Here is a 55,551-nt window from a genome sequence, read left to right as displayed (position 1 = left end):
ACGCCCTGCCGGCCCGCGGCGAGACGCCGCTCGGCGTGCCCGGCCTCTACGCCGCCGACCCCCTGACAGCGCTCGCCCTGCGCGGCTTCGATCCGGTCTCCTACCGGCTCGGATCCGCGCCGCTGCCGGGCACCGAGGCGCACGAATTCACCTGGTCGGGCCTGGTCTGGCGCTTCGCGTCCGCGTCGAATCGCGGCGCCTTCGCCCGGACGCCGGAAGCCTATGCCCCGCGCCTCGGCGGCTTCGATCCGGAGGGCATGGCCGCCGGGCGGCTCGTCGAGGCCGATCCTCTGGTCGCGGCCCTGCGCGACGACCGGCTCTACCTGTTCCGGGATGCGGAGCGCCGTGCGCGGACCGGCATGACGCTCATCGACGCCGCGGAGGCGCGCTGGCCGGAGCTCCGGCCCGAGGCCGCGATCGGCGGCTGAACCAGACGGCTCATCCCCGCATCGGGCAAGCCGTCGGCAGCACCGCGCGGCCGGCCTGCGACGGGTCGCCGAAGGCCGCGAACGGGCCGTTGCGGTATTGGCCCGGCCGGCGGCCGTAACCGAGGGGCCGGCCGTCCGGACCGACGAGGCAGCCGCCGGCCCGGGTCAGGATGTGGTCGCCCGCGGCCGTGTCCCACTCCATGGTCGGGCCGCAGCGGACGTAGACGTCGCCCTCGCCGCAGGCGATGAGCCCGAACTTGAGGGCCGACGAAACCCCGCGCCGCGCGCCGATCGGCAGTGCGGCGAGGCAGGCCTCGTCCGCCGCCTCGCCGTGGCTGCGGCTGACCAGGGCGGTCATCCCCTCCGCCGGGACGGGCCGCGAAGCGACCGGCCGGAAGGCGCCCGGCACCCCCTCGACGATCGGCGCCTCGACGGCGTGGTCCCCGGCGGCCCAGACCCGCCCGAGGGCGGGGGCGGCGAGCGCCGCCGCGACCGGCCGCTCGCCGGCGACGAGCGCGATGTTGACCGTGTACTCGCCGGTGCCCTTCAGGAAGTCCTTGGTGCCGTCGAGGGGATCGACGAGGAAGAACAGGGCGGCCGGGGCGGCCTCGGCGGCGGTCTCCTCGGCGATCACCGGGATGCCGGGCCAAATCTGGTTGAGCGCCGCGACGATCTGCGCCTCGGCCGCGAGGTCCGCCTGGCTCGTCGGCGAGCCGTCCGCCTTGAGGTGATGGCGGCAGCCGCCGAGTTCGAAGCGCCGCAGGATCACGCCGGCCGCCGCGGCGATCCCGGCGAGCCCGCCCGCGATGGCGTCGCGCTCGGGCGGCGCGGGCGGGCGGTCGAAGGAGAGGGCTGGCATCGTGAGCGCGGATGTCATGCCTCCGTCATGCCCGGCGCCGGCGGGTTTGTCGATCGATCCGTGCGTGCGACGACGCGCCGTTCGCCTTTTCAAATTGCCGCGCGACGGCTATCCGTGCCGGCAAACCGTGGCGGGAGCCGCCGCGACCTCGACACCATTGGCCGGCCCCGCGGAGCGCACCCCATGACCACCGTCACCCTCGACGCCCTCGACCTCTCGGCGCTGCTCTGCTCGCGGGTCTGCCACGACGTCATCAGCCCCGTCGGCGCCATCGTGAACGGCCTCGAGGTGCTGGAGGACGAGGACAGCGCCGAGATGCGCGACTTCGCCCTCGACCTGATCCGCAAGAGCGCCCGGCAGGCCTCGGCCCGCCTGCAATTCGCCCGCATCGCCTTCGGGGCGGCGGGCTCGGCCGGGGCCAGCATCGACCTCGCCGATGCCGAAAACGTCTCCCGCGGCATGTTCGGCGACGAGAAGACCCAGCTCTCCTGGAGCGCGCCCCGCGCGCTGTTTCCGAAGAACAAGGTCAAGCTGCTCCTGAACCTCGTGGTCATCGCCGTCACGGCGATCCCCCGCGGCGGCGTGATCGACGTCAAGGTCACCGGCGAGGCCGAGGCGCCGCTCTTCGTCCTGACTGCCAAGGGCGCCTATGCCCGCATCCCGCCCCATGTCGAGGCGCTGATCGCCGGCACGCCGGCGGGCGGCACCGTCGACGCGCACGCGATCCAGCCGTTCTATGCCGGCCTGGTCGCCCGGGCCGCCGAGATGGGCGTGCGGTTCTCGATCGAGGGCGACACGGTCACGATCCGGGCCGAGCCCGTGGCCCCGGCCGAGCCCGAGGTCGAGCCCCAGGTCGGCGGCGACGGTAACGGCATCTAACCCCGCGGTGGAACCCGGGGTGGGGCGTCTCCCCGCCCGCGCCCCGAGGTTTTCCCCGATCCCTGTGCGAACGACGACCGGGACCCGGCCAGTGTGAGGATTTCCGGCAACGGATCATAAAGGCTCCCATGGCAGCGTAGAGACTGCGCAGAGATCCTGCGTGGATCGACGAGTGGCTGCGATGGACGATTTGTTGCGTGAGTTCCTGACGGAGTCCGGGGAGCACCTGGACACTGTCGATCTCGAACTCGTCCGGTTCGAGCAGGATCCCAACAACCAGACGATCCTGCGGAATATCTTCCGGCTGGTGCACACCATCAAGGGCACCTGCGGGTTCCTCGGCCTGCCGCGCCTCGAGGCGCTGGCGCACGCCGCCGAGACCCTGATGGGCAAGTTCCGCGACGGGATGCCGGTGACGAGCCCGGCCGTCAGCCTGATCCTGCAGACCCTCGACCGGATCAAGCTGATCCTGGCCGAGCTGGAGCGCACCGGCGGCGAGCCGGCCGGGGTCGACGAAGACCTGATCGGTGCCCTCGACCGCATGTCCGAGGGGCCGATCCCGGAGCCCGAGCCGGTGCCCGTCGCCCCCCCGTCGGCCTCCGGCACCCTGGTGCTGCAGGTGCTGGAGCGGGCGCTCAAGCCCGGCGAGGTCTCCCTCGACGATCTCGAGCGCGCCTTCCGCGACACCGAGGTCGAGGTCGAGGCTCCCGCGCCGATGCCGGCCCCCGAGCCCGTCCGTCAGGAGGCCGCCCGTCCCGAACCCGTTCGCCAGGAGCCCGTTCGGCAGGAGCCCGTTCGTCTGGAGCCGGTCCGTCAGGAGGCCGCCGCGCCGGCGCCCGAGCCCCGCCGGGCCGATCCCGCGCGGGCCGAGCCCGCGGCCGCCGAGGCCGAGGGCGGCCCGGTCAGCAAGGTGCAGACGATCCGGGTGAACGTCGACACCCTCGAGCACCTGATGACGATGGTCTCGGAGCTGGTGCTGACCCGCAACCAGCTGCTCGAGATCGCCCGCCGGCACGAGGACGGCAACTACAAGGTGCCGCTGCAGCGCCTGTCCCACGTCACCGCCGAGCTGCAGGAAGGGGTGATGAAGACCCGCATGCAGCCGATCGGGTCGGCCTGGCAGAAGCTGCCGCGGGTGGTGCGCGATCTCTCGTCGGAACTCGGCAAGAAGATCGACCTGGTGATGCAGGGCGCCGAGACCGAGCTCGACCGCCAGGTCCTCGAGGTCATCAAGGACCCGCTCACCCACATGGTGCGCAACTCGGCCGATCACGGCATCGAGTCGGGCGCCGAGCGCAAGGCTGCCGGCAAGCCCGACAAGGGCACGATCCGCCTCAACGCCTTCCACGAGGGCGGCACGATCACGATCGAGATCGCCGACGACGGCAAGGGCCTCGACCTCTCGGCGATCCGCCGCAAGGCGGTCGAGCGCGGCGTCGCCACGGAGGCCGAGGTCGAGCGGATGACCGACGCCCAGGTGGCGAAGTTCATCTTCCACGCCGGCTTCTCCACCGCCAAGGCGGTCACCTCGGTCTCGGGCCGCGGCGTCGGCATGGACGTGGTGAAGACCAATATCGAGCTGATCGGCGGCACGATCGACATCCAGACCCAGCTCGGCCGCGGCACCACCTTCACGATCAAGATCCCGCTGACCCTCGCCATCGTGGCGGCGCTGATCGTGTCGGCCCGCGAGCAGCGCTTCGCGATCCCGCAGGTCTCGGTCCTCGAACTGGTGCGGGTGCAGCCCGGCACCGACCACACGGTCGAGCGGATCAACGGCTCGCCGGTCCTGCGCCTGCGCGACCGCCTGCTGCCGATCGTGCCGGTCGCGGCGATGCTCGGCCTCGACGCGCCCGACGCCCCGGCCTCGACCGATGTGGGCTTCGTGGTGGTGAGCCAGGTCGGGCGCCAGCGCTTCGGCATCCTGGTCGACGGCGTCTTCCACACGGAGGAGATCGTCGTGAAGCCGATGTCCTCGAAGCTGCGGCACATCCCGCTCTTCTCGGGCAACACCATCCTCGGCGACGGCGCGGTGGTGCTGATCATCGACCCGAACGGCGTCGCCAAGATGGTCGGCTCGGGCACGGCGAGCGGCCAGCCCGGCGAGGTCGAGGCGGAGGCCGAGGGCGACGAGAGCGGGGCCGATCAGGCGGTGACGCTCCTGGTGTTCAAGGGCGGCGGCGACTCGCTGAAGGCCGTGCCCCTCTCCCTGGTCACGCGCCTCGAGGAGATCGACGCGGCCAAGATCGAGTGGGTCGGCGGACGCCCGCTGATCCAGTATCGCGGCCGCCTGATGCCCCTCGTCCCGGCCGATCCCTCGCAGGCGCTCAAGCGCGAGGGCGCCCAGGCCCTGGTGGTGTTCTCCGACGGCGAGCGCTCGATGGGCCTCGTGGTCGACGAGATCGTCGACATCGTCGACGAGGTGCTGGACGTCGAACTGGTCACCGAGCGCTCCGACCTGATCGGCTCGGCGGTGGTGCGCAACCGGGCGACCGAGATCGTCAACATCGCCCATTACCTGCCGCTCGCCCACGACGATTGGGGCCAGGCGGCGCACCGCGCGGTGCCGAAGGCGCCGAGCCTGCTCCTCGTCGACGACTCGGCCTTCTTCCGCGAGATGCTGACCCCGGTGCTCAAGGCGGCCGGCTTCCGCGTGACGCAGGCCGCCGATGCCGAGGAGGCCATGCGCCATCTCGGCGGCGAGGCGAAGCTCGACCTCGTGGTCTGCGACCTCGAGATGCCGGGCCGCTCAGGGTTCGACCTGATCGAGGCGATGCGCAAGAGCGGCGGCCGGCTCGCCGCGATGCCGGTGGTGGCGCTCGCCGGCACGATGGCGCCGGATTCGCTCGCCCGGGCGCGGGCGCTGGGCGTCGCCGATTGCGTGGCGAAGTTCGACCGCTCCGGCCTCGTGGCGGCGGTGAACGAGATCACCAGCACCCCCCTCGACGCCGCGGCCTGATCCGCTGACGCGATCGTCCGGGCGCGCCTGTCCGCGTCCGGACCGACCTTCCTCCCACGCCCGAGCCCCGCCCATGATGGCCGCCAACACCAACACCGCCGGCACGACCGCGCCCTCCACCGGCGAGACCACCGATTACGTGACCGTGCTCCTCGGCGACGAGCTGTTCGGCCTGCCGATCGACCGGGTGCACGACGTCTTCATCGCCACCAACCTCACCGACGTCCCGCTGGCGCCGCCGGAGATCAAGGGCCTGCTCAACCTGCGCGGCCGCGTCGTCACGGCGCTCTGCCTGCGCCGCCGCCTCGGCCTGCCCGACCGCACCGGCGACGGCCGCAACATGGCGGTGGGCCTGGAGCATGGCGGCGAGGCCTACGGCCTGCTCGTCGACCAGGTCGGGGAGGTGATGAAGCTCTCGGCCGACACCTACGAGCCGAACCCGGTCCATCTCCACAACCGCTGGCGCGCGGTCTCCCGCGGGGTGCACCGCCTCGACGGCCGCCTGCTGATGATCCTCGACGTCGAGGCGGTCCTCGCCTTCGGCGACGAGCGCCAAGCGGCCAGCGCGGCGTGATCCCCGGGGGCGGCCGGATGAGAACCTTCCTGATCGTCGACGACTCGGCGGTGATCCGCAAGGTGGCGCGCCGGATCATCGAGGGCCTCGGCTTCCGGGTCGCGGAGGCCGAGGACGGCCGCGAGGCGGTCGAGCAGTGCCGCTCCGCCATGCCGGATGCCGTCCTGCTCGACTGGAACATGCCGCACATGGACGGCTACGACGTCCTGCGCGCCCTGCGCCGGCTGCCCGAGGGCGACCACCCGAAGGTGCTGTTCTGCACCATCGAGAACGACGTCGCGTCGATCGCCCGCGCGCTCCAGGCCGGCGCCGACGAATACATCATGAAGCCCTTCGACAAGGACATCATGACCGCCAAGCTCCAGGCGGTGGGCCTCGCCTGAGAGGCTCACCGCGCCGCGGGCCTCTCGCCCGAGGCCCGCGGCAAAGCGGGTCTCGCCGGAAGGCCGGCCGCACGACGGACCCGAGATGCCCCGAGACGCCCCGGTTTCGCGACCGGGGCCCGATTCCCCGGCCGCCCCGCGGCGCGCCCACCGAGAAACGCCATGGCCGCATCCGCCGCGCCCTCCACCCCATCAGCCAGCGCCGGTCCCCGCATCCGCGTCCTCGTGGCCGACGATTCCGTCGTGGTCCGCGGCCTCGTCTCGCGCTGGCTCGAAGAGGCCGGCTGCGAGGTCGTCGGCACCGCCTCGAACGGCCGCATCGCGCTGGACGCCCTCGACCGGGTCCAGCCCGACATCGTGCTCCTCGACATCGAGATGCCGGAGCTCGACGGCACCCAGGCGCTGCCCCGGATGCTGGCCAAGCGCCCCGGGCTCCAGGTCGTGATGATGTCGACCCTGACCCAGCGCAACGCGGAGATCTCGCTGCGCTGCCTGGCACTCGGGGCGATCGACTACCTGCCGAAGCCCGAGGGCAACCGCGGCGTCACCACCCAGGCGAGCTTTCGCGAGGACCTCGTCCAGAAGATCCGGATGCTCGGGGCCGACCTGCGCAACCGGCCCCGCGCCCGGCCCGCGGCGTTCCCCGAGCGGCCCGGCCCGGTCGGGCTGCCCGAGCGCCCGGCCGCCGTCCCGGCACCGGCGCCGCGCCCGGCGACGATTGCCGCGCCGGTGAGCGTGCGCCCGCGCCCCTTACGCACCAGCCCGCCGCGCTGCCTGCTCATCGGCTCCTCGACCGGTGGTCCTCGGGCGGTGGGGGAGGTGCTGGAGGGAATCGGTGCCGCGACCCTGCGGCGCGTGCCGGTCCTGATCGTCCAGCACATGCCGCCGGTCTTCACCGCGGTCTTCGCCGAGCATCTCGGCGCCCGGATCGGCCTGCCGGCGGCGGAGGCCAAGCACGGCGAGCCGGTGCGCCCGGGCGTCGTCTACGTCGCCCCCGGCGGGCGCCACATGGGGCTCACCGGCACCGCCGCCGAGGCGGTGATCCAGCTCAACGACGGGCCGCCGGTCAATTTCTGCCGCCCGGCGGTCGACGTGATGTTCCGCGATGCGGCCGAGGTCTACGGCGCCGCCACCCTGTCGGTGATCCTCACCGGCATGGGATCGGACGGCACCAAGGGCGCCAAGGCCCTGGTCGATGCCGGCGGGGTCATGCTCGCCCAGGACGAGGCGACCTCGACGGTCTGGGGCATGCCCGGCAGCCTGGTGAAGGCCGGCTACGCCCACGAGATCCTGCCGCTGCCGGCGATCGGCCCGGCGCTCCGCACCGCCATCGGCGGTCACTGATGGATATCCTGCCACGGATCCGGGGGAGGATGCCGCGCCGATGACCGAAACCGAGTTCGACTTCCTCCGCCTCTACCTCAAGCAGCGCTCCGGCCTCGCCCTCACGGCGGAGAAGCGCTACCTAGTCGAGAGCCGCCTGTCGCCGGTCTGCCGGCGCTTCAACCTCGCCGGGCTGACCGAGCTGATCGGCTGCCTGCGGCTCGCCCGCGACGGCGCCATCGAGCGGGCGGTGGTCGAGGCGATGACCACCAACGAGACCTTCTTCTTTCGCGACCGCACGCCGTTCGACCTGTTTCGCGACGTGCTGCTGCCCGGAGCGCTGGCGGCCCGGGCCAACCAGCGCCGCCTGCGGATCTGGTGCGCCGCCGCCTCCACCGGCCAGGAGCCGTACTCGCTGGCGATGCTGCTCGCGGAGGCGGCCCCCCGGCTCGCCGGCTGGCGGGTCGAGATCGTCGCCACCGACCTCTCGACCGAGGTGCTGGAGAAGGCCAGGCTCGGCCTGTACAACCAGTTCGAGGTCCAGCGCGGCCTGCCGGTGCAGCTGATGCTCAAGCACTTCACCCAGGTGGGCGAGCAGTGGCGCATCGCGGAATCCCTGCGCCAGATGGTCGATTTCCGCCCGCTGAACCTGCTGCAGCCGTTCGAGCAGCTCGGCACCTTCGACATCGTCTATTGCCGCAACGTGCTGATCTACTTCGACACGGTGACCAAGGCCGACGTGCTGCGCCGCATCGCCGACCAGCTCGCCCCCGACGGTGCGGTGCTGCTCGGCGCCGCCGAGACGGTGATCGGCATCACCGAATCGCTGATGCCGGACCCCGAGCATCGCGGCCTCTACCGGCACGCCAGGGCCGGGGCGAGCGCGACGGTGCCGGTGCCGAGCCTGGCGGCGCCGAGCACCGCGGCACCGGCCGCCCCGGTGGCCGCTGGCTTGCGCTGGGCGACGCGCTGAGATCCCGGTGCGGGCGAGACCGCTGTCTCGCCCGGCCTTTTCCCGCGAAGCGAGGTTGGTCTCCCGCGGAGAGGGCGACCGGCGCCGTCGCGGGCGTATGGCCTTCCGTCCAGAATGAACCGCTCCGGGTGTCCCGGAGGCTCCGACTTCTGAGCTCGACTTCGGCCAATCGGCCAGTGCCTGTCGACGGTCTCCCCAGGCGAGGCTGGACGCGCCGAGGGATTTTCGCACTCTCGCCTCGTCGATGGGACATGGCGAAAGTCCCCATCGGACCTGCCGAGCAGTCACTCACCGGGGAACATCCTCGCTGCCGTAACGAATCGGCTTTGCCTTTGGACGCCATAGGACGCGTACGTGGCCAAAGTCGATCGCAAGATGTGGTTGTGATCAGGGCGAGACTATCGGTCGGTCAAACAGGCTCTCGGAGCCTGCTCGGCCGATTCTGTCCAATGCTCGCGTGCCCTGATCTCGAATCTCCTCCCGTAGACGCTCGCGGCGTGCAGGCCGGTTCCGGGTCTGGAACGGGGGAGCGGGATGACCAGTCTTCCCCTCTGCGCGACTTGAGCTCTGCGCAACTTGGGCTCTGCGCAACTTGGTCGGGCGGCCGCGTCCTGTCCCGTCGCGCCACGGGACGATGCCGTGTCGACGGAGAGTCGTGCCGCAGTCGTGCGCGTGACCGGTCCGAGCCCGGGCTTATGGTTTACGCCGACACTATCGGCCAAGGACAATTCGAAGGTTCCCGAGTCCCGCCGACCGATCGACTCTCAGGCTTGCGCGAATCCCTCCGCATTTCGCCGAAATACGTAGTAAATCCCGAGGGCAATTTTACCCTCTTCCGGGTTTCGGCTTGCCTGGAGGGCGTTCGAGCGGCTTCTCTCATGGGCAAGCGTGGCGCTGGCGAGCCCCGCGCCGACCCTTTCACCGCCCCTCGAGGAAGCCTGACCATGACCGCCCGGGTCACCCGTGCCACCACCCGCGCCACCGCCGCGACCGCCCTCGCGGCGGGCCTGCTCTTCGCCGCCCCGGCCGTCGCCGGCGGCTACGGCTGCACCACCGATTGCTACCGCCACGTCGCGACCCCGCCGGTCTACGGCACGGTGTCCGAGCAGGTGATGGTGCGCCCGCCGCGCACGGTGAGCCACGTCGTGCCGCCGGTCTACGACACCGTCTCCGAGCAGGTGCTGGTCGCGCCGGCCCGCCGGGTGTGGCAGACCTCCGTCGACGCCTACGGCCAGACTGTCGGCTGCTGGGTCACGATTCCCGCCCGCTACGCCACCCAGACCCGCCGCGTGCTGGTGCGCCCGGCCCAGGTGGTGCCGCAGGTGATCCCGCCGGCCTACGCCTCCTACCAGCGCCGCGTCCTGGTCGAGCCCGGCCGCTCGGGCTGGGTGCCGGCGAATGGCGGCGGCTACGGCGCCGGTCCGGCCCCGGGCGGGATCGTCGGCGCGGGGCTCGGCCTCGCGGGAGCGGGCGTCGGGCTCGCCGGCGCGGCGGTCGGCGCCGGGACCGGCCTCGTCTTCGGCGGCGGCAGCATCTACGACGGCTACTGAGCCGAACGCGCGGCCCGGGCTCGCACCCGGGCCGCTTCGCTGAAGCCCCCGGCCTTGCCGCGGCGGCACTCGCGCACCAGAACCCTGAGCACGGCGAACGCGGCTGGAGCGCCGCGCGCGATCAGGGAGGCGGAGCGTGGGCACCTTCAAGGCGGTGGTGATCGAGAAGGGCGAGGGCGGGCAACGCGTCGCGCTCAAGGATGTCGACGAGTCCGAACTGATGGACGGCGACGTCACCGTCCGGGTCACCCACTCCACCCTGAACTACAAGGACGGGCTGGCGCTGACCGGCAAGGCCCCGGTGGTGCGGCGCTGGCCGATGATTCCCGGCATCGACTTCGCCGGCGTGGTCGAGACCTCCTCCCACCCGGACTGGAAGCCCGGCGACGCCGTGGTGCTCAACGGCTGGGGCACCGGCGAGACCCATCTCGGCGCCTACGCGGAGAAGTCGCGGGTCAAGGGCGACTGGCTGGTGGCGCTGCCGGCCAACCTCACCCCCGAGCAGGCGATGGCGGTCGGTACCGCCGGCTACACCGCGATGCTGGCCGTGCTGGCGCTGGAGCGCCACGGCCTCACGCCGGAATCCGGCCCGGCCCTGGTGACGGGGGCCGCCGGTGGCGTCGGCTCGGTGGCGATCTCGCTCCTGGCGCGGGCCGGCTGGCACGTCATCGCCTCGACCGGACGGGCCGACGAGGAGGCGGGGTACCTGCGCGGCCTCGGCGCGGCCGAGATCATCGATCGGGCCGAGCTGAGCCAGCCGGGCAAGCCCCTGGGGAAGGAGCGCTGGGCCGCCGCGATCGACGCGGTCGGTTCGACGACCCTCGCCAACGCCCTCGCGATGACCAAGTACGGCGGCGCCGTCGCGGCCTGCGGGCTCGCCGGCGGCATGGACCTGCCGACCTCGGTGGCGCCGTTCATCCTGCGCGGAGTCGCGCTCTACGGCATCGAGAGCGTCATGGCGCCGCTCTCCCTGCGCCGCGAGGCCTGGGCCCGGCTCGCCCGCGACCTCGATCCTGCCGCCCTGTCGGCGATGACCACCACCGTGCCGCTCGCCGAGGTGATCGAACGCGGGCCCGAGATCCTCGCCGGGCGCACCCGCGGTCGGGTCGTCGTGACGATCGCGTAAGCGCGAACCCTCGGGCCCGCGCCGATCGTCTCACCGATCAGGCGGTGGCCGGCCTCTCGCCGGCGCGGGCCTGCTCGCGCAGGCGGCTCACCTGGGCCCGCGCCCGGGCCGCCGCGGCCTTGCGGGCGTAGTGGTTGCGCGTGAAGCCGAAACGGGCGGAAGCGGCGAGGCTCTCCAGCCGCTCGGCCTCGCACTCCCACCAGACGACGAGCTCGGCATCGAGGGTCGGATGGTTGGCCATGACGAGAGACTCCGCGACGGTCGGAACCGGTTCCGCCTCAGATGGGGCGGCACAACCCGTGATGCTACTCCGTCGTCAGGTGCGGATCACCTCGTAGAGGCCCGGATGGTGCGGGAAGCGCCCCATTTCCGGCCCGACTAGAGCCCGGAAGGCGGGGTCGGCGGTCGCCGCCCGGAACGCCTCGGCCGAGCGCCAGGTCGCCACGTTGACCAGCAGGAAGCGGGCGCCCGGCACGACGGCGCGATGCAGCTTGGTCTCGACGAAGCCGGGCTGCCGGCGCAGGTGGTCGGCCGCACGCTCCCAGTAGGCGATGGCCTCCGCCTCGTCCCCGGGGGCGACCTCGAAGGAATTGATCAGCACGACATCGCTCATGACTTAAGCCTCCGCGGCGCCGCTCTCCTCGTCCCGCTCCAGCGCGGCGCGCAGGCGCCGGAGCAGGGTCGTGGCATCCCGGAGGGAGTCGGACTCGCATCCCTCCGTCACGCGGGCGGCCCAGGCGGCTTGGCGCTCCTGCGCCGCCGCATAGGCGTGCCGGCCGGCCTCGGTCAGCACCACCAGGGCGGCCCGCCGGTGATCCGGATTGGGCGCGAGCGCCACGAACCCGTCCCCCGCCAGCTCGGTCACCAGGCGCCGCACCGCCTGCCGGGTCAGCCCCATCGCCCGCGCCGCGCCCGCGATCGTCAGCGGCCGCCCCGCCAGGGCGACGGCGCCGAGCACCTGCCAGCGGGCGCTGGTCAGGCCGAGGTCGCGGGTGAGCGCGTCGCCGGCGGCGAGCAGGGCGCCGTTGAGGCGAAACACCTCCAGGATCAGCGCGGTGGCGGCCTCGACCCGGGACACGGGACCTCTCTTCGTTCGACAACACGATGCTCACTCGACAACATATTGTCAATTGCCTGGAATGCGCCTGCCCCATTGATCCGGCGGCGGAATCCTGGCTGAAGGGCCGGATGCGCGTGGACCTGTTCGATTTCGACCTGCCGGAGGACCGTATCGCCCTCCGGCCCGCGGTGCCGCGGGACGGCGCCCGCCTGATGCTGCTGCATCCCGGCAGCCCCCCGGAGGACCGGGTGGTGCGCGACCTGCCGGGCCTGCTGCGGCCCGGCGACGTCCTGGTGTTCAACGACACGCGGGTGATCCCGGCGCGCCTGCGCGGCCTGCGCCACCGGCCGGACGGCCCTACGGTGCGCCTCGAGGCGATGCTGCATCTCCGCGAGGCGCCGGATCGCTGGCGCGCCTTCGCGCGGCCGGCCAAGCGCCTGCGGGTCGGCGACCGGGTCAGCTTCGGCGGGACCGGAGAGGGCGAGGCCTGTGCTCTCACCCGCCTCGACGCCACGATCGTGGAGCGCGGGGAGGGGGGCGAGACCACCTTCGCCTTCGACCTCGCCGGGCCGGCCCTCGACGAGGCGGTGGCGGCTCTCGGCGAATTGCCGCTGCCCCCCTACATCGCCGCCAAGCGCCCGACCGACGCCCAGGACGCCGCAGACTACCAGACCGTCTACGCCCGCGAGCCGGGGGCGGTGGCGGCCCCCACCGCCGGCCTGCACTTCACGCCCGCGCTGCTCGACGCCTGCTCGGCCGCCGGCCTGACACAGGTGCGGGTGACGCTGCATGTCGGCGCCGGCACCTTCCTGCCGGTCAAGGCCGACGACACCGACGAGCACCGGATGCATGCCGAGATCGGCGAGATCACCCGCGAGGCCGCCGAGGCGCTGAACCGCGCCCGCGCGGCGGGCGGTCGGATCGTCGCCATCGGCACCACGGCGCTCCGGCTGCTCGAGAGCGCCGCCGAGCCCGACGGCACGATCCGGCCCTGGACCGGCGCCACCGACATCTTCATCACGCCGGGCTACCGCTTCCGCGCGGTTGACGCGCTGATGACCAACTTCCACCTGCCGCGCTCGACCCTGTTCATGCTCGTCTCGGCCTTCGCCGGGCTCGAGCCGATGCGGGCGGCCTACGACGCCGCGATCACCCGCGGCTACCGGTTCTATTCCTACGGCGACAGCAGCCTGCTCTTCCGGGCGGAGACGCGATGACCGACCAGTTCAGCTTCACCGTTGCGGCCACCGACGGCCCCGCCCGCACCGGCGAGATCCGGATGCCGCGGGGCGTGATCCGTACCCCGGCCTTCATGCCGGTGGGCACCGCCGGCACCGTCAAGGCGATGTATCCCGAGCAGGTCAAGGCGCTCGGCGCCGACGTGGTCTTGGGGAACACCTACCACCTGATGCTGCGCCCCGGCGCGGAGCGGGTGGCGCGCTTGGGGGGCCTGCACGCGATGATGCAGTGGCCCTACCCGATCCTGACCGATTCCGGCGGCTTCCAGGTCATGTCGCTGGCGGGGCTTCGCAAGCTCGACGAGACCGGCGTGCGGTTCCAGTCGCATCTCGACGGCTCGACGCATCTGCTCAGCCCCGAGCGCTCGATCGAGATCCAGGGCCTGCTCGGCTCGGACATCCAGATGCAGCTCGACGAGTGCGTGCGCCTGCCCGCGCCCGAATCGGCGATCGAGAGCGCGATGCGGCTGTCCCTCCGCTGGGCCGAGCGCTGCCGCATCGCCTTCGGCGACCAGCCCGGCAAGGCGATGTTCGGCATCGTGCAGGGCGGCGACATCCCAGGCCTGCGGGTCGAGAGCGCGCGGGCGCTGGTCGATCTCGACCTCAAGGGCTACGCGATCGGCGGCCTCGCGGTCGGCGAGCCGCAGGCGACGATGCTGGCGATGATCGAGACCGTCGAGCCGCACCTGCCGACCGAGAAACCCCGCTACCTGATGGGCGTCGGCACGCCGGACGACATCGTCCAGGCGGTGAGCCGCGGCATCGACATGTTCGACTGCGTGATGCCGACCCGGGCCGGCCGCCACGGCATGGTCTATACCCGCCACGGCCGCCTCAACCTGCGCAACGCGCGCTTCGCCGAGGACAACGCGCCCCTTGACCCGGAATCGACCTGCCCGGCGGCGAACCTCTACAGCAAGGCCTACCTGCACCACCTCGTCCGCGCCGGCGAAATTCTGGGGATGATGCTGCTGACTTGGAACAACCTGTCCTACTACCAGGACCTGATGGCGGGCCTGCGCCGGGCCATCGCGGCTGGGCGGCTCCACGACTTCATCGGCGAGACCCGGGAGGGCTGGGAGAAGGCGGAGCGCGACCGGGTGGCGTGACGCGCCCTCAGGGCGCCGCCGCCCGCGGCGCGGCGAGCACCCGATAGAACCCGTCCGGGTCGTCGCGTCCCTCCGCGACTACCCGGCGCAGGGCCGAGACGATCCGGTCGGCGACCGGCAGGCGGTAATGCAGGGCGTCCCAGTATTGGGTGTCGTCCCGGGTCACGCTCGACGGAATGCGGAAATCGACCGCGGTGGCACCGTGCCGTCGCGCGATCTCCGCCACCCGCGCCTTGCAGACCGCCTCGCGGGCGGCCGCCGCGCTGCCGGGCTCGGGCTGCGCCGCCACGTTGACCGGCATGAAGGCGACGATCTTGCGCGAGTCCGCCGGTGCGAGGCCGAGAAGCTCGTCGAGCCAGGGGAGGGCGGGCGTGGCCGGATCCGCCTCGGTCGGCGCCTTTCGGGCGGCGGGCGCTCCTTGGGCGGTGGGCGCTCCTTGGGCGGACGCTTCGGGGAGAGGCGCGTCGCCGTGGATATGCGCCGCGGCGCGGGCGGCGTCGTAACGCGATTCCGGCGGGGTGAAGACCTCGTAGCCGTCGCCGCGGATGCGGGCCGGCAGGCGCCCGAGGCGATGGAGTAGAGCCCGTCCGGCGATCTCGACGCTCTGCTGGTTCCACTGATGAAACATTGCGGTCCAGGCCAGGGGCTCGCGGTAGAGCCAGGGCGGGAAGGCCCGGAAGGTCAGGCGCTTCCGGTCCGCATCCGCCTCGCACCACGGCGCGTCGAGGCCGAACAGCAAAGCCGTCGCGGGTCCCCGCGCCAGGAACAGCCGGGCGAGCTGCGTCTGCTCCCAGGGCGTCGCGGCGTTCATCGCGAGGTTGGCGAAGTGCCCGCCGAAGGCCCGGTCGAGGGCCCGCGGATCGAGAAGGCGTGCGGTCGAGGTGCCGAACACCGCCGCATCGTACGCCCCGCTCCGCACGACCTGCGGGTACATGAAGCGCTGGTTGAGATCCATGATCGGCCCCGGCACCCGCCCGGGCGCGGCGCGCAGGCCGTAGGGGTCGAGGGCGGCCACGAAGGCGAGCACGAGGAGCCCGGCCAGCCCGGCCGCGCCGAGGAGGAGGCCCGTGAAAAGCCGCCAGATCGCGGCGGACTCGGCGTGGGAGGCGGTGTCGGGCGGCATCGATGCGAAGCTTGTGTGGGCGGCCGTGGTCCCCGGTTGACCCGGCCGCGTCAACCCCCTATGTCCGCCTCTGCTCCGAACAGGACCTGGGCCGGCCCGCCAGCGCCGTGCCGCCATCCCCGGGAGCGGGCGCGTAGCTCAGCTGGTAGAGCAACGGACTTTTAATCTGTAGGTCCTGGGTTCGAGTCCCAGCGCGCTCACCATCTCGTCACGGGAACGACGGACCCAGTCCACACGATATCCCCGGCATGCTGCGGGCCGGGTGCCGCCCTGCCCGCCTCTCTCCGAGCCTGTGTCGCCGGGTGCCACGACCCTTGAGTGCCTCCTTCCCGCGGAGTAGAAACCAAAGGTATCTGGATCACTCGGCTTCCAGGGAGGCCGGGCGGGAGACGCCTTCATCAATGCCGGCCTCGCTCAAGCGTTGATCAGCATCCACACATTCGGCACGGGCGCGCAGATTGGTCGAGAGGCGTGTCGTCTCATCGATGGGCAGGCTTCGTGCAGAGGGGCAGACAGTGACGAATCCCTATCGAGGCAAGCCCGATTTTCAATTCTGGCGCAAATCCGTCGCGATGCCGGCTCCGACGGAGGTCGATCCGGTCGTCAGCACCAACATCCAGATCGGGCACGAGACCCGGATCGCCACGGCCGGAAGCTGCTTTGCCCAGCACATCGCCCGCACCCTGGTCGGTCAGGGCTTCCATTACATGGTCGCGGAGTCGAAGCCGGCCTTCGACTTCAGCCAGAATGAAAATTACGGCACGTTCTCGGCGCGGTACGGAAACATCTACACGGTCCGGCAATTGTCGCAGCTCTTCGAGAGAGCCTACTCGCTGTACGAACCGGAGGAGGTCGCCTGGGTTCGCGAGGACGGGCGCTACATCGATCCGTTCAGGCCGCAGATCCAATCTCACGGGTTCGAGACGATCGAGCAACTGGTCGAGGATCGCGAAGCCCATCTGGATGCGGTCCGTACCGTGTTCGAGGATTGCGATGTCTTCATCTTCACGCTCGGCCTGACCGAAGCGTGGATCTCGAACCGCGACGGTGCCGTCTTTCCGCTGGCACCGGGTGTCGTCAGCCCCGGCGTCGATCCCGCCAGCTACGCTTTTCACAACTTCACGGTCGGTGAAATACAGGAAGACTTGATCAAGTTCCTGCAGAGACTGAAAAAAATCAACCCTCGTGTCAGCGTGTTGCTGACGGTGTCTCCCGTGCCGCTCATCGCGACCTACGAGAACCGCCACGTCCTGACTGCGACGACCTACAGCAAGTCGGTGCTCCGCGTCGTCGCCGACCAGGTGGCCGGTGCGTTCGATTGGGTGGAATATTTCCCTTCCTACGAGATGATCACGGGAAGCCACACACGTGGCGCGTTCTTCGCCGACGATCTGCGAGACGTGACGCCGGACGGCGTCGCCTACGTGATGCGAACCTTCTCGAATCACTACCTCGGCTCATCGCATTCAGCTCGAATCGCTGATCCATCACCGTCAATTTCAGACAGTGAATTTGAAAAGAGGATGAAAAACATCAGAGAACTTTCGACAATCATCTGCGACGAAGAGGTTATTGAGGAAAGTCTATGAGCATTTTACGAATTGGCTTCATCGGATCCTGTCAGGTCGCCGGCATGAAGGCGACCGCGGAAAAGCTGCTGCCGAGCGCGCTCATCGACGCACAACACATTCATGTCACCATGCGCCCGGAAGATGTGCGCGAACACGTCAGGCATTTCGACGTCGTCATCACGCAGGTCGGTGACGGCGACGCCGACATGCCTTACCTGCGCGCCAGTTCCCTGACCTCTCCGACGTTGAAGGCCGTCTATCTGCCGACGTTCGTCTTCAGCGGCCTTCATCCTGACATGGCGTATATCGCCGATCACGGAAAAGTCGTTCATGGCGCCCACAGCGACATGCACTCCATCATCGGCGCGGCCTGCTTCCTGGCGCAGCTGAGCGAAGCCAGAGCCGCGAAGTTATTCAATAAGTATATCTTTGCCGAACTTGGCTATTTTGCGGAGTATGAGGTCTCGTATCGATTCATGAGGGAGACGTACGCGGCAGCCGGCTACGATGTGGATGGGCTCGTCGAGCGTCTTCTCGCCGAATCCGGCGCCTTCATGCACACGATCAATCATCCCTCGATTCAGATTATCGCCGAGCTGACGACGCAGGCCTTGAAGAAGGCCGGCATCGTTGCGCCGGACGTAGCAGTCCCGACCGATGTGCACGATGCCCTCAAGGAGCATTTCGTCGGACCGGTCTTCCCCCCTCTCGCCCGATCCATCGGCTTGGCTGGCAGCACGACGTACCTGAAGCCGGCGCAGTCCGGCGATGATCGCGAGATTGGCCTGGAAGAATACTTGAAGCGCTCATACGAGATATACAGGTCCGTGGACAGAGAGACGATCGCGCAGGGACGGATACGCGAGGCCTTCGGCACCATCGGCGCCCTCGTCGCACCACCGCGCTCGTAAATGGATGTCGTCCAGGTAAAGCCAGGGGCGAAACAGGCTCGACGCACCCGGTCGCTGCCGAAGCGGGCCCGCTGATTCCTCTTGAGGACACCGGCGCCCTCTTCGTTGACGAGCCTGACCGCCTGTGCAAGGAGCCGTTGCCCAGTTTGTCTGGAGGGGCAATGTCGGGGAATGATGCGCTCATGAAGGCCTTGGCTGATGTGAGCCAACGGAGAGCGGCGCTCGAGGCCGAGTACGAGCGCATCGGGGCGGAGCTGGCCAAGCTCCGGCTCGCCGAGAACGCGCTCCGGGCGATCATCGAGGATACGCCGATCGAGGATCTCGGGCTGTCGCTGCCCTCGGCGGGCCCGGCCTCTGGTCCGGATCGCGGCGAGCCCCGCGCGGGGGGGCGGCGCGGACCGCGCGGACCGCGGGCGAACTCGACCAAGGGCCGCCTCAAGGCGCTGATAGACGGCGCCGGGCCGCAGGGCCTGTCGCAGCCGCAGATCCTGCGCGCGCTGCCCGACGCGGCACCGGCGACCATCAACGCCTATCTGAGCGCGATGGTCACCGCCGGCGAGGCGCTGCAGGTCGGCAACTTCTACACCAAGGTCCGGAGCCGGGACGACGCCGAGGCACCGGAGGACAACGAGGACCAGCGGCCGGAGACCGACGAGGACGCCTATGACGGCGACGACCTCGACGACGAGGACGGCCCGGACCGGGACGGACCCGGAAAGGCCGCCTGACCGGCAGCACCGCCGGGTGCGCCAGCGCACCAACCCGACGCCGGAAGGAGCGCATAGCGGCGCCGCACCGAGCCGGTTTTCCGTCGCGCTCAAGCCCGAGCGCGACGGCTTGCCCGTAGTGACTTGCCGGCGCTGACTTGCCGATCACGATTCGCGGGCAACGACTTGCCGGCAACGGATGGTGGCCATCCCGCCATCTCCGGCCTAGGTGAGCGCGACACCGCTCGCCCCAGCACGCCCCGGGACCGGATGACGCCCATCATCACGATCAGTAACCTGTCGAAGACCTACGCCTCGGGTCACGCCGCGCTCAAGCGCGTCGACCTGACCGTCCGCCAGGGCGAGATCTTCGCCCTGCTCGGGCCGAACGGCGCCGGCAAGACGACCCTCATCAGCATCATCTGCGGCATCGTCACGCCGAGCACCGGCACGGTGACGGTCGGCGGGCACGACATCCTGACCGAGCCCCGCGCCGCGCGGCGCCTCATCGGCCTGGTGCCGCAGGAGCTCACCGCCGACGCCTTCGAGACGGTGTGGGCGACGGTGAGCTTCAGCCGCGGCCTGTTCGGCCTGAAAGCCGACCCCGCCCACGTGGAGCAGGTCCTGCGCGACCTCTCGCTGTGGGAGAAGCGCGACGCGAAGATCATGACCCTGTCGGGGGGCATGAAGCGCCGGGTGCTGATCGCCAAGGCACTCGCCCACGAGCCGCGCATCCTGTTCCTCGACGAGCCCACCGCCGGCGTCGACGTGGCGCTCCGCCAGGACATGTGGCGCATGGTGCGCCGCCTGCGCGACCAGGGCGTCACCGTCATCCTCACCACCCACTACATCGAAGAGGCCGAGGAAATGGCCGACCGGGTGGGGGTGATCGCCAAGGGCGAGATCGTGCTGGTCGAGGAGAAGGCCGAGCTGATGCGCAAGCTCGGCCGCAAGGAGCTGACGCTCCAGCTCCACGAGCCCCTCGGCACGCTGCCGCCGGCGCTCGCCGACCACCCGCTGACGCTGTCGGAGGACGGGGCCGCGCTGACCTACACCTACGACACCAAGGCCGAGCGCACCGGCATCACGACGCTGCTCACCGACCTCGCCGCCGCCGGCATCCGCTTCCGCGATCTCCAGACCCGTCAGAGCTCGCTCGAGGACATCTTCGTCGACCTGGTGAGGGACCGCGCATGAACTGGCCCGCCATCCGCGCCATCTACGGCTTCGAGATGCACCGCGCCTTCCGCACGCTGCTCCAGAGCATCGTCGCGCCGGTGATCTCGACCTCGCTGTACTTCGTGGTGTTCGGCGCCGCGATCGGCGGGCGGATCACCTCGGTCGACGGGGTGCCCTACGGCGCCTTCATCGTGCCGGGCCTGATCATGCTGACGCTCTTGACGCAAAGCATCGCCAACGCCTCGTTCGGCATCTACTTCCCGCGCTTCTCCGGCACGATCTACGAGATCCTGTCGGCGCCGATCTCGGCGGTGGAGATCGTCGCCGGCTATGTCGGGGCGGCGGCGACCAAGTCGATCATGCTCGGGCTGATCATCCTGGCGACCTCGGCCCTGTTCGTGCCGCTGCGCATCGAGCACCCGTTCGTGATGGTGTTCTTCCTGGTCCTCACCGCCGTCACCTTCAGCCTGTTCGGCTTCGTGATCGGCCTGTGGGCGGACGGGTTCGAGAAGCTGCAGCTGGTGCCGCTGCTCATCGTCACGCCGCTGACCTTCCTCGGCGGCAGCTTCTACTCCATCGACATGCTGCCGCCGGTGTGGCGGACGGTCAGCCTGGTCAACCCGGTCGTCTACCTGATCAGCGGCTTCCGCTGGAGCTTCTACGGCCACTCGGACGTCAACCCGGCGGTGAGCGTCGTCATGGCTCTGGTCTTCCTGGCCGCCTGCCTCGCGGCGGTGGCGTGGATCTTCCGGACGGGGTACCGGCTCAAGAGCTAACGATTCGACTTCGCGAGAGCCGGACTGGCCCGGCTCTTGCGGCGGCGGACGAGCCCTTACGGAGCCCGCCGCCATGCCCCGTCCGCTCTGCCTCTCCGCCGCCCTCTCGGCGCTCCTCCTCGCCGCACCGGCCCGGGCCGAATCGGTCCTGCGCATCGGCATGACCGCCGCCGACGTGCCGACCACCACCGGCATGCCGAATAACGGCTTCGAGGGGATGCGCTTTCTCGGCTACCCGGTCTTCGAGGGGCTGGTGCTGTGGGACCTCTCGCGCACCGACCGGCTGGCGAATCTGCGGCCGGGTCTGGCGGAAAAGTGGGAGCAGGCGCCGGACGACGCGAAGACCTGGATCTTCCACCTGCGCCAGGGTGTGCGCTTCCACGACGGCACCGCCTTCGATGCCGACGCGGTGATCTGGAACCTCGACCGCTACTTCAAGCAGGACAGCCCGCAATACGAGCCGCCGGCCGCCGGCATCACCCGGGCGCGAGCGCCGTTGCTCGCGAGCTACCGCAAGATCGACGACCGCACGGTCGCCATCACCAGCGCGAGCCCGGCTTCGTACTTTCCCTACATGGTGGTCTACCTGCTCTTCACCTCGCCGGCCTCGTTCGAGGCGGCCGGGCGGGACTGGGCCAAGGTCGGGATGCTGCCGGCCGCCGGCACCGGGCCGTTCCGCATCACCGGGGTGCGGCCGCGCGAGGCGGTCGAGCTCGCCCGCAACCCGGATTACTGGGACCGGGAGAACCTGCCGAAGGTGGACAAGGTGCGGCTGATGCCGATCCCGGAGGCCAATGCCCGCATCGCGGCGCTCCGCGCGGGCCAGGTCGACTGGATCGAGGCGCCGGCGCCGGACGGGCTCGCCTCCTTGCGCCAGGCGGGCTTCACCATCACCACCGGCTCCTACCCGCATATCTGGCCATGGTTCTACAATATCGGCGCGGCGAACAGCCCGCTGAAGGACGTGCGGGTGCGCCGGGCGCTCAATTACTGCATCGACCGGGACGGGCTGGTGACCTTCCTGAACGGCACCGCCGAGCCGGCCGTGGGCTGGCTGAAGGCCTCCGATCCGGATTTCGGCTCCCCTGAGAACCGCTACCGCCTCGACCCGGACAAGGGCCGGGCACTCCTCGCCGAGGCCGGCTTCACCGACAAGAAGCCGCTGTCGCTCAAGGTGATGATCTCGACCTCCGGCTCAGGGCAGATGCAGCCGCTGCCGATGAACGAGTTCCTGCAGGAGAACCTGAAACAGACCTGCAACGTCGACGTCACGTTCAACGTGGTCGAGTGGCAGGTGCTGCTCAATGCCGGGCGGGCGGCGCCGGATTCGCCTTCGCTCCAGGGGGCGAACGCCCTCAACGTCTCCTCGCCCTCCTCGGACGTCGCCGTGATGGCGCGCTACTTTTCCTCCGCCAACGTCTCGCCGAAGGGCTTCAACTTCCCGCAATGGACGGATGCCCGCTTCGACGCGGCGCTCAGGGACCTCGCCGGGGCGACCGACCCGGAGGCCATCGCCCGGGCGACGCGGGCGGCGCATGAGCGTCTGGTCGATGATCCGCCCTGGCTGTACATCGTGCATGATCTCAACCCGCGGGCGATGTCGCCGCGGGTCAAGAACTTCGTCTCGCCCCAGTCATGGTTCGTCGACCTGACCCGGATCAGCGTACAGTGAGGAGTTCCACCGTGACCGATCCCGTCGAGCTTCCGGCCCACCAGCTCGCCCGCGCTATCGCATCCCGAAAAATCTCGCCGGTCGAGGCCGTGGAGGCGCATCTCGCCCGGATCGAGCGGCTGGAGCCGAAGCTGCGGGCCTTCGTCGCGGTCTACGGCGACGACGCGCGGCTCGCCGCCGAGGGCGCCGACCGGATGATCCGCGCCGGCCACGCCGTCGGCCCGCTCCACGGCGTGCCGGTGGCGCTCAAGGACCTGATCGACCTGGAGGGTCGGATCACCACCGGCGGCTCGGCGCATTTCCGCGAGCGCCGCGCCGCCGAGACCGCGACGATCGCCAAACGCATGCTGGCGCAGGGCATGATCGTGCTCGGCAAGACCCACACGGTCGAGTTCGCCTATGGCGGCTGGGGCACCAACCAGCACATGGGTACGCCGTGGAACCCCTGGGACCTCGCGACGCCGCGCACGCCCGGCGGTTCCTCGAGCGGCTCGGGCGTCGCGGTGGCGGCCCGGATGGCGCCCTGGGCGATCGGTACCGATACCGGCGGCTCTGTGCGGCTGCCGGCTTCGTTCTGCGGGCTGACCGGGCTCAAGGTCACGATCGGCCGGGTCAGCACCGCCGGCATCGTGCCGCTCAGCACCAGCCTCGACACGCCGGGGCCGATGGCGCGCAGCGTGGAGGACGTGGCGCTCCTCTACACGATCCTGTCCGGACCCGACCCGCGCGACCCGAACACCCGGGGCATCGCCCCCGAGGACCCGATGCCGGTCCTGCATCGCGGCGTGCGCGGATTGCGCCTCGCCCGGATGCCCGCCGTCGAGCGGGCGGGGGTCTCGTCCGAGATGCTGGATGCCTACGACGCCTCCCTGGAGGCGCTGGCGCGGCTCGGCGCCGAGATCGTCGAAGTCGATTTGCCGTTCCGCTTCGCCGACCTCGTGACCACTTCGGCGATCGTGCAGGCCGAGTGCTACTTCTTCAACGGCGTCCTGTCCGAGGACCGGGCCTCGCGCCTCGACGAGGATGTCCGCCTGCGCACGCTGGCGGGTGCCGGGGTAAGCGCGCAGGACTACCTGCGCACGAAGCGGATGCAGCAGGAGATGAAGGTCGCCTTCGCCCGGGCGATGGAGGGCATCGACGCGCTCCTCACCCCGACCACCGAGAGCGCGGCGATCCCCCTCGACACCGTCGACCAGACGGTGATGCCCTCGCGCTTCACCCGCTTCGGCAACCTGCTCGAACTCTGCGCCCTGGCGCTGCCGAACGGCGTCACGGCGGGCGGCCTGCCGCTCTCGCTCCAGATCGTCTGCCGCGGCTACGACGAGGCGACGGCACTCCGCATCGGGCAGGCGTATCAGGGGGCGACGGAGTGGCACCTGCGGGGGCCGGAGGTGTAGCGTCTCTATGATCTCACAGCGAATGTTTGCATCCCGCCCGCAAGCTCGCTCCGAGTTTACTTGATAGTCCGTGTCGATCATTCTCGGTGCATGAGCTGACAACTCTCGACGTCATCCCGGGGCTCGCCGCAGGCGAGAACCCGGGATCCATAACCGCTGACGGTGCAGACTCGGGCTGAACGCCATCCGCTTCATTCTGCAGCGTCGGCGGTTATGGATCCCGGGTTCCGCTGCGCGGCCCCGGGATGACATTGAGGGTGGCAATTCGATCAGCCAACCCGTTCAACCCGGCTCTCAGGATCAAGCCGCAGGTGGGATGGTCCGAAAGGCAGTCGCACAGCTCAAAATGCATGACGCCCCCGGACGGGATCCGTCCGAGGGCGTCGTTCCACCGCCACGATCGAGACCTCCGTCAGCCCCGCTTCAGCCCGACATTCCCCGGCAGCGGCTGGCGCTTGGCGCGGGCGACGGCCTGGAGCGGATCGGGCCGCGGGGTCACGGCGTCCTGGATGTCGCGGCCGAGCGCCTGGGCGAGGCAGGCATAGCCCAGGTCGCCCATGTGGAACTTGTCGGAGGACAGCATGCCGGCGAGCAGGTCCGGATCCTGGCGGTTCCAGTCCTTCATCAGAGCGTAGCGCGAGAAGACCGGCACCTCGGCCCCGGTCGCGACGGCCGCGACCAGACCGACGAAGCGCTCGTAGCGGGCGTGGTCGGGGATCGCCGGGTAATATTGCTGGTCGAGGATGATCAGGTCGCTGCCGGCGGCGCGGACGAGCGCGATGCCCTGCTCGAGCCGGACCCGGAACGCCGCCTCGCTGCCGCCGGTGATCGCGTCGTTGGTGCCCACCTGCCAGATCACCAGATCGGGCTTGACCGTCTGGTTCAGGGCCTCGGCGAGGCGCGCCAGGGTCTGGTCGGCGGTCTCGCCGCCGATGCCCGCATTGGTGACCTCGACCGGGGTGCCGCGCCAGGCGGCGCGCAGGGATTGCTGCAGCAGGTGCGGGTAGGTCCGGTCCGGCGCGGAGGCGCCGATGCCCTCGGTCGAGGACGAGCCGATGGCGAGCACCCGCACCGCCTCGCGCCGCGCCACGTGCGCCTCGGTCACGTCGAGGCTCATCCGCTCCAAAGCCGCCGGCAAGGCCGCCGGGCAGGCCGAAGCGGGACGGGCCGCAACCAGATGACCGGCGAGAATGGCCGCCGTCAGGCAGGCCATCCGGCCCAGGTGAAACCGGAGGAGCATGGCAGTTCCGGACAAGGAGGGAGGTGAACCGATTCGGTTCCGTATTTGTCGGGTAACATGCGCGTTACCACCGATCCAGCCCAAAATGAAGCTGAGCCAAGACGAACCCCGGGGCTCTGCTCGGCTGGTCAGCGAAAGTCGCGACGATCGCGGAGAAACGCGCAGGTTCGGCTCACCGCCGGTTAAGCTTGAGCCGCCGTTGACGGCCTGTCCTCTGCGCGCGACCTCGATCCGCATGCCGATGATGGGACGCGATCACGGGCCGGCCGGCAATCCCCGGCCGGCCGCGCTCCACATCATCATGAGCTTCCCTTGGGCCGGCCGACTCACGCCTCGTCGGGGATCTCCAGGTCGAGCAACGCCGCGCTCAAGCCCTTGCCGTGGGCGTCGAGCGCCAACGAGCGGGTGACGCCGCCGCCCAAGGCCCCGGTCATCACGAAGTTGAGGGCGCCGAGGCGGGGGAGGGTGTAGCGGGTCACCTCGCCCTGAACGACACCGGCGAAATGGGCCTGCACCCGCTCCGCGGTGACGTGGCGCTCCAGGCGCGGGTAATCGGCCGGATCGTGGGCGATCAGCGAGATGTTGGCGGTGTTGCCCTTGTCGCCGGTGCGGGAATGGGCGAGCGCGCGCAGCTTCATCGTCGTCTCCCTCACGCCTCGATCATCCGCACGCTCGGCCGGGCGAGCGCCGCCGGCACCAGCACCGAGAGCACGCCGACCACCTCGCGGGCCGATTTCCAGGCCCCGCCGCCGCCGGCCGGGCCGTTGGTGTAGAGGGTCTCGACCTCGTTGCCGATCCGCGCCGCCTCGCCGAGGCTGTCGCAGCGCCCGGCGACGCGGACGCGCACCTCGTAGGGCTCTGCCTCACCCGCCAGACGGGCGCCGTGCAGGGAATCGACGCCGATCAGGTCGAAGCGCAGCTCGCGCGCCCGAACGCCGGTGAGCTCCAGGCGCTCGCGCACGATGTCGAGGGCGAGGCGGCCGCGGGAAGCGGCGCCCGGGCCCGCATAGGAGATCTGGCCCTCGCCGATATAGGAATCGATCAACCCGACCGAGACCTTGAGGAGGCCGGTCGCCGGCAGGCCGCGCCCGCCCGTCACCCGCACCCGGTCGGGGCCGAGGGCCTCCAGCGTCACCTCGGAGAAATCCGCCACCACGTCGGGCTGGAGGTAGCGGGCGGGGTCGTGCACCTCGTAGAGCAGCTGCTCCTTGCAGGTGGCGAGCGTCACCTGCCCGCCCGATCCCGGCACCTTGGTGATCTCGATCCCGCCCGCCTCGTCGACGATGCCGATGGGAAAGCCGAGGCGGGCGAGACCGGCCACGTCCTTCACCCCGGGATCGGCGAAGTAGCCGCCGGTGATCTGGCCGGCGCATTCGAGGAGGTGGCCGGCGAGGGTGCCGCGGCCGAGCCGCTCCCAATCGTCCATGGCCCAGCCGAAGGCGTGGACGAGGGGGGCGAGGAAGAGCGCCGGGTCGCCGACCCGGCCGGTGATGACGACGTCGGCGCCTTGGCGCAAAGCCTCGGCGATCGGGCCCGCGCCGAGATAGGCATTGGCCGAGATCACCCGGTTGCCGAGGTCGCGTACCCGGCCGCCGGTCTCCAGGATCTCGAAGTCGCCGGCGCCGACCGCCTCCAGCACGTCGTCGCCGATCACCGCCGCCACCTTGAGGCCGGTGAGACCGAGGTCGCGGGCGATGGACCGGGTCTTCTCCGCGGCGGCGAGGGGGTTCGCCGCGCCCATATTGGTGACGATGCGGGTGCCGTTGCGCCGGCACGGCGCCAGCACCGCCCGCATCCGGGCCTCCAGCAGCGGGTCGTAGCCGGCGGCGGGGTCGCGCAGGCGGGCCTGCTGGGCGAGCGCGATGGTGCGCTCGGCCAGGCACTCGAAGACGAGGTAGTCGAGGGCGCCGTGCTCGGCGAGTTCGACGGCGGGCTCGATCCGGTCGCCGGCATAGCCGGCCCCGGCGCCCAGGCGGATAGCTTTCATCATCGATCTCCTCGGCTCAGAGCGGAAACACCCCGAAGGCGACGGCCGCGAAGGTCATCACCACGGAGGCCGCGAGCAGGAACGGGAAGGTGAACTTCTGGTGGTCGGCGAGGTCGATGCCGCACAGGCCGCAGACTAGGAAGGTCGCGGGGGTGAGGGGGCTGACCGGGAAGCCGGTGGTCATCTGGCCGAGCAGCGCGCCCTGCGCCACCTGGAGCGGCGGCACGCCGAGCTGGTGGGCGACCTCGGCCACCACCGGCAGCACGCCGAAATAGAACGAATCCGGGTCGAACAGCATGCTGAGCGGCATCGAGACGAGGCCGAGCGCGAAGGGGATGTGCGGGGCGAGGCCGGGCGGCACGAAGGCCACTGCGCCTTGCGCCATCGCCTTCAGCATGCCGGTGCCCTGCATGATGCCGGTGAACACGCCCGCCGCCAGCAGGATCGACGCCATCAGGATCGCCGCCTTGGCGTGGGCATCGATGCGCTGACGCTGCGCGTCGACGCTCGGGTAGTTGATGATCAGCGCGAGTGCCGTGCCGAGCATGAACATCAGCGCCGGCGGGATCTTTTCGGCCATCAGCACCATGGTGCCGAGCACCGCGACGGTGAGGACGAGGTTCGGCCAGAACCGGTCGGGCCGGCGCAAGGCCCGCTCGGCGTCGCTCAAGGCGCGCCCGCCGGCGGCGACGGCCTCTTCGGTGCCGGCCCCGGCCCGCTTCAGGCGGCGTTCCTCGCGCAGGCCGAGCCAGTACGAGACGGCGAAGATGAAAAGGAGGCCGACCGCCTGGACCGGCACCAGCGGCGTGAAGATGTCGGGGATCGGCAGCTTCAGGGCGGCGGAGGCGCGGATCATCGGCCCGGTCCAGGGCAGGAAGTTCACGCCGGCGGCGAGCGAGGCGGCGCAGGCGAGGATGCGCCGGTCGATCCCGACCCGGTCGTAGAGCGGCAGCATCGCCGGGATGGTGATCAGGAAGGTGACCGCGCCCGAGCCGTCGAGATGGATCAGCAGCGCGAGCAGCGTCGTGCCGGGCACGATCCGGCTCGGCCGGGTGCCGACGGTGGCGAGGATCCGGTCGATGATCGGGTCGAGCAATCCGGCATCGCTGACGATGCCGAAAAACAGGATCGCGAAGACGAACATCCCGACGACCGGCGCCAGGCTCTGGATGCCGGCGAGGACGAACTTGCCGGTATCGAGCCCGAAGCCGCCGACGAGGGCGGCGGCGACCGGGATGACGATCAGCGCCACGAGGGGCGACAGGCGCTTGGTCAGGATGGCGGCGAGCAGCAACGCGATCGTGCACAGGCCGAGCAGGGCCAGCATCGTTTCCTCCGGGGTTCGGCGCTCGGACGTGGCACCGTTCAGTGTGCCCGGATCACACCAAGGGGCCGACGATCCGGCAATTGAAAAGATCGGATCGTCCCGATAACCATCCGTTATGGATCTCAACCTGCGCCACGTCCGGGCCTTCGTGTCGGTCGCGCATCTGCGCAGCTTCACCCGGGCGGCCGCCCTGCTGAACCTGTCGCAGCCCGCGCTCACGGTGCAGATCCGCCGGCTGGAGGAGGCGCTGGCGGTGCGCCTCCTCGACCGCAACAGCCGCAGCGTCGAGCCGACCCGGGTCGGGCGCGAATTGCTGCCGGTGTTCCAGCGGGTGCTGCGCGAGCTCGACAGCGTGGTGATCGACACCCGCGACCTCGCAGCGCGGCGCCACGGCATCGTGCGGATCGCGGCCCTGCCCTCGGTGGCGGCCGGTGTCTTGCCGGACGCGATCGCGGCCTTCCGGGCGGCGCATCCGCGGATGGGCTTCGTCGTCAAGGACGCCATCGCCGAGCGGGTGCTGGCTTTGGTGCGGCGCGAGGAGGTCGACCTCGGGGTCACCGGCGGCGAGGTGCGCGATCCCGACGTGACGGTGCTCGCCCGCGCGGCGGACGCCCTGCACGTGGTCTACCCGGCGGGCCATCCGATCGGGGAGGCCGGAACCGTCACGCTGGAGGCGCTCGCCGAGTATCCCCTGGTGCTGATGGATGCCGAGACCAGCGTGCGCGCCGTCGTCGACGCCGCCTTCGTGGCCGCCGGCCGGCTGCCGGTGACCGCCTGCGAGGCGACCTACATGATGACGGCGGTCGGCATGGTGCGGGCCGGGCTCGGCCTCACCATCCTGCCGGGCTCCGCCCGCGAGATCCGGGCCGAGCCCGAGTTGCGCGCGCGTCCGATCGCCGAGGCGAGCTTTTCCAGGCCGGTCTGCCTGATCGCCAAGGCGGGGCGCACGCTGCCGGCCGCGGCGGAGGATTTTCTGGGGGAACTGGTGCCGGCGCTGGCGGCGGAGTTCTCGGGGGTGGGGTGAGCGGTCGAGGTGCTCATTCGACAGTACCGCAAGATGTGATCCCGTCCCACCCGCGCCCTCATCCCGAGGTGCCGGAGCGAAGCGGAGGCCTCGAAGGAGGCCTCCAGAAATCTGAATGGCTCCTTGCGACCTCCTTCGAAGTCAGTCGATTTCCAGCCGATTGATACCTCAGGATGATGGTGTATTTAAGATGTATTTGCTCATCAGCCAATCAGCCTTCGAATCTATCTAACGCAAAGTTTATTTTTCGACAGTTGAATGAGACGGCGCGAACAGCTTTCTGCCTCCCACGCATGAGGAAGCTGGACGGGAGCCACCCGCTCAACCGCCACCTCCGGCGCACGCGATGCCGCACCCGCGCCCCTCCCGGGACCCCTCCGCTCCGCCGCACGTTTGGTGAGCGATCGCGTCGCGGCCCAACGGCCGAGGCGGCGCAAGGCGCGCCCTCGGGCCGTCACCTCGTTTCGGGCCGGGAGGCACCATGGACAAGTCCGATTCCGCGCCGCTCTTGACGCGCCGGAGCGTTCTGGAGAGCGGCGTCGCCGCCGCGGCGGTGCTGGGCTTCGCCGGACCGCTCCGGGCCGCGACCGGGCAGGCGCCCGCGCCGCAGGCCCTCGCCGCCGAGCCGGCGACGCCGCGCATGCCGGTGACCCTCCAGGTCAACGGCCGGGCCCGGCCCCTCGATGTCGATCCGCGCACCACGCTCCTCGACGCTCTCCGCGAGCGCATCGGCCTCACCGGCTCGAAGAAGGGCTGCGACCACGGCCAGTGCGGCGCGTGCACGGTGCTGGTCAACGGAAGGCGGATCAATTCCTGCCTGACCCTCGCGGTGATGCACGAGGGCGACGAGATCCAGACCATCGAGGGGCTGGCCGAGGGCGACCAGCTGCACCCGCTCCAGGCCGCCTTCGTCAAGCATGACGGCTTCCAGTGCGGCTACTGCACGCCGGGCCAGATCTGCTCGGCCGCCGGGATGCTGAACGAAGCCAAGGCCGGCTGGCCTAGCACCGTGACGCAGGACCTGACCGCCAAGGTCGCCCTGACCGACGCGGAGATCCGCGAGCGGATGAGCGGCAATATCTGCCGCTGCTCCGCCTACCCGAACATCGTCGCGGCGATCCGCGAGGCCGGCGGCACCGCCACGCGGCTCTGAGGGGGATCCCATGAAGGCTTTCACCTACGAGCGCCCCGCCAGCGTGGCCGAGGCCGCCAAGGCCGTGGCCGGCCAGCCCAACGCCCGCTTCATCGCCGGCGGCACCAACCTCCTCGACCTGATGAAGCTGCAGATCGAGACGCCGACCCACCTCGTCGACGTCAACCGCCTGCCGCTCGACCGGATCGAGGCGACGTCCGACGGCGGGCTTCGCATCGGCGCGATGGTGCGCAACGCCGATCTCGCCGCCGACGAGCGGGTGCGGCGCGATTACGGCGTGCTGTCGCGCGCGCTGCTCGCCGGCGCCTCGGGCCAGCTGCGCAACAAGGCGACGACCGCCGGCAACCTGCTGCAGCGCACCCGCTGCCCGTATTTCTACGACACCGCGATGCCGTGCAACAAACGCCAGCCCGGCTCCGGCTGCTCGGCGATCGGAGGGTTCAACCGCATCCTGGCGGTGGTCGGCACCTCCGAGCACTGCATCGCGACGCATCCCTCCGACATGGCGGTCGCCATGCGGGCGCTCGACGCCACGGTCGAGACCGTGACCCCGGAGGGCGCGGAGCGAAAGATCCCGATCGCCGACCTGCACCGCCTGCCCGGCGACACGCCGCAGGTGGAGACCACCCTCACGCCCGGCGAGATCATCACCGCCGTGACCCTGCCGGCGCCGGTCAAGGGCCGCCACGTCTACCGCAAGGTGCGCGATCGGGCGTCTTACGCCTTCGCCCTCGTCTCGGTGGCGGCGGTGATCGAGGCCGACGGCAGCAAGGTGCGCTCGGCGCGCCTCGCCTTCGGTGGTCTCGCCCACAAGCCGTGGCGGGTCGCGGAGGCGGAAGCGGCGCTGGTGCGCGAGGGCGTCGGTGCCGCCGGCGAGGCGGCGTTGAAGGGCGCCCGCGGCTACGGCGCCAACGACTTCAAGATCCCGCTCGCCAAGCGCACCCTCGCGGCCGCGGTCGCGGAAGCATTGCGCGCCTGATCGCCGGATTCGGAGAACCGCCATGGACATGAGCCAGCCGATCGGCGTCACGCCCCTCGACACGCACACGAACGGCCCGGTGGGCCAGCCGATCGATCGCGTCGACGGCCCCCTGAAGGTCACCGGCCACGCGACCTACGCCTACGAGAGCCGGGAGATGGCAAATCCCGGCTACGGCTTCGTCGTGACGGCGACGATCGCCAAGGGTCGCATCCGCGAGATCGACACCGCGGCGGCCGAGCGGATGCCGGGTGTCGTCCACGTGCTGACCCATCGCAACGTGCCGCCCCAGGGTGAGAAGAAGGAGCAGGTCGGCCCGCTGCTGACCGGCACCGAGATCAGGCATTGGGGCCAGCCGGTCGCCCTGGTGGTCGCCGAGAGCTTCGAGGAGGCCCGCGCCGCGGCCGCCGCTTTGCGCGTGATCTACGACCAGGAGAAGGGATCCTTTGTGCTGGCCGACGCGCTGGCCGAGGCGAAGAAGCCCGAGAAGGCGCGGACGCCGCCGGATTCGTCCCTCGGGGATTTCGACGCCGGCTTCGCCTCGGCCCCGGTCAAGATCGACGCGCGCTACACCACCCCGGTGCAGAGCCACGCCATGATGGAGCCGCACGCCACCCTCGCGGCCTGGGAGGGTGACAAGGTCACGCTCATCACCGCCAACCAGATGCCGAATCGCGGCCAGGACGCCCTCGCCTCGGTGTTCAAGCTGCCGAAGGACAACGTGCGGCTGATCAGCCGCTTCGTCGGCGGCGGCTTCGGCGGCAAGCTCCAGCCGCAGGCGGACGCGATCCTGGCGGCGCTCGCCTCGAAGAACCTGAACGGCCGGCCGGTGAAGGTCGCGCTCACCCGCCAGCAGGTCTTCCACGTCACCACGCGGCGCTCGGACACGGTGCAGCGGGTGCGCCTCGGCGCCGACCGGGACGGCAAGCTGACGGCGATCGCGCACGAATCCTGGTCCGACACCACGCCGGGCGACAGCTTCTTCGAGACCTCGGCCAACGTCACCCGCTCGCTCTACGCCGCCCCGAACCGCCTGACGGCGCACCGGCTGGCCTCGCTCGACCTGCCGCTCTCCTCCTCGATGCGGGCGCCCGGCGAGGCGGTCGGCATGCTGGCCTTCGAATGCGCCATGGACGAGCTGGCCGAGGCGCTGAACCTCGATCCGATCGAGCTGCGCATCCGCAACGAGCCGGCGCAGGATCCCGAGAAGCACGTGCCGTTCTCGACCCGCCAGCTCGTGCCCTGCCTGAAGGAAGGCGCGCGCCGCTTCGGCTGGGACCAGCGCAACCCGAAGCCCGGTTCGATCCGGGACGGACAGTGGATGGTCGGCCACGGCGTCTCGGCGGCCGCCCGCCTCAACCCGCTCCAGCCGGCCAAGGCTAAGGTGCGCCTCGACCCCGACGGGACGCTCACCGCCCGGATGGCGATGACCGATATCGGCACCGGCACCTACACGATCCTGAGCCAGATCGCCGCCGAGATGCTTGGTGTGACGGTCTCGCAGGTGAAGATGATCCTCGGCGACACCGCCGATCCGATGTCCTCCGGGTCCGGCGGCTCGTTCGGTGCGGCCTCCTCGGGCTCGGCGCTCTACATGGCCTGCGAGGCCTTGCGCTCGCAGCTCCTGGCGAAGACCGACCTGGAGCCGAAGAACGCGGTCTTCACCGACGGCCGGATCACCTCGGGCAACCGCTCGGCGGCGTTGCGCGACCTGATCGGCGCCGGTCTGGAGGCCGAGGGCGAGATCAAGCCGGGCGAGAACGAGAAGAAATTCTCGCAGTACTCCTACGGCGCGCATTTCGCCGAGGTCGGCGTCGATGCCGACACCGGCGAGATCCGGTTGCGGCGGATGCTCGGCGTGTTCACCGGCGGGCGCATCCTCAACCCGAAGACCGCCCGCTCGCAGGCGATCGGCGGCATGGTGTTCGGCGTCGGCGCGGCCCTGATGGAGGCGATCGAGGTCGATCCCCGCTACGGCAGCTTCGTCAACCACGACCTCGCCGAGTACCACGTGCCGGTCCATGCCGACCTGCCGGAGATCGACGCCGTGTTCCTGCCCGAGCTCGACGACAAGGCGAACCCGCTGAAGAGCAAGGGCCTCGGCGAGCTCGGCATCTGCGGCGCGGGGGCGGCGCTGGCGAACGCGGTCTACAACGCGACCGGGATCCGGATCCGGGATTATCCGCTGACGCTGGACAAGATCCTGGAGGGGTTCACCGCGCGGGAGACCGGGCAGCGGCGGGCGTGAGCGTGCTGTCGACAGTCTGATTTGCTTGGACGGACCGAACTGAAACCCTACATGTCATCCCGGGGCTCGACGAAGTCGAGAACCCGGGATCCATAACCGCTAACGGTCGAGGACAAAGCGACCAGCGTTCCGCTTCATCCGGCATCCTCAGAGGTTATGGATCCCGGGTTCCGCTGCGCGGCCCCGGGATGACGCGGTGGGTGTCAATCCTGCCAGCGAGAAGCGATCACCCTTCGATCAAAATCTACGACCGGAAGATCCGCGTATACTGCGTCTCGTGCCGGAACGAGCCGAGATCGAGCCGCACGGTCGCCGTCCCGGCCTCGTCGAGCGATACACCCTGCACGGCATGCGCCAAGGAAGCCGCCTGGGGCATCAGCGCCGCCACCACCCGCGTCCCGGCGGTCTGGCCGACGGGAGCCAGGCGCAAGCTGGCCGAGACCAGGTTCTGCAAAAAAGCCGCCAGATAGGCCGCCAGCACCGTGCCGCGGTCGAGCCCGTGGGCGCCCGCCGCCGCGCCGACCGCGACCGGGTAGGCCACCGGCCCGTCGAGACGGGCACCGAGCTCCGCGAGGCGCGGGAGGTCCCATGCGGCGCGGGTCGCATCGAGGAACGAGCGGCCCTGCTGGCTGGTCTCCAGATGCAGTTCTCGCGACGGACTGAGGGCCAGGGCGAGGTCGTTCACCGCCACCAGCGCATCCGCGTCGCCCGCCGCCGCCGCGTCGTGCGCGTGGGCGGCCAGGATCGCGTCGCTGCGGCCGGCGCCGTGCTCCAGCACGTCGGCGAGCCAGTCGCGCAGGGAGGCCTCGTCGCGCACGTCGCCGGCCTCCACCGCCCATTCGAGCCCGTGCGAATAAGCGTAGGCCCCGACCGGATAGCCCGGCGAGAGCCAGGCGAGCAGCACCAGGGCGTCCGGGACCCGCTCAGCCATGGGAATGGTCTTGCGGGTGGTGATGCCCGTGCCCGTGCCCGTGCCCGTGGTCGTGTCCATGCTCGTGCGCGTGCCCGCCCGCATAGGCCCCGCCCTCGGGTCGGAACGGCCGCTCCACCGGGGTCGCGGTGCCACCCAGGCCCTCGACCATCGCGGCGAGGACGTGGTCGTGGGCGATCCAGAGCGCATCGGTGCCGATCTCGGCCGGGATGTGCCGGTTGCCGATGTGCCAGATCAGCCGCTTGAGGGCGTGGTCGGTGGGGGCCCGGATCTCGAGCAGCCGCTCGGGCGCCGCCTCCACCCAGACGAGGCGACCGTCCTCGAGCCGCAGCGCATCGCCGTCGTCGAGGACGGCCGGCTCGGGCAGATCGAGCAGGAAGGCGAGGCCGCCGACGCCGCGCATCACCATGCGACGGCGGTGCCGGTCGCCGGAATCGAGCACGATGCGGTCGACGATCTCGCCGAAGCCGAGGGCGTCGCGGCGGATGACGCGGGTGGCGCGGATCATCGCGTCGCCTCGCGCCGCCACCAACCGGCCCCGCGGACCACGTCGTCGCCGTGGGGGTCCGGCAGGAAGCCGGGCGTGAGGATCTCCTCGTCCGTGAACGGGCAGGATTCCGAAAAGCTGTCGTCGAACAGGGCACTCTCCAGCACGGCGCGGGCCTTGGCCTCGGGATAGACCTCCGCCACGAGCCAGGGAAGCTCCGGCCGCAGGCTCGGGCTGTCGTCGAGGCGGGACGCGACCAGCCGGCGCTGCCGGTCGATCGTGATCGCCCAGCCGTCGCAGCGCAGATCGACCTCCGCGGCCCAGCGCAGGAGGCCGGTCAGGATCACCCCAAGGCGATCCCGGATCTCGCGCCGCTCGCGCTCGCCGAGATCGCGGACGATCTCGGCGATATGGGCATGGTCGATCGCCTCGACCTCGCCCACCGCGAGGAGGTGCGCCTGCTCCTCGGCCCAGGCGCTGAGATCCGTCGAGAAGAGGGCGCGCCGGTCGAGCTCGCTCACGGCTCGAATTCCGGGTCGAGCGTGAAGGGCACGGCCTGCGGGAAGAGGCGCGGATCGATTCCGATCTCCCCGGCAGCATCCCGCACCGCGTCCCGATAGGTCGCGTCGAGGATCGCCGCCGGATAGGCGCGCAGGCTCGGGTTGCGGGCGATCAGTCGGGCGATCGCCGTGCGCTGCGCCTTGAGGGTGTGACGCCAGCTCGGCGTCGCCCGCTGCGGCTGCATCCGGAATTTCAGCAGGTGGACGAGGAGCACGCACAGGTGGGATTCGAGCGCCGTGCGCTGGCTGCGGCCCACGCTCTCCACCTCATCGATCAGGTTGACGACATCGAGACGGGCGTGATCGCGGGAGGCGAGGGCATCGGCCTGCTCGCGGGTCCAGCGATGGAAGTCCGTGATGGAGGCGGCGCCGGAATCCGGCGCCCGCTCGACGAGCTTGGGCATGACGATCGCTCCTGCCCGGCAGATTACCTCAGAACAGGAAGTAGCGCTGCGCCATCGGCAGCACCTCGGCGGGCTCGCAGACCAGCAACTCGCCGTCGGCGCGCACGTCGTAGGTCTCGGGGTCGACCTCGATCACCGGGGTGGCGTCGTTGTGGATCATGCTCTTCTTCGAGATGCCGCCGCGCACGTTCTCGACCGCGACCAGCTCCTTCATGACGCCGAGCTGCTCGCGCAACCCTGCCTCGATCGCGGCCTTCGACACGAAGGTGAGGGCGGTCTTGGCCGGCACGCGCCCGAAGGCGCCGAACATCGGGCGGTAATGCACCGGCTGCGGCGTCGGGATCGAGGCGTTGGGGTCGCCCATGGGAGCGGCCGCGATGGCGCCGCCCTTGATGATCAGGTCGGGCTTCACCCCGAAGAAGGCCGGCGACCACAGCACCAGGTCGGCGAGCTTGCCGACCTCCACCGAGCCGATGTGGCGCGAGATCCCGTGCGCGATGGCAGGGTTGATCGTGTACTTGGCGACGTAGCGCTTGGCCCGGGCATTGTCGTTGCCCGACGCATCGCCCGGAAGCGCCCCGCGCTGGCGCTTCATCTTGTCGGCGGTCTGCCAGGTGCGGATGATCACCTCGCCGACCCGGCCCATCGCCTGGCTGTCCGACGACATCATCGAGAGCGCGCCGATATCGTGCAGGATGTCCTCGGCGGCGATCGTCTCCTTGCGGATCCGGCTCTCGGCGAAGGCGAGGTCCTCGGGAATCGACGGGTCGAGGTGGTGGCACACCATCAGCATGTCGAGATGCTCGTCGATGGTGTTGCGGGTGAAGGGCCGCGTCGGGTTGGTGGAGGAGGGCAGCACGTTCGGCAGCCCCGCCACCTTGATGATGTCCGGCGCGTGGCCGCCGCCGGCGCCTTCCGTGTGGAAGGCGTGGATGGTGCGGCCCTTGAACGCCGCGATCGTGTCCTCGACGAAGCCCGATTCGTTGAGGGTGTCGGTGTGGATCATCACCTGGATGTCGTGGGCGTCCGCCACCGACAGGCAGCAATCGATCGCCGCCGGCGTCGTGCCCCAATCCTCGTGGAGCTTCAGCGCGCAGGCGCCGGCGCGGATCATCTCCTCCAGGCTGTCGGGCTTCGAGGCGTTGCCCTTGCCGGCGAAGGCCAGGTTCATCGGGAAGGCGTCGGCGGCCTCGATCATCCGGGCGATGTGCCAGGGGCCCGGCGTGCAGGTGGTGGCGAAGGTGCCATGGGCCGGGCCCGTGCCGCCGCCGAGCATCGTGGTGATGCCGGAATTCAGCGCCTCGTCGATCTGCTGCGGGCAGATGAAGTGGATGTGGCTGTCGAACCCGCCGGCGGTGAGGATCTTGCCCTCGCCCGCGATCACCTCGGTGCCCGGCCCGACCACGATGGTGACGCTGTCCTGGATGTCCGGGTTGCCGGCCTTGCCGAGGGCCGCGATGCGCCCGCCCTTCAGGCCGACGTCGCACTTCACGATGCCCCAGTGATCCAGCACCACCGCGTTGGTGATGACGGTGTCGACGGCGCCGCCGGCATTGCTGGCCTGGCTCTGCCCCATCCCGTCGCGGATCACCTTGCCGCCGCCGAACTTCACCTCCTCGCCGTAGCGGGTGTGGTCGTGCTCGACCTCGATGACGAGTGAGGTGTCGGCGAGGCGGATGCGGTCGCCCTTGGTCGGCCCGAACATCGCCGCGTAGGCGGCGCGGGGGAGGCTGGCGGGTTTGGGGGTGTTGGACATCAGACCGCTCTCCGCGCCGCGACGGCGGATTGATCGAAGATGGAGTCGAGGGCCGCGTTCGTGCCGCGGCAGCGGGCGACGACGCTCTCGGCCCAGGTGACGTAATCGAGGAGCCGGGCCCGGTCCCAATCGTGCGGCGGGCTCGCCACCAGGGATCGCAGGTTGCTGATCTTGTCGGCGATCTTGATCGCCTTGGCATCCGGCGATTTGTGCGCTGCCCGCTCGACCTGGAGACGCTTGCGCTCCGCCTTGGGCAGCGACTTGTCGTCGGTGACCTCGGCCACAAGATCGGCGACGACTGGGCCGAAGAGGTCGGCGAGTTCGGCGTGGGTCGTGCCGGTATCCTCGATCGTATCGTGGAGCCAGCCGGCCGCGATCAGCCAAGCGTTCGGCTCGCTCACGGTGTCGGCGAGGAGGGAGGCGACTTCCGCAAGGTGATTCACGTAAGGTTCCCGCGCGGAGCCCTTGCGGCGCTGATTCGCGTGCCGGCGTGCCGCGAAATCGGCCGCCCGGGTGACGAGCGCCACGTGATCGCGCAGGACCGTGTCGTAGGGGCTCACAGCGCCCCCATCACGTCACCCCGGAACCCGTACACCGCGCGCCCGCCGCCCATCGGGATCAGCACCACCTCCCGGGTCGAGCCCGGCTCGAAGCGCACCGCCGTGCCCGGCGCGATGTCGAGGCGCTGGCCCCGCGCCTTGTCGCGGTCGAAGCGGAGCGCCGGGTTGACCTCGAAGAAATGGTAGTGCGAGCCGACCTGGATCGGCCGGTCGCCGGTATTGGCAACCTCGATCACCGTGCGGGGGGAGCCCTCGTTGAACACGATCTCGCCGTCCGGAGTCGTCACCGCGCCCGGCACGTCGGCGGCGGGGGTGCCGCGGATCGGGTGGTGGACGGTGACGAGCTTGGTGCCGTCCGGGAAGGTCGCCTCGACCTGGATGTCGTGGATCATCTCCGGCACCCCCTCCATCACCTGGTCGGCGGTGAGGACCTGGGCGCCGAGACGCATCAGTTCGGCCACGGTGCGGCCGTCGCGGGCGCCCTCGACCACGAAATCGGTGATCAGCGCCACCGCCTCCGGGTGGTTGAGCTTCACGCCCCGGGACAGGCGGTTGCGGGCCACCATCGCCGCCATGGCGACGAGGAGCTTGTCCTTCTCGCGGGGTGTCAGCAGCACGGGAGAATCCTCTGGGTCACGCTCGCCCCCATCCTTCACCGAGGCTCGGCCGCGAGGCAAGATTGGGCAGGCAAGAACCGAGCCGCCCGCTCAGGTCCGTCACCTCACGTCTGCCACACCCGCGGCAGGGGCCGGCCGCGGAAGCCTTCGAGAATCCGCGCGGCGGCGAGGCGCAACGGCCCGATCTCCGCTCCGAGCAGGCGCATCACCAGCATGCCGTTCCAGGCGCTCGCCCCGGCCTCGACCGAGAGGGCTTCGCAGTCGGCGGCCTGGATCAAGTCGCGGGCCTGGTCGAGGCGGCTCTCGGCGTCGGGCGCGAGGTGGAGGAGCGTCGCCATCGCGCGGGCGCCGCCGGCTACCGCCCGGCGGGCGAGCGTCGCCGCGATGTCGCCGTCGAGCTGGAACGTGTCGGCGTAAGCCAGCCGCCCGGCGCGGCGGATGCGCCAGGAATCGGCGAGCCGGCCGTCCCGCATCACCTCGCCCTTCGCGGCGCGGCCGAAGACCAGGGCCTCGAACAGGGTGAGCCGCGCATCCGCCGCCATCTCGGCCGAGAAACCGCGGGCGAGCCGCGCGCCGTCGAACAGGATCGTCTCCTGCGGCAACCACGCCAGGGCGGCCTCGGGCTCCAGGGTCAGCGCCACGTCGAGCCGCGTCACCGGCCCGTCCGAGCGGTAGATCTTCTCCGCCGCCGTGGTGGTGAGCACGAGGTCGGCGTTGGCTCCCAGCCGCGCCTCGATCGTGAAGCGGTCGCCGCAGGCGATGCCGCCGGCGCTGTTGAGCAGCACCGCCTCCATCGGGCCGGGCTCGGGCCGCGGCAGGCGCAGGCGCAAGGGGCCAGCTTCGAAAAGGTCGGTGACCCGCGTGGCGCCGCCCGGCATCCGGGCCACGCTCAGCGCGACGTGCCCGACCGAGCGCTGGCGGCGAAGGGCGTCGGGAACCGGGGAAGCTTGCATCGTGGGCCCAAGGCTAATGCGGGAAGGCTGGCGCGGACGGCCCTCGCGGTCACGCTTAGACCGCGCGGGCGGCCACGCAGGCAACCCCCTCGGGGACAGAACCTTGGCACCATCCGATGATGCCGGCGAGCGACCGGGCGCCCAGCAGAATCTGCCGCGAAGGCCCGGCTCTCCGGCGTCCGTGCGTGTGCGGCCCTGCTAGTGTCCGGCCGTCAACGGGAGCCCACCATGCCTGCACCTCTCCTCCACATCGACACCACGCCGGACCTGCCGGAGGCCGCCGAGGTGGTGGTGATCGGCGGCGGCGTGGTCGGGACCTTCACGGCCTACTACCTCGCGCGCCGGGGCGTCAGCGTGGCCCTCGTCGAGAAGGGCCGCATCGGGGGCGAGCAGTCGAGCCGCAACTGGGGCTGGTGCCGGCAGCAGAACCGCGACGCCCGCGAATTGCCGATGGCGACGAAGAGCCTCGACCTGTGGGACCGCCTCGCATCCGAGATCGGCGAGGATCCGGGCTTCCGCCGCTGCGGCCTGCTCTACCTCAGCAACGACGAGGCCGAGATCGCCCGTTGGGCGAAGTGGCGCGACTTCGCGGCCGGGGAGGGCGTCGTCACCCACATGCTGGGCGAGAGCGAGGCGCGGGACCGGGGCAAAGCCACCGGACGGACCTGGAAGGGCGGGGTGTTCTCGCCCTCGGACGGCATCGCCGACACCTCTCGGGCGGTCCCGGTGGCGGCGCGCGGCGTGATGAAGTTCGGCGGCAGCGTGCACCAGTTCTGCGCCGCCCGCGGCCTCGAACTCGAGGGCGGCCGGGTGAGCGCCGTGGTGACCGAGAAGGGCACCATCCGCACCCGGACCGTCGTGATGGCCGGCGGCGCCTGGGCCTCCTCGTTCTGCCGCCAGCTCGGCATCCGCTTCCCGCAATCGGCGGTGCGTTCGTCGATCCTGGCGGTCGGCCCCCATGTCGAGGGCCTGCCCGACGCGCTCCACACCGCCGAGATCTCGGTGACCCGCCGCGGCGAGACCGGCGGCCACACGCTCGCCATCAGCGGCCGGGCCAATGTCGACCCGACCCCGCAGCAGATCCTGTTCGCGCGGGAATTCGTGCCGATGTTCGCCAAGCGCTGGCGCGCCCTGCGTCCGGGCGGCACCGAGGGCTGGCGCAGCGGCCACGAGACCGCGGCGCGCTGGCGCCTCGACGAGCAGTCCCCGATGGAGCGCATGCGCATCCTCGATCCGCGGCCCGACGCGCGCCTGGTGGCCGAGACCCATCGCCGAGCCCTCGAACTGCTGCCGGCCCTGCGCGGCACCGCGATCACCGCCTCCTGGGCCGGCTACATCGACGCGACCCCCGACGGCGTGCCGGGGATCGGCGAGGTCACGGGCGTGCCGGGCCTGATCCTGGCGGCGGGCTTCTCCGGCCACGGCTTCGGCATCGGCCCCGGCGCCGGCCACCTCATCGCCGACCTCGCCTCCGGCGCCGCGCCGATCGTCGATCCGAAGCCCTACCACCCGGACCGGTTCGCCGCCTCGGCCTGGGGGAAGGTGGCGGATTTCTAAGCGCGGCGCCCTGGCCTAAGCTCCCTCCGCCCCAGCGGAGGACGCGCCATGGACCTGTCGTCACCCCAGACCACCTGCCGGGTCGTGCGCCCGGGACCGGACTACGTCGGCAAGCAGGCCCTCACCTACGCGCCGGCGGTCTCGGCCGAATCGGTGGGGTCGACGGGGCTGCACATGCAGCTCGTCACCCTGCCGCCCGGGGCCCGCGCCAAGGCCCACCTGCACGAGGCGCACGAGACCGCGCTCCACGTCCTCTCCGGCGTCGCCGGCATGTGGTACGGCGAGCGGCTGGAACAGCACCTGTGGAGCCGGGCCGGCGACTTCGTCTACATCCCGGCCGGGATGCCGCATCTGCCCTACAATGCCAGCCGGACCGAGACCTGCACGGCGGTGATCGCCCGCACCGATCCGAACGAGCAGGAGAGCGTGGTCCTGCTGCCGGAGCTGGACGGGTTGCGACCGGCGGAAGGGGACCTGATGGCGTAGGGGGCGTCGCGCCCGGCCGGTCCGGGCCCGGACCCGCCCCGCGAACTGGCCGCAACCCGGTTCGCGGTCACGCGGCGCGCCTATGCCAGATCTCGGGACGGTGAAAGATCCGCGCGGTGCACGGGCCTAGAGCACTTCACGATCGCGTTGCAATCGCGAAGCTCTCTAGGTCTTTGATTTCGCCGCATTTTCTTCGACGAACCGGTGTCCACTTCGTCGGAAAATGCTCTAGCAGACGCCAGGATAGGAAAAAAAGGATATTTGGGACGATTGGCGATTTCGCGATTGTGTCGGAATTTGTCAGATCTTAAATCGGGGCATACTGTCCGAAAGCCGATTGCCCCCATCTGCGATGCAAACGTTATTCACGACCGCCGACGTCCGTCCCGAGGACCGGTTTCTCCAGTGGCGTGAGCTCTGCGAGGATCGCTTGGTCCCCATGGTGCAGAGCAGCTCGAGCGACGAACCGTTCCAGGCCGTGATCGAAGGCACCACGGTCGGTTCGTTCGTCTTCACAAAATTTTCCCTGCAGAATTTACGCGCTTCGACCACGCCTCAGACGATCCGGCATAAAAACAACAAGACGGACCATCTATTCCTGAGCGTCGTGCTCTCCGGATCCGTGAAGGCGAGCCAGAACGACCGCTCCACCATCGACCGGGCGGGGGATCTGTCGGTACGGGATCCCAACACGCCCTGGACCATCGAGCACGAAGGATACAGCGAAGTTCTGGCCATCGAGATTCCGCGCGATCGCCTGGAGCGCGTCCTCGGATCGTCCCGCCATTTCGTCGGCTTGGGCGTCGGAGGGCATCTTCCGGTCACGACGCTGGCGCGGTCGTTCCTGCACAATCTCAGCCAGGTGGGCGAACAGCTGACGCCGGAATCGGCCGAGCGCATGAGTGCGACGGCCATCGATCTCGTCGCTGCGAGTATCGCCGAGCGGATGGCGCTGGAGGTTCCCGGATCCTTGAGATCCTCGCTGACCATGCAGAAGGCGAAATCCTACATCGACAACAACATCGGCGATACCGGTTTGAGCCCGATGCAGGTGTCGAGTGCCGTCGGCGTGTCCCTGCGCCATCTGCAGGTTCTGTTTCGCGAGAGCGGGCAGAACATCGCGGCCTGGATCTGGCACAGGCGGCTGGAAAATGCGGCACGCCGCCTCGCCGATCCGATCAGCGCCCACATGATGCTGCAGGAGATCGCCTATCGGTGCGGTTTTTCCGATCAAGCCCATTTCTCTCGACGATTTCGCAGCCAGTTCGGCATGAGTCCGAGCGAGTATCGCCACGAGGCGCTCGTTCGCAGAGCGGATGCGAGAGCAGCCAGCGGTTAAGGTTCGTCCTCGTGGAGATGCCGACGCCCACATCCGCCTCGCTCGGTTCGAACGACTCCGGCCTCCGGCGGCTGACCGAGGGCCGAGTTGCGCCGGACGCGACCGAACCCGATCCGACCGAACCCGGTGCTCTTGGCGAGCCGGGAACGCTGGGCGGAGTAGGCGGGCGCGACCATCGGGTAATCCGGTGGCAGGCCCCATTTGCGCCGATACTCGTCCGGGGTGAGCCCGCGCGTGGTCAGGTGGCGCTTGAGCGACTTGTAGGGCCTGCCATCTTCCAGGCTGATGATGTGATCCGGGGTGATCGTCCGCCGGAGCGAGGCGGCCGGCATCGGCCTGTCGTCCCCGGGCGCCGACGGGGGACGAAACTTCATCAGGGCCGCATGAGCTGCGGCCACGAGACCAGGCAGCCTCGAGACGGGAATGTTGTTTCTCATGGCGTAGGCGCCGGCGATATCGGAGGCGAGGCCACCGATATCGGCGTGCTTCTGCGTGACGTCATCCATCCGAGAGGCCCAACTCTCTACTGTCTGCAAACGGACGATAGAGGCTGCGCGTCGGGATTGATCAAGCCTTGGGACGAGGCGTCATAACGAATTGCGCTCTGGAGCAAATTCCGAGCCGGTCAGGTTGTGCTGTGCTCGCGCCCTGTCGCCTTGGTTGTCGCGACACGGCTCCGCGCCCGGCGGATGACGGTCACGCATCGCGAGGCGTGCCATCGAGGCCCGCCTCGCCGATCATTCCCAACGAAGACCTCCGTCAGTGGGCAGACGGCCCCTCACGGCGGCGGCGGAAGCGGGGCGATGTCAGGCGCCCGGAACCTCGCGCGGAGCGATCCCCGCCACCGCCGCGACCAGCCGGTCGAGATCCGCCGGCCCGGAGAGGCGGTGGTCGCCCTCCTTGATCAGGGTGAGGACCACGCCGGCCGCCGGCAGCCGCTCGACGAGCTTCATCGCGTGCGGCCAGGGCACGTCCGGATCGGCCATGCCTTGCAGGATGTGCACCGGGCAGCCCGGATCGATGGCGCCGCCGAGCATCAGGTGACGCCGCCCGTCCTCGATCAGCGCCCGGGTCACCGGGGTCGGCTCCGGCGAGTATTGCGACTCGCGCCGCCACACCCCGTCCCGCATCACCTGCTGGCGGATCTCCTCCGGGAACTGCTTCCACATCAGCTCCTCGGTGAAATCCGTCGCGGGCGCGATCAGCACCAGGCCGGCGGGCCGGACCGCTGCCGCGGCGAGAAGCGCGATCCAGCCGCCCATCGAGGAGCCGACGAGGACCGGGCGCCGGGGTGCCAGGGCGGCGATGACGGCTGTCGCGTCGGCGAGCCAGTCCGAGATCGTGCACTCGGCGAAGGTGCCCTCCGATTCGCCGTGGCCGGTATAATCGAAGCGCACGAAGGCGCGGCCTTCCCGCGCCGCCCATTCGTCCAGGGCCTCGGCCTTGGTGGCGCGCATGTCCGAGCGGAAGCCGCCGAGCCAGACCACCGGTGGTCCGGCGCCGGGCCGCACCAGGGTGGCGAGGCGGCGGCCCCGCACCGGCAGCATCGTAGCAGGCGGATCTTTGGCAAGCGTGCGCGCGGGTTCTTGCATGACGTTATCCCCGTTATTCCGTGTGCAACCCTGGTCGCGGGCGGCCGGCGCCCAAGGTTTACCGATACGCAACACGGTAGGGCGACCTTGATGCATCATCCGTGATCGGACCGCGACGGCCGGCTTCTACACCGGCGGCGGCCGGCGACCATATGCGAGAGAGGCCCGGCGGCCCGCCGGTCATTCACCGAAGTCCTGCTGTCGAACCCTGCGCGGAGCGGGCACCGTCACGCCGCGAGTGCTGCGATCAGAACCCTGACCCGGAGTCCCATGCCGTCGAGCCAGGCCACGCCGTTCCCGGCCGCGAGCCATCCGCTGGCGGGCCGCACCGTGCTCCAGATCATTCCGGAGCTCGACGCCGGCGGCGCCGAGCGCACCGCCGTCGACGTGGCGGCGGCGCTCGCCGCCGCGGGCGCCCGCGCGCTCGTCGCCACCGAGGGCGGCCGCCTCGTCGGCGAGTTGCAGGCCAAGGGCGGCGCCTGGGTGCCGTTCCCGGCGCGGACCAAGAACCCCTTCGTGATGGCGCTCAATGTCGGGCGGCTGATGCGGATCTGCCGCGCGGAGCGGGTCGACCTGATCCATGCCCGCTCCCGCGCCCCGGCCTGGGTGGCACTCGGCGCGGCGCGGCGGCTGCGCGTTCCCTTCGTCACCACCTATCACGGCAGCTATGCCGGCCGCTCGCCGGCGAAGCTCCTGTACAACTCGGTGATGGCCCGCGGCGACGCGGTGATCGCCAACTCGCACTTCACCGCCGACGCGATCCGGCGCCTTTTCCCGCAGGTCGCCGGAAACCGGGTGCGGGTGATCCATCGCGGCACCGATCTCGCGGCCTTCGCCCCCGCCCAGGTGACGCCGCAGCGGGTCGAGGCCCTGCGCCGGGCCTGGGGCGTCGCCCCGCACGAGCGGGTGGTGCTGCTCGCGGCCCGCCTCACGCCCTGGAAGGGCCACCGCGTGCTGATCGAGGCGGCCGCGGCTTTGCGCGCCCAGGGACTCTCCGAGTTCACGGTGGTGCTGGCGGGCGATCCCCAGGGGCGCACGGGCTACCTGCGCGAGATCGACGCGATGATCGCCGCCCACGGCCTGTCGGCCCAGGTGAAGCGCGTCGGCCATTGTGGCGACATGCCGGCGGCCTACCGGGCGGCCTCCGTCGTGGTGGTGCCCTCGACCGAGCCCGAGGCCTTCGGCCGCTCCGCCGTCGAGGCCCAGGCCCTCGGCACGCCGGTCGTGGTCTCGGATCTCGGCGCCGTGCCGGAGACGGTGCTCGCTCCGCCGGAGGTGCCGGCGCACGAGCGCACCGGCTGGCGCGTGCCCGCCGGCGACCCGCAGGCCCTGGCCGGCGCCGTCGCGGAGGCGCTGCACCTCGGCGCCAGCGCCCGCGACGCCCTGGTGCGCCGCGCCCGCCGTCACGTCGAGACGCATTTCTCCCTCGAGCTGATGCTGGCCGATACCCTGGCGATCTACGCCGAACTCCTCGGCACAGCGCCGGCGGGGGAGGGACCCTGAGCGGGACGGTCCAGCCGGATCACGAATCCGGGATCGCCCCCCACCCCGCTCCGGCGCCCGGCAACCAAGTTCCATCCCTGCGAGTTGACAAACCAGGCAATCTTGCCAAGGTGCTACCGTACACCACGAGTATGCCCGCGCGGTGGTTCGGGACCGGTCTGGAAGGACAGGGTCGGCGGGCCGCCGCCGGACGACGTGATTGAGGAGAATGAAGCCATTCGCAGACCTATGAGAGCCATGCCGGCCCCGCAGAAAGACGGGCCGCGCGCCAACCGGGACATCCGCGGCGTCCGCGAGGTGCAGCTCATCGACGATACCGGCCAGAACCGCGGTGTCATGGGCTTCTTCGAAGCGCTGCAGGTCGCCGAAGAGGCGGGCCTCGACCTCGTCGAGATCGCGCCGAACTCCGTGCCTCCGGTCTGCAAGCTTCTCGACTACGGCCGCTTCCGCTTCAACGAGCAGAAGAAGCAGGCCGAGGCGCGCAAGCGGCAGAAGACCGTCGAGGTCAAGGAGATCAAGCTCCGGCCCGGCATCGACAAGCATGACTACGAAGTCAAGATGAAGGCCGTGCAGCGGTTCTTCGAGGAAGGCGACAAGGTCAAGGTGACCCTGCGCTTTCGCGGCCGCGAGATGGCGCACCAGGATCTGGGCCTGCGCCTGCTCGAGCGCGTGAAGTCCGAGACGCAAGAGATCGCCAAGGTGGAGAGCGAGCCGCAGCTCGAAGGCCGCCAGATGATCATGATCCTGGCGCCGCGCTAACGCGCACGGCGCTTCATCGCGCTGTCGGCGCGAGGCGGATCACGGAGCGCTCCGGGCGCGGGCCTCTCTCGAGAAGACCCGCGCGGGGAGCATCGAAGGGCCGGGCATGTCCCGGCCCATCGCTTTTCTACTTCAAGAGAACAACCTGCGCGTCGCCGGTCCGGCGCACCACGTTCACCGTCACGTCGCTGCCGTGGCGATGGATCAGCAGGTCGACGTGGCTGTCGCCGAGCTTCAGGTTGCGGATCAGCACGTCGTCGAGGAAGGCCGGCAGGATCGGATCGCGGAAGCGGATCCGGTTACGGTCGTGGCGCAGCTCCAGCCCGAGGCAGGCGGCGAGGAACGCGAAGGGCGCGGCCGCCGCCCAGGCCTGCGGGCTGCACGCCACCGGATAGTTCGTCGGTCCGCGCTGCTTGCGCTGGATGAAGCCGCAGAACAGCTCCGGCAGCCGCCGTCCCTCCTGGTAGAGCGAGGCGCCGTGTTGGCCCTCGAACACCCGCGCCGCCTCCGCCTTCAGGCCGTAGCGGGCGAGGCCCAGCGCCACCAGCGCGTTGTCGTGCGGCCAGATCGAGCCGTTGTGGTACGACATCGGGTTGTAGCGCGCCTCGCCCACCGCGATGGTGCGCACGCCCCAGCCGTTGAACCCGTCCTTCGACATCAGCACCGCGGCGACGCTCTCGGCCCGCTCCGGATAGGCGATGCCGGTGAAGAGCGCGTGCCCGGCATTCGACGAGCGCACGGCGCAGGGACGCTTCTCGCCGTCGAGGGCGAGCGCGTAGGTGCCGAGGTCGGGCAGGTAGAACTTCTCGTCGAAGGCCTTGCGCAGCCGCTCGGCCTCGCCCTTCAGGCGCTCGGACAGGACGTCGTCGCCCATGAGGGCGGCGAGCTTCGCGGCGCCCTTCTTGGCGGTGTAGACGTAGCCCTGCACCTCGCAGAGCGCGATCGGCCCCTGCGCCATGCGGCCGTCGGCGTGGAAGATCGAATCGTGGCTGTCCTTCCAGCCCTGGTTGGCCAGGCCCTTCTCGGTCTCGCGGGCGTATTCGACGAAGCCGTCCTTGTCGCGGTCGCCGTACTCGTCGATCCAGTTCAGCGCCGCCAGGAGGTTGGGCCAGATCGCCTGGATGGTCGCGAGATCCCCGGTCTGCTCGTAATACTGCCCGGCCAGCATCACGAAGAGCGGCGTCGCGTCGATCGTGCCGTAATAGAGCTTGAACGGCACCTCGCCGAGGATCGCCATCTCGCCGTTGCGGGTCTCGTGCAGGACCTTGCCGGGCTGGGCGTCGGCGGCGGGGTCGACGGTCGTCGCCTGCGTCGCCGCGAGGTGGCGCAGCACGCCCTTGGCGATCTCCGGATCGATCCACAGCGTCATCATGGCGGTGATGATGCCGTCGCGGCCGAAGACCGTGCTGTACCAGGGGATGCCCGCATAGGGGTAGACGCCGTTCGGCGTGCGGCTCAAGAGCATGTAGAGGTCGGCCGTCGCGCGGCAGGCGGCCTCGTTGAACTGGTCGTTCGAGCTCTCGATCGTGGTGATGTTGGCGGTGGCCTTGCGCAGGTCGCGACGCGCGTCGCGATAGGCGAGCGCGAAGGTCATGCCCTCGCCCTTCGGGTGACCGTCCTCGCGGCGCGGGCTCGGATAGGCGGCGTGGGTGAAGGGCAGGGCGCTGCCGAGTACGGCCACGCCGGCGCGGCCGAGATCGACGGTGTCGCAGATCGCCCGCACGAAGATCGAGGCGCGCCCGCCGGGAGCGAGCTTGACCTCGAACTCGGCCCGGTTCGCCTCGAGCCGCGCGGGCTTGGGGCCGAAGCGCAGGCGGGTGGTGCGGCGGCGCTCGTCGAGCCCGTCATAGGTGAACGTCACCTCGTTGGCGCCCGTCACCTCGACGCTGCGCTTGCCGCGATGCGCCCGGTCGCTGCCGCGCACCTCGAACAGGTCGCGAAAGTCGGCATCGAAGCTCAAGGACACGCGCAGGTGGCGCGGCTTGGTGTCGTAGTTGCGTAAGCCCAGGCGGTCGTAGCAGGTGCCGCGAAACAGAAACTTGGTCCGCTCCAGCGCGATGATCTCGCGCGGGATGCTGGTCTCGTCGCCGGCATCCAACCGGATGTCCGGCGTCGTCAGGTCGACCGAGAGGGCGCCGTTGTCGTCCTGCACCACCGAGCCGAGCAGCATCGGCCGCTGGCCCTCGACGGTCAGTTCCAGGCGCGACAGGAAGCGCGTGTCCTGGAAGTACAGCCCCTCGGGCCCCGGGAAGACGCCGATATCGCCGTAGCTGTCGAGCACCGCGAAGGCGTCGCCGTGCTTGAGCGAGCGCAGCTGGCGCTCGACCAGCGAGGTCTGGGCCTCGATGTGGTATTGCGGCAGCGTCTCGTCGTCGGGGGCGGTCGCGACCATCGGCACGGCTTCACTCCTTGGGGCTCCGCGCGGCGACGCGGGGAAACGGGCAAGATCTCGGGGCGCCGGACGCCAGGTCCGGGCGGCGGCGGGGAGGCGGCACCCGCGGCGATTCGCGGGTTGGGCCCCACGCTAGAGCGAATGTGGGCCATCGTACGGCGGGCGCCAGGGGGGATCCGGCGCCGGGTCGGCCCGGATTTCAGGCAGGGGCGGCGCGGATGATGCGGCCAGGCTCGCTTGCTTCGGGGCGACATAGGATTGTCCAGCAAAGGACATGGCGCGCCTTTTTCCCTCCCCGCAGAGGGGGGAGGGGGAAAGCCTGCGCCATTCTTTTCCTTGGACAGCTCTGCTGGCGATTGATCTTTGGAGATCGGCGAAAATGCCTCGTGCCCAAAAAAGAAGCCCGGCCCCCTCTCGGGGACCGGGCCTCGTCTTCGTCAGGACCGTGAAGCGGATCAGACCGCGCGGAGCACCGGATGCGCCACGCCGTTGGCCGCGCCGTTCAGCGCCGCGGGCGCCCCGATGGTCAGGCCCGGGATCTTGATCGCGTCGAGGTCACCCGCGAGCAGCGACTCGTAGGCGGCCACGTAGGAGCGGGCCATGACGCTCGCGGTGAAGCGGGTCTCGAAGTAGCGGCGCACGCCCTCGCGGCTCATCGCCTTGCAGGTCTCGACCGCGGCGATCGCCTCGTCCATCGACTCGACGACCACGCCCGACACGCCGTCCTTGATGACCTCCGGCACGGAGCCGTTGCGCCACGCGATCACCGGGGTGCCGGCCGACATCGCCTCGATCATCACCAGGCCGAAGGGCTCCGGCCAGTCGATCGGGAAGGTCAGCGCCAGGGCGTTGCCCAGAAACTCGTGCTTCTGGTCCTCGTTGATCTCGCCGATATACTCGATCAGCGGATGGTGGGTCATCGGCTCGATGACCTCGTCCCAGTATTCCTGGTCCGCCTTGTCGACCTTGGCGGCGATCTTCAGCTTCACGCCGGAGGCCTTGGCGATCTCGATCGCGCGGTCGGGCCGCTTCTCGGGCGAGATGCGGCCGAGGAAGGCGAGGTAGCCGCCGTCCTTCGGGTTGGGCGAGAAGCGGCAATTCTCCGCCGGCAGGCCGTGATGGATGGTCTGCAGCCAGTTGGCGTTCTCGGGCATCGGCCCGCGCTGATGGTCAGAGATCGACACGAGCGGCATGCCCGTGAAGGTGCGGTAGACCGGCATGAAGTCCGGCACGTCGAGCCGCCCGTGCAGGGTGGTGACGCACTTGTGGTTCAGGTCCTCGAACAGCGGGTACTGCAGGAGGTCGATGTGGAAGTGGATGACGTCGAACTCGTCCGCGCGCCGGCGCAGGTGATAGAGCATGGCGAGGTGGCTGGCGACGTGGTCGCGGATGCCGGCGAGCCGCAGGCCCTCGGGGCAGCAGGCGACCAGCTTGGCGCTCGTCTCCGAGTCGCCGCTCGCGAACAGCGTCACGTCGTGGCCCTGCCGGACCAGCTCCTCGGTGAGCCACGAGACGACACGCTCGGTGCCGCCGTAGAACTTCGGCGGAACGGCCTCCGCGAGAGGGGCTACCTGGGCAATGCGCACGACGGATTCTCCTGAGACGCCAAACGGGGGCGGTTCACGTTGGCGGGGATCAAGCAGGATGGGGCCTGAGCGGGACATGAACGAAACCGCGCACCCACGCTTATGGTTCCGGTGCGATGCACAACGCCACCGCGCGGGTCTGGCCGTGCACACCTCGCACAGGCAAGCGCGGCCCGACGATACGACGATTGCGCGACGCTCCGCTCCCTGCTATAGCGCGCCCCTCACCGAACCGCCCGGCCGTGAGGGCTGCCGTGGCGGTTCGTGTCGCTCCACATCGTCGATCGCGTGATCGTCGGGACCCGCCCGTGGCGGATCCCCGGTGGAGTTCGCGTCAGGAGAGCAAAATGCCCAAGCTGAAGACCAAGTCGGGCGCCAAGAAGCGCTTCAAGATCACCGGGACCGGCAAGGTCATGTACGCCCAGGCCGGCAAGCGCCACGGCATGATCAAGCGGACCACGAAGCAGATCCGCAACCTGCGCGGCACGACCACCCTGTTCGAGGGCGACGCCGCCAACGTGAAGAAGTACTTCCTGCCGAACGCCCGGTAAGAACCGGCTTCGCGCCAGGAAGACGCTTCGTCCGTAAATCTGTTTCGTAGAATCCTCAGGAGATCACCATGGCCCGCGTCAAGCGCGGCGTGACCAGCCACGCCAAGCACAAGAAGGTTTTCAAGGCCGCCAAGGGCTATTACGGCCGGCGCAAGAACACGATCCGGATCGCCAAGCAGGCGGTCGAGAAGGGCATGCAGTATGCCTACCGCGATCGTAAGAACAAGAAGCGCAACTTCCGCGCCCTGTGGATCCAGCGCATCAACGCCGCGGTCCGTCCGCACGGCCTGACCTACTCGCGCTTCATCGACGGCCTGGCCAAGTCCGGCGTCCAGGTCGACCGCAAGGCCCTGTCGGAGCTCGCCATCCACGAGCCGGCGGCCTTCGTCGCCGTGGTCGAGAAGGCGAAGTCCGCCCTGCCGGCCGAGCTCGTCAAGAACGCGGCGTAAGGCCGGTCCTACGGTCCCGCCCCCTCAGGCGGGCCCGACCTGTCGAGACTGCACCATCACGGCCCGCATGCGCGGGCCGTTTTGCGTTGGGCAGGCTCTTTCCCACCCCCGGGTTGACGGAGCGGGGCGGCGCGTTGCAGGGCATCCGCGAGCCCCGATTGAGCAGACCATGACCGATCTCACCAGTCTCGAAACCGATCTCCTCGCCAAGGTCGCCGACGCCGCCGACGAGGCGGCCCTCGACGGCGTGCGCGTCGCGGCCCTCGGCAAGAAGGGCGCCGTCTCCGAGCTGCTGAAGACCTTAGGCGGCATGTCGCCTGAGGCGCGCAAGGAGCAGGGCCCGCTGATCAACGGTCTGCGCGACCGGGTCCAGGGCGCGATCCAGTCGCGGCGCGACACCCTCGCCGAAGCCGCGCTCTCCGCGCGCCTCGTCGCCGAGCGGGTCGACGTGACCCTGCCGGTGCGCGAGGGGCCGGAGACGCGCGGCCGCATCCATCCGATCACCCAGGTGATGGACGAGATCACGGCGATCTTCGGCGACATGGGCTTCTCGATCGCCGAAGGGCCGGACGTCGAGACCGACGACCTGAACTTCACCGCGCTCAACTTCCCCGAGGGCCATCCGGCCCGGGAGATGCACGACACCTTCTTCCTGCGGCCCGACCGTGACGGGAAGCGCAAGCTCCTGCGCACCCACACCTCGCCGGTCCAGGTCCGCACCATGCGCTCCGTGCAGCCGCCGATCCGGGTGATCTGCCCGGGGCGCACCTACCGGCACGATTCCGACCAGACCCACACCCCGATGTTCCACCAGGTCGAAGGCCTGGTGATCGACAAGCAGGCGAACATCGCCCACCTGAAGTGGATCCTGGAGGAGTTCTGCAAGGCGTTCTTCGAGGTCGACAGCGTGAAGATGCGCTTCCGGCCGTCGTTCTTCCCCTTCACCGAGCCTTCGGCCGAGGTCGACATCCAGTGCTCGCGCAAGGGCGGCGAGATCCGCTTCGGCGAGGGCGACGACTGGCTCGAGATCCTCGGCTGCGGCATGGTCCACCCGAACGTGCTGCGGAACTGTGGGCTCGATCCGGACAGCGTCCAGGGCTTCGCCTGGGGCATGGGCATCGACCGGATCGCGATGCTCAAATACGGCATGCCGGACCTGCGCCCGTTCTTCGAGGCCGACGTGCGCTGGCTCGAGCATTACGGTTTCCGGCCGCTGGACATCCCGAGCCTGGTCGGCGGCCTGACCGGCTGACGTTGCTATCAGAGATCGACCTGCCCTCACGAGGCATCCGATGACCGAGACCGAGATCCTGGCGATCGCCGACGAGGTCCTGACCCGACACCTCGCCGCCTCCGGCTACGAGCGGGCGGAGCTGCGCGCGGGCTACGACCATGACGACGATCCGGCTTTGCTCTTCACTGCCTACTTCAAGCCCGGCTCTGAGGCGGCCGGCGGGGCGGAATCCAGCGCCGCCCAAGTGGCGCTGCGGATGACGCTGCTCGGGAAGGGGGAGGAGCGCTTCCCCTACATCCGGTTCATCTACGCGGACGATTTCGCGGGCGACGATGACGACGAAGACGATGAAATCGAATGGGATAAGGAAGAGGGCGCGTGATGCCGCGCCTCGGCAATGCCCTCGTCTACGATCTCCTCGCCGTCGCCGACCTGCTCGCGGAGCAGCGCGGGCGCCACAACTTGCAGAGGGCCGCAATGCGGCGCGCCGTCAGCAGCGCGTACTACGCCGTCTTCCACGGGGTCTGCTTCGTCTGCACGCGCGCGCTCGGCCTGTGGAGGCGCGACACTGCATTGACAGAACCGGTCTACCGGCTGCTCGACCACGCGCAGATCAGAAAACGGCTGAGCGGGCGCGAGGCCGCCGAGATCGGCCCGGTCGTCGCCACGATCGGCATCGATTTCGCCGAACTGCAGGCGCTTCGCCACTTGGCGGATTACAGCTCTCCGAGACTCGACGTCAGCCGCGAGGAAGCGCGCAACGCGATCGCTCGCGCCCGGAAGACCGTCGCCGACCTCGAATCCCTCGACGACGACCAGAGCCGCCGCCTGGCCGTCCTCCTCATCACGAAGACCCGGCTCGCCTGAGCCGAGAGGTTTAGCCCCATGAAATTCACCCTCTCCTGGCTCAAGGACCACCTCGACACCGACGCCTCCCTCGACCTGATCGTCGAGACGCTGACCCGCATCGGGCTGGAGGTCGAGCGCGTCGAGGACAAGGCCGCGGGTCTCTCGGCCTACCGCATCGCCGCGGTGCTCACCGCCGAGCAGCACCCGAATGCCGACCGGCTGCGGGTCTGCACCGTCGATACGGGTGAAGGTACCCCCGTGCAGGTGGTCTGCGGCGCGCCGAACGCGCGGGCCGGCATGAAGACCGTGTTCGCGCCTCCCGGCACCTACGTGCCGGGCAAGAACATCACCCTGTCGGTCGGCGTGATCCGCGGCGTCGAGAGCCGCGGCATGCTGTGCTCCGGGTCCGAGCTCGGCCTGTCGGACGACCATGACGGCATCCTCGATCTGCCGGCCGAGGCGCCGGTCGGCCAGCCCTACGCGGCCTTCGCCGGCCTCGACGACCCGGTGATCGAGATCAACCTGACGCCGAACCGGCCCGACTGCACCGGCATCCACGGCATCGCCCGCGACCTCGCGGCGGCCGGCCTTGGCACTCTCAAGCGCGAGCAGCTGGCGCCGGTCCGCGGCGAGGGCGCCTGCCCGGTCGCGGTCACCCGCGACTTCGCCCCGGATGACGCGCATCTCTGCCCGCTCTTCGGTCTGCGGCTGGTGCGCGGCGTCAAGAACGGGCCGTCGCCCGAGTGGATGCGCCGGCGCCTGGCCGCGATCGGCCTGCGGCCGATCAATGCCCTCGTCGACATCACCAACTACGTCACCTTCGACCGCGGCCGGCCGCTCCACGTCTTCGATGCCGCCAAGGTGAAGGGCAACCTCACCGTGCGCCGCGCCCGCGACGGCGAGGAAGTGCTCGCCCTCGACGGCCGCACCTACCGGCTCGACGACGGCGCGATCGTCATCGCCGACGAGAACGGCGTCGAATCGATCGCCGGCATCATGGGTGGCGAGCATTCGGGCTGCGACGAGGGCACGACCGACGTGCTGATCGAATCGGCCCTGTGGGACCCGCTCACCATTGCCCGCACCGGCCGGCGCCTCGGCATCGTGACCGATGCCCGCTACCGCTTCGAGCGCGGGGTCGACCCGGCCTTCGCCCTGCCGGGCCTCGATCTCGCGACGAAGCTGGTGCTCGACCTCTGCGGCGGCACCCCGAGCCAGGCTACCGTCTCTG

The 55,551-nt window shown here is 70.2% G+C and carries 54 protein-coding genes and 1 tRNA gene (2 of these 55 running past the window's edge); 34 read left to right on the top strand and 21 right to left on the bottom strand.

Annotated elements, in window-relative coordinates:
* On the top strand, positions 1-428 hold the 3' portion of the coding sequence (locus BM430_RS23360; RefSeq protein ID WP_093569638.1) for a YHS domain-containing (seleno)protein. Its footprint begins 73 nt before the window's first position; the window shows 428 of its 501 coding nt (coding positions 74-501); the start codon falls outside the window, past its left edge; it ends in the stop codon at positions 426-428.
* A 10-nt stretch (positions 429-438) separates the two neighbouring features.
* On the opposite strand, the gene BM430_RS23355 is transcribed toward BM430_RS23360, so the two are convergent.
* Positions 439-1,305 carry a 3'(2'),5'-bisphosphate nucleotidase CysQ family protein gene (locus BM430_RS23355; protein ID WP_244539631.1) on the bottom strand — a complete coding sequence of 289 codons (867 nt, stop codon included), beginning with the start codon at positions 1,303-1,305 and terminating at the stop codon, positions 439-441.
* A 165-nt stretch (positions 1,306-1,470) separates the two neighbouring features.
* Between BM430_RS23355 and BM430_RS23350 the strand changes: the two genes are divergently transcribed.
* The 8 genes from BM430_RS23350 (at position 1,471) to BM430_RS23315 (ending at position 11,054) form a co-directional block, all read left to right on the top strand.
* On the top strand, positions 1,471-2,166 hold the full coding sequence (locus BM430_RS23350; protein WP_093569637.1) for a histidine phosphotransferase ChpT: 696 nt from the start codon (positions 1,471-1,473) through the stop codon (positions 2,164-2,166).
* Positions 2,167-2,347: 181 nt separating this feature from the next.
* Positions 2,348-5,125 (top strand): hybrid sensor histidine kinase/response regulator, encoded by a 2,778-nt coding sequence (locus BM430_RS23345; protein WP_093569636.1) that lies wholly within the window; start codon positions 2,348-2,350, stop codon positions 5,123-5,125.
* A gap of 73 nt (positions 5,126-5,198) precedes the next feature.
* Positions 5,199-5,699, top strand: a complete 501-nt coding sequence (locus tag BM430_RS23340) for a chemotaxis protein CheW (RefSeq protein WP_093569635.1) — start codon at positions 5,199-5,201, stop codon at positions 5,697-5,699.
* Positions 5,700-5,716: 17 nt separating this feature from the next.
* Positions 5,717-6,082, top strand: coding sequence for a response regulator (locus BM430_RS23335; protein ID WP_093569648.1), 366 nt, complete (start codon positions 5,717-5,719; stop codon positions 6,080-6,082).
* Positions 6,083-6,244: 162 nt separating this feature from the next.
* Positions 6,245-7,426, top strand: coding sequence for a protein-glutamate methylesterase/protein-glutamine glutaminase (locus BM430_RS23330; protein ID WP_093569634.1), 1,182 nt, complete (start codon positions 6,245-6,247; stop codon positions 7,424-7,426).
* A 40-nt stretch (positions 7,427-7,466) separates the two neighbouring features.
* A complete protein-coding gene (locus tag BM430_RS23325) occupies positions 7,467-8,378 on the top strand; it encodes a CheR family methyltransferase (protein ID WP_093569633.1) in 912 nt (303 codons plus the stop codon).
* Positions 8,379-9,322: 944 nt separating this feature from the next.
* Entirely contained in the window at positions 9,323-9,928 is a 606-nt protein-coding gene (locus BM430_RS23320) for a hypothetical protein (RefSeq protein WP_093569632.1), read from the top strand.
* Between the two features lie 136 nt (positions 9,929-10,064).
* On the top strand, positions 10,065-11,054 hold the full coding sequence (locus BM430_RS23315; RefSeq protein WP_093569631.1) for an acrylyl-CoA reductase (NADPH): 990 nt from the start codon (positions 10,065-10,067) through the stop codon (positions 11,052-11,054).
* A 37-nt stretch (positions 11,055-11,091) separates the two neighbouring features.
* Here BM430_RS23315 and BM430_RS23310 read toward each other — a convergent pair whose 3' ends face one another.
* The 3 genes from BM430_RS23310 to BM430_RS23300 all read right to left on the bottom strand — a co-directional run bounded on the left by BM430_RS23310 (position 11,092) and on the right by BM430_RS23300 (position 12,132).
* Positions 11,092-11,295: a hypothetical protein gene (locus BM430_RS23310; protein WP_093569630.1), complete on the bottom strand. Its 204-nt coding sequence runs from the start codon at positions 11,293-11,295 to the stop codon at positions 11,092-11,094.
* Positions 11,296-11,370: 75 nt separating this feature from the next.
* A complete protein-coding gene (locus BM430_RS23305; protein ID WP_093569629.1) occupies positions 11,371-11,667 on the bottom strand; it encodes an antibiotic biosynthesis monooxygenase family protein in 297 nt (98 codons plus the stop codon).
* A 3-nt stretch (positions 11,668-11,670) separates the two neighbouring features.
* Complete coding sequence (locus BM430_RS23300) at positions 11,671-12,132, bottom strand: MarR family winged helix-turn-helix transcriptional regulator (RefSeq protein WP_093569628.1); 462 nt, start codon at positions 12,130-12,132, stop codon at positions 11,671-11,673.
* A 110-nt stretch (positions 12,133-12,242) separates the two neighbouring features.
* On the opposite strand from BM430_RS23300, the gene queA reads away from it, so the two are divergent.
* Entirely contained in the window at positions 12,243-13,331 is a 1,089-nt protein-coding gene (gene queA / locus BM430_RS23295; protein ID WP_093569627.1) for a tRNA preQ1(34) S-adenosylmethionine ribosyltransferase-isomerase QueA, read from the top strand.
* Positions 13,328-14,461 carry a tRNA guanosine(34) transglycosylase Tgt gene (gene tgt / locus BM430_RS23290; protein ID WP_093569626.1) on the top strand — a complete coding sequence of 378 codons (1,134 nt, stop codon included), beginning with the start codon at positions 13,328-13,330 and terminating at the stop codon, positions 14,459-14,461. The genes queA and tgt overlap by 4 nt, the downstream gene beginning before the upstream one ends.
* Positions 14,462-14,468: 7 nt before the next feature.
* On the opposite strand, the gene BM430_RS23285 is transcribed toward tgt, so the two are convergent.
* Complete coding sequence (locus BM430_RS23285) at positions 14,469-15,584, bottom strand: hypothetical protein (protein WP_143132106.1); 1,116 nt, start codon at positions 15,582-15,584, stop codon at positions 14,469-14,471.
* A gap of 127 nt (positions 15,585-15,711) precedes the next feature.
* Here BM430_RS23285 and BM430_RS23280 point away from each other — a divergent pair.
* From BM430_RS23280 to BM430_RS23245, 8 genes are all read left to right on the top strand, one after another.
* A tRNA-Lys gene (locus BM430_RS23280) sits at positions 15,712-15,787 on the top strand.
* A gap of 312 nt (positions 15,788-16,099) precedes the next feature.
* On the top strand, positions 16,100-17,173 hold the full coding sequence (locus BM430_RS23275) for a GSCFA domain-containing protein (protein ID WP_093569646.1): 1,074 nt from the start codon (positions 16,100-16,102) through the stop codon (positions 17,171-17,173).
* Positions 17,170-18,066 (top strand): WcbI family polysaccharide biosynthesis putative acetyltransferase, encoded by an 897-nt coding sequence (locus BM430_RS23270; RefSeq protein ID WP_093569625.1) that lies wholly within the window; start codon positions 17,170-17,172, stop codon positions 18,064-18,066. The genes BM430_RS23275 and BM430_RS23270 overlap by 4 nt, the downstream gene beginning before the upstream one ends.
* Before the next feature lie 200 nt (positions 18,067-18,266).
* The gene (locus tag BM430_RS23265; RefSeq protein ID WP_348273094.1) at positions 18,267-18,794 is read left to right on the top strand and encodes a hypothetical protein; all 528 of its coding nucleotides are present in this window, start codon (positions 18,267-18,269) and stop codon (positions 18,792-18,794) included.
* A 249-nt stretch (positions 18,795-19,043) separates the two neighbouring features.
* Complete coding sequence (locus tag BM430_RS23260) at positions 19,044-19,970, top strand: ABC transporter ATP-binding protein (protein ID WP_093569623.1); 927 nt, start codon at positions 19,044-19,046, stop codon at positions 19,968-19,970.
* Positions 19,967-20,728 (top strand): ABC transporter permease, encoded by a 762-nt coding sequence (locus tag BM430_RS23255; RefSeq protein WP_093569622.1) that lies wholly within the window; start codon positions 19,967-19,969, stop codon positions 20,726-20,728. The genes BM430_RS23260 and BM430_RS23255 overlap by 4 nt, the downstream gene beginning before the upstream one ends.
* Before the next feature lie 73 nt (positions 20,729-20,801).
* Complete coding sequence (locus BM430_RS23250; RefSeq protein WP_093569621.1) at positions 20,802-22,400, top strand: ABC transporter substrate-binding protein; 1,599 nt, start codon at positions 20,802-20,804, stop codon at positions 22,398-22,400.
* A gap of 11 nt (positions 22,401-22,411) precedes the next feature.
* On the top strand, positions 22,412-23,797 hold the full coding sequence (locus tag BM430_RS23245) for an amidase (RefSeq protein WP_244539630.1): 1,386 nt from the start codon (positions 22,412-22,414) through the stop codon (positions 23,795-23,797).
* Between the two features lie 412 nt (positions 23,798-24,209).
* Here BM430_RS23245 and BM430_RS23240 read toward each other — a convergent pair whose 3' ends face one another.
* The 4 genes from BM430_RS23240 to BM430_RS23225 form a co-directional block, all read right to left on the bottom strand.
* Positions 24,210-25,037 (bottom strand): SGNH/GDSL hydrolase family protein, encoded by an 828-nt coding sequence (locus BM430_RS23240; RefSeq protein WP_177303146.1) that lies wholly within the window; start codon positions 25,035-25,037, stop codon positions 24,210-24,212.
* A 326-nt stretch (positions 25,038-25,363) separates the two neighbouring features.
* Positions 25,364-25,675: an AtuA-related protein gene (locus tag BM430_RS23235; RefSeq protein ID WP_093569618.1), complete on the bottom strand. Its 312-nt coding sequence runs from the start codon at positions 25,673-25,675 to the stop codon at positions 25,364-25,366.
* A gap of 11 nt (positions 25,676-25,686) precedes the next feature.
* On the bottom strand, positions 25,687-27,024 hold the full coding sequence (locus tag BM430_RS23230) for an acyclic terpene utilization AtuA family protein (RefSeq protein ID WP_093569617.1): 1,338 nt from the start codon (positions 27,022-27,024) through the stop codon (positions 25,687-25,689).
* A 16-nt stretch (positions 27,025-27,040) separates the two neighbouring features.
* Positions 27,041-28,351, bottom strand: a complete 1,311-nt coding sequence (locus tag BM430_RS23225; protein ID WP_093569616.1) for a CitMHS family transporter — start codon at positions 28,349-28,351, stop codon at positions 27,041-27,043.
* Positions 28,352-28,466: 115 nt separating this feature from the next.
* On the opposite strand from BM430_RS23225, the gene BM430_RS23220 reads away from it, so the two are divergent.
* The 4 genes from BM430_RS23220 (at position 28,467) to BM430_RS23205 (ending at position 33,755) form a co-directional block, all read left to right on the top strand.
* Positions 28,467-29,375, top strand: coding sequence for a LysR family transcriptional regulator (locus BM430_RS23220; RefSeq protein WP_093569615.1), 909 nt, complete (start codon positions 28,467-28,469; stop codon positions 29,373-29,375).
* Between the two features lie 481 nt (positions 29,376-29,856).
* Positions 29,857-30,528 (top strand): aldehyde dehydrogenase iron-sulfur subunit PaoA, encoded by a 672-nt coding sequence (gene paoA / locus BM430_RS23215; RefSeq protein ID WP_093569614.1) that lies wholly within the window; start codon positions 29,857-29,859, stop codon positions 30,526-30,528.
* A gap of 10 nt (positions 30,529-30,538) precedes the next feature.
* Entirely contained in the window at positions 30,539-31,507 is a 969-nt protein-coding gene (locus BM430_RS23210) for an FAD binding domain-containing protein (RefSeq protein WP_093569613.1), read from the top strand.
* Positions 31,508-31,529: 22 nt separating this feature from the next.
* A complete protein-coding gene (locus BM430_RS23205; RefSeq protein ID WP_093569612.1) occupies positions 31,530-33,755 on the top strand; it encodes a xanthine dehydrogenase family protein molybdopterin-binding subunit in 2,226 nt (741 codons plus the stop codon).
* Between the two features lie 244 nt (positions 33,756-33,999).
* Here the strand turns inward: BM430_RS23205 and BM430_RS23200 are convergent, their stop codons facing one another.
* From BM430_RS23200 to BM430_RS23165, 8 genes are all read right to left on the bottom strand, one after another.
* Positions 34,000-34,686 (bottom strand): urease accessory protein UreF, encoded by a 687-nt coding sequence (locus BM430_RS23200; RefSeq protein ID WP_244539629.1) that lies wholly within the window; start codon positions 34,684-34,686, stop codon positions 34,000-34,002.
* Positions 34,679-35,194 carry an urease accessory protein UreE gene (locus BM430_RS23195; protein WP_093569645.1) on the bottom strand — a complete coding sequence of 172 codons (516 nt, stop codon included), beginning with the start codon at positions 35,192-35,194 and terminating at the stop codon, positions 34,679-34,681. The genes BM430_RS23200 and BM430_RS23195 overlap by 8 nt, the downstream gene beginning before the upstream one ends.
* Complete coding sequence (locus BM430_RS23190) at positions 35,191-35,694, bottom strand: DUF29 domain-containing protein (protein WP_177303145.1); 504 nt, start codon at positions 35,692-35,694, stop codon at positions 35,191-35,193. The genes BM430_RS23195 and BM430_RS23190 overlap by 4 nt, the downstream gene beginning before the upstream one ends.
* Entirely contained in the window at positions 35,691-36,137 is a 447-nt protein-coding gene (locus tag BM430_RS23185; protein WP_093569609.1) for a DUF29 domain-containing protein, read from the bottom strand. Before BM430_RS23185 ends, BM430_RS23190 begins: the two co-directional genes overlap by 4 nt.
* Before the next feature lie 28 nt (positions 36,138-36,165).
* Positions 36,166-37,893 carry an urease subunit alpha gene (gene ureC, locus BM430_RS23180; protein ID WP_093569608.1) on the bottom strand — a complete coding sequence of 576 codons (1,728 nt, stop codon included), beginning with the start codon at positions 37,891-37,893 and terminating at the stop codon, positions 36,166-36,168.
* Entirely contained in the window at positions 37,893-38,453 is a 561-nt protein-coding gene (locus BM430_RS23175; RefSeq protein WP_093569607.1) for an HD domain-containing protein, read from the bottom strand. Before BM430_RS23175 ends, ureC begins: the two co-directional genes overlap by 1 nt.
* The gene (locus BM430_RS23170) at positions 38,450-39,070 is read right to left on the bottom strand and encodes an urease subunit gamma (RefSeq protein WP_093569606.1); all 621 of its coding nucleotides are present in this window, start codon (positions 39,068-39,070) and stop codon (positions 38,450-38,452) included. The genes BM430_RS23175 and BM430_RS23170 overlap by 4 nt, the downstream gene beginning before the upstream one ends.
* A gap of 104 nt (positions 39,071-39,174) precedes the next feature.
* Positions 39,175-40,023, bottom strand: a complete 849-nt coding sequence (locus BM430_RS23165) for an urease accessory protein UreD (protein WP_093569605.1) — start codon at positions 40,021-40,023, stop codon at positions 39,175-39,177.
* Positions 40,024-40,251: 228 nt separating this feature from the next.
* On the opposite strand from BM430_RS23165, the gene BM430_RS23160 reads away from it, so the two are divergent.
* The 3 genes from BM430_RS23160 (at position 40,252) to BM430_RS23150 (ending at position 43,405) form a co-directional block, all read left to right on the top strand.
* On the top strand, positions 40,252-41,580 hold the full coding sequence (locus BM430_RS23160) for an NAD(P)/FAD-dependent oxidoreductase (RefSeq protein ID WP_093569604.1): 1,329 nt from the start codon (positions 40,252-40,254) through the stop codon (positions 41,578-41,580).
* Between the two features lie 48 nt (positions 41,581-41,628).
* Positions 41,629-42,066, top strand: a complete 438-nt coding sequence (locus BM430_RS23155) for a cupin domain-containing protein (RefSeq protein WP_093569603.1) — start codon at positions 41,629-41,631, stop codon at positions 42,064-42,066.
* 352 nt (positions 42,067-42,418) lie between these two features.
* Positions 42,419-43,405 (top strand): helix-turn-helix domain-containing protein, encoded by a 987-nt coding sequence (locus BM430_RS23150; protein WP_093569602.1) that lies wholly within the window; start codon positions 42,419-42,421, stop codon positions 43,403-43,405.
* Here BM430_RS23150 and BM430_RS23145 read toward each other — a convergent pair.
* Complete coding sequence (locus BM430_RS23145) at positions 43,402-43,911, bottom strand: Ros/MucR family transcriptional regulator (protein ID WP_093569601.1); 510 nt, start codon at positions 43,909-43,911, stop codon at positions 43,402-43,404. The genes BM430_RS23150 and BM430_RS23145 overlap by 4 nt on opposite strands.
* Positions 43,912-44,211: 300 nt before the next feature.
* On the bottom strand, positions 44,212-44,952 hold the full coding sequence (locus tag BM430_RS23140) for an alpha/beta hydrolase (protein WP_244539632.1): 741 nt from the start codon (positions 44,950-44,952) through the stop codon (positions 44,212-44,214).
* A gap of 315 nt (positions 44,953-45,267) precedes the next feature.
* Here BM430_RS23140 and BM430_RS23135 point away from each other — a divergent pair, with 315 nt between their 5' ends.
* Both BM430_RS23135 and infC read left to right on the top strand, forming a co-directional pair.
* A complete protein-coding gene (locus BM430_RS23135) occupies positions 45,268-46,500 on the top strand; it encodes a glycosyltransferase family 4 protein (RefSeq protein WP_093569599.1) in 1,233 nt (410 codons plus the stop codon).
* 237 nt (positions 46,501-46,737) lie between these two features.
* On the top strand, positions 46,738-47,259 hold the full coding sequence (gene infC, locus BM430_RS23130; protein ID WP_048430889.1) for a translation initiation factor IF-3: 522 nt from the start codon (positions 46,738-46,740) through the stop codon (positions 47,257-47,259).
* 127 nt (positions 47,260-47,386) lie between these two features.
* On the opposite strand, the gene BM430_RS23125 is transcribed toward infC, so the two are convergent.
* Complete coding sequence (locus tag BM430_RS23125; RefSeq protein WP_093569598.1) at positions 47,387-49,651, bottom strand: amylo-alpha-1,6-glucosidase; 2,265 nt, start codon at positions 49,649-49,651, stop codon at positions 47,387-47,389.
* Positions 49,652-50,106: 455 nt separating this feature from the next.
* The gene (locus tag BM430_RS23120) at positions 50,107-51,237 is read right to left on the bottom strand and encodes a glycosyltransferase family 4 protein (RefSeq protein ID WP_093569597.1); all 1,131 of its coding nucleotides are present in this window, start codon (positions 51,235-51,237) and stop codon (positions 50,107-50,109) included.
* A 347-nt stretch (positions 51,238-51,584) separates the two neighbouring features.
* Between BM430_RS23120 and rpmI the strand changes: the two genes are divergently transcribed.
* The 6 genes from rpmI to pheT all read left to right on the top strand — a co-directional run.
* Entirely contained in the window at positions 51,585-51,788 is a 204-nt protein-coding gene (gene rpmI, locus BM430_RS23115) for a 50S ribosomal protein L35 (protein WP_007561407.1), read from the top strand.
* A 68-nt stretch (positions 51,789-51,856) separates the two neighbouring features.
* On the top strand, positions 51,857-52,237 hold the full coding sequence (gene rplT / locus BM430_RS23110) for a 50S ribosomal protein L20 (RefSeq protein WP_093569596.1): 381 nt from the start codon (positions 51,857-51,859) through the stop codon (positions 52,235-52,237).
* A 169-nt stretch (positions 52,238-52,406) separates the two neighbouring features.
* Positions 52,407-53,489, top strand: a complete 1,083-nt coding sequence (gene pheS / locus BM430_RS23105) for a phenylalanine--tRNA ligase subunit alpha (RefSeq protein WP_093569595.1) — start codon at positions 52,407-52,409, stop codon at positions 53,487-53,489.
* Between the two features lie 40 nt (positions 53,490-53,529).
* Positions 53,530-53,853 (top strand): hypothetical protein, encoded by a 324-nt coding sequence (locus BM430_RS23100; RefSeq protein WP_093569594.1) that lies wholly within the window; start codon positions 53,530-53,532, stop codon positions 53,851-53,853.
* Positions 53,853-54,338: a hypothetical protein gene (locus BM430_RS23095; RefSeq protein WP_093569593.1), complete on the top strand. Its 486-nt coding sequence runs from the start codon at positions 53,853-53,855 to the stop codon at positions 54,336-54,338. The genes BM430_RS23100 and BM430_RS23095 overlap by 1 nt, the downstream gene beginning before the upstream one ends.
* 18 nt (positions 54,339-54,356) lie before the next feature.
* A protein-coding gene (pheT, locus tag BM430_RS23090; protein WP_093569592.1) for a phenylalanine--tRNA ligase subunit beta crosses the window boundary here: on the top strand, positions 54,357-55,551 show its 5' end (the start). 1,229 nt of this gene lie beyond the right edge of the window; 1,195 of the gene's 2,424 nt are visible here — the first part of the coding sequence; the start codon lies at positions 54,357-54,359; the stop codon falls past the right edge of the window.

Origin of the sequence: Methylobacterium sp. 174MFSha1.1 (genome assembly GCF_900116815.1) — a bacterium.
Classification (GTDB): Bacteria; Pseudomonadota; Alphaproteobacteria; order Rhizobiales; family Beijerinckiaceae; genus Methylobacterium.
The sequence above is the reverse complement of the archived record's forward strand: the minus strand, read 5'-3'. Positions and strand labels throughout refer to the sequence as shown.

What these genes read in the sequence shown, in the direction of transcription:
- BM430_RS23355 (WP_244539631.1), bottom strand. Translation starts at nt 1,305, where the DNA reads ATGACATCCGCGCTCACGATGCCAGCCCTCTCCTTCGACCGCCCGCCC.
- BM430_RS23350 (WP_093569637.1), top strand. Translation starts at nt 1,471, where the DNA reads ATGACCACCGTCACCCTCGACGCCCTCGACCTCTCGGCGCTGCTCTGC.
- BM430_RS23345 (WP_093569636.1), top strand. Translation starts at nt 2,348, where the DNA reads ATGGACGATTTGTTGCGTGAGTTCCTGACGGAGTCCGGGGAGCACCTG.
- BM430_RS23340 (WP_093569635.1), top strand. Translation starts at nt 5,199, where the DNA reads ATGATGGCCGCCAACACCAACACCGCCGGCACGACCGCGCCCTCCACC.
- BM430_RS23335 (WP_093569648.1), top strand. Translation starts at nt 5,717, where the DNA reads ATGAGAACCTTCCTGATCGTCGACGACTCGGCGGTGATCCGCAAGGTG.
- BM430_RS23330 (WP_093569634.1), top strand. Translation starts at nt 6,245, where the DNA reads ATGGCCGCATCCGCCGCGCCCTCCACCCCATCAGCCAGCGCCGGTCCC.
- BM430_RS23325 (WP_093569633.1), top strand. Translation starts at nt 7,467, where the DNA reads ATGACCGAAACCGAGTTCGACTTCCTCCGCCTCTACCTCAAGCAGCGC.
- BM430_RS23320 (WP_093569632.1), top strand. Translation starts at nt 9,323, where the DNA reads ATGACCGCCCGGGTCACCCGTGCCACCACCCGCGCCACCGCCGCGACC.
- BM430_RS23310 (WP_093569630.1), bottom strand. Translation starts at nt 11,295, where the DNA reads ATGGCCAACCATCCGACCCTCGATGCCGAGCTCGTCGTCTGGTGGGAG.
- BM430_RS23305 (WP_093569629.1), bottom strand. Translation starts at nt 11,667, where the DNA reads ATGAGCGATGTCGTGCTGATCAATTCCTTCGAGGTCGCCCCCGGGGAC.
- queA (WP_093569627.1), top strand. Translation starts at nt 12,243, where the DNA reads ATGCGCGTGGACCTGTTCGATTTCGACCTGCCGGAGGACCGTATCGCC.
- tgt (WP_093569626.1), top strand. Translation starts at nt 13,328, where the DNA reads ATGACCGACCAGTTCAGCTTCACCGTTGCGGCCACCGACGGCCCCGCC.
- BM430_RS23285 (WP_143132106.1), bottom strand. Translation starts at nt 15,584, where the DNA reads ATGCCGCCCGACACCGCCTCCCACGCCGAGTCCGCCGCGATCTGGCGG.
- BM430_RS23270 (WP_093569625.1), top strand. Translation starts at nt 17,170, where the DNA reads ATGAGCATTTTACGAATTGGCTTCATCGGATCCTGTCAGGTCGCCGGC.
- BM430_RS23260 (WP_093569623.1), top strand. Translation starts at nt 19,044, where the DNA reads ATGACGCCCATCATCACGATCAGTAACCTGTCGAAGACCTACGCCTCG.
- BM430_RS23255 (WP_093569622.1), top strand. Translation starts at nt 19,967, where the DNA reads ATGAACTGGCCCGCCATCCGCGCCATCTACGGCTTCGAGATGCACCGC.
- BM430_RS23250 (WP_093569621.1), top strand. Translation starts at nt 20,802, where the DNA reads ATGCCCCGTCCGCTCTGCCTCTCCGCCGCCCTCTCGGCGCTCCTCCTC.
- BM430_RS23240 (WP_177303146.1), bottom strand. Translation starts at nt 25,037, where the DNA reads ATGCTCCTCCGGTTTCACCTGGGCCGGATGGCCTGCCTGACGGCGGCC.
- BM430_RS23235 (WP_093569618.1), bottom strand. Translation starts at nt 25,675, where the DNA reads ATGAAGCTGCGCGCGCTCGCCCATTCCCGCACCGGCGACAAGGGCAAC.
- BM430_RS23230 (WP_093569617.1), bottom strand. Translation starts at nt 27,024, where the DNA reads ATGAAAGCTATCCGCCTGGGCGCCGGGGCCGGCTATGCCGGCGACCGG.
- BM430_RS23225 (WP_093569616.1), bottom strand. Translation starts at nt 28,351, where the DNA reads ATGCTGGCCCTGCTCGGCCTGTGCACGATCGCGTTGCTGCTCGCCGCC.
- BM430_RS23220 (WP_093569615.1), top strand. Translation starts at nt 28,467, where the DNA reads ATGGATCTCAACCTGCGCCACGTCCGGGCCTTCGTGTCGGTCGCGCAT.
- paoA (WP_093569614.1), top strand. Translation starts at nt 29,857, where the DNA reads ATGGACAAGTCCGATTCCGCGCCGCTCTTGACGCGCCGGAGCGTTCTG.
- BM430_RS23210 (WP_093569613.1), top strand. Translation starts at nt 30,539, where the DNA reads ATGAAGGCTTTCACCTACGAGCGCCCCGCCAGCGTGGCCGAGGCCGCC.
- BM430_RS23205 (WP_093569612.1), top strand. Translation starts at nt 31,530, where the DNA reads ATGGACATGAGCCAGCCGATCGGCGTCACGCCCCTCGACACGCACACG.
- BM430_RS23200 (WP_244539629.1), bottom strand. Translation starts at nt 34,686, where the DNA reads ATGGCTGAGCGGGTCCCGGACGCCCTGGTGCTGCTCGCCTGGCTCTCG.
- BM430_RS23195 (WP_093569645.1), bottom strand. Translation starts at nt 35,194, where the DNA reads ATGATCCGCGCCACCCGCGTCATCCGCCGCGACGCCCTCGGCTTCGGC.
- BM430_RS23185 (WP_093569609.1), bottom strand. Translation starts at nt 36,137, where the DNA reads ATGCCCAAGCTCGTCGAGCGGGCGCCGGATTCCGGCGCCGCCTCCATC.
- ureC (WP_093569608.1), bottom strand. Translation starts at nt 37,893, where the DNA reads ATGTCCAACACCCCCAAACCCGCCAGCCTCCCCCGCGCCGCCTACGCG.
- BM430_RS23165 (WP_093569605.1), bottom strand. Translation starts at nt 40,023, where the DNA reads ATGCAAGCTTCCCCGGTTCCCGACGCCCTTCGCCGCCAGCGCTCGGTC.
- BM430_RS23160 (WP_093569604.1), top strand. Translation starts at nt 40,252, where the DNA reads ATGCCTGCACCTCTCCTCCACATCGACACCACGCCGGACCTGCCGGAG.
- BM430_RS23155 (WP_093569603.1), top strand. Translation starts at nt 41,629, where the DNA reads ATGGACCTGTCGTCACCCCAGACCACCTGCCGGGTCGTGCGCCCGGGA.
- BM430_RS23150 (WP_093569602.1), top strand. Translation starts at nt 42,419, where the DNA reads ATGCAAACGTTATTCACGACCGCCGACGTCCGTCCCGAGGACCGGTTT.
- BM430_RS23145 (WP_093569601.1), bottom strand. Translation starts at nt 43,911, where the DNA reads ATGGATGACGTCACGCAGAAGCACGCCGATATCGGTGGCCTCGCCTCC.
- BM430_RS23140 (WP_244539632.1), bottom strand. Translation starts at nt 44,952, where the DNA reads ATGCTGCCGGTGCGGGGCCGCCGCCTCGCCACCCTGGTGCGGCCCGGC.
- BM430_RS23135 (WP_093569599.1), top strand. Translation starts at nt 45,268, where the DNA reads ATGCCGTCGAGCCAGGCCACGCCGTTCCCGGCCGCGAGCCATCCGCTG.
- infC (WP_048430889.1), top strand. Translation starts at nt 46,738, where the DNA reads ATGCCGGCCCCGCAGAAAGACGGGCCGCGCGCCAACCGGGACATCCGC.
- BM430_RS23125 (WP_093569598.1), bottom strand. Translation starts at nt 49,651, where the DNA reads ATGGTCGCGACCGCCCCCGACGACGAGACGCTGCCGCAATACCACATC.
- rpmI (WP_007561407.1), top strand. Translation starts at nt 51,585, where the DNA reads ATGCCCAAGCTGAAGACCAAGTCGGGCGCCAAGAAGCGCTTCAAGATC.
- rplT (WP_093569596.1), top strand. Translation starts at nt 51,857, where the DNA reads ATGGCCCGCGTCAAGCGCGGCGTGACCAGCCACGCCAAGCACAAGAAG.
- pheS (WP_093569595.1), top strand. Translation starts at nt 52,407, where the DNA reads ATGACCGATCTCACCAGTCTCGAAACCGATCTCCTCGCCAAGGTCGCC.
- BM430_RS23100 (WP_093569594.1), top strand. Translation starts at nt 53,530, where the DNA reads ATGACCGAGACCGAGATCCTGGCGATCGCCGACGAGGTCCTGACCCGA.
- BM430_RS23095 (WP_093569593.1), top strand. Translation starts at nt 53,853, where the DNA reads ATGCCGCGCCTCGGCAATGCCCTCGTCTACGATCTCCTCGCCGTCGCC.